This is a genomic window from Pseudochrobactrum sp. sp1633 (genome assembly GCF_030376605.1).
Lineage (GTDB): Bacteria > Pseudomonadota > Alphaproteobacteria > Rhizobiales > Rhizobiaceae > Pseudochrobactrum.
The window spans coordinates 1-57,671 of sequence record NZ_JARRAE010000015.1; the positions used below are offsets into that span (position 1 = coordinate 1).

General features: G+C 52.4%; 47 protein-coding genes (1 of these 47 running past the window's edge). 23 read left to right on the forward strand and 24 right to left on the reverse strand.

Features of this window, described 5'->3' with window-relative positions; genetic code table 11:
- The first annotated feature begins 117 nt into the window (after positions 1–117).
- From P8H26_RS14540 to P8H26_RS14565, 6 genes are all read left to right on the forward strand, one after another.
- A complete protein-coding gene (locus tag P8H26_RS14540; protein WP_289633871.1) occupies positions 118–1,548 on the forward strand; it encodes an aldehyde dehydrogenase family protein in 1,431 nt (476 codons plus the stop codon).
- A 134-nt stretch (positions 1,549–1,682) separates the two neighbouring features.
- Positions 1,683–2,609 (forward strand): DMT family transporter, encoded by a 927-nt coding sequence (locus P8H26_RS14545; protein ID WP_289633872.1) that lies wholly within the window; start codon positions 1,683–1,685, stop codon positions 2,607–2,609.
- A 580-nt stretch (positions 2,610–3,189) separates the two neighbouring features.
- Entirely contained in the window at positions 3,190–4,500 is a 1,311-nt protein-coding gene (ugpB, locus tag P8H26_RS14550; protein ID WP_289633873.1) for a sn-glycerol-3-phosphate ABC transporter substrate-binding protein UgpB, read from the forward strand.
- Positions 4,501–4,754: 254 nt separating this feature from the next.
- Positions 4,755–5,636 (forward strand): sn-glycerol-3-phosphate ABC transporter permease UgpA, encoded by an 882-nt coding sequence (gene ugpA, locus P8H26_RS14555; protein ID WP_289633874.1) that lies wholly within the window; start codon positions 4,755–4,757, stop codon positions 5,634–5,636.
- 9 nt (positions 5,637–5,645) lie between these two features.
- Positions 5,646–6,494 (forward strand): sn-glycerol-3-phosphate ABC transporter permease UgpE, encoded by an 849-nt coding sequence (ugpE, locus tag P8H26_RS14560; protein ID WP_022711987.1) that lies wholly within the window; start codon positions 5,646–5,648, stop codon positions 6,492–6,494.
- Complete coding sequence (locus tag P8H26_RS14565; RefSeq protein ID WP_289633875.1) at positions 6,494–7,561, forward strand: sn-glycerol-3-phosphate import ATP-binding protein UgpC; 1,068 nt, start codon at positions 6,494–6,496, stop codon at positions 7,559–7,561. The genes ugpE and P8H26_RS14565 overlap by 1 nt, the downstream gene beginning before the upstream one ends.
- A 254-nt stretch (positions 7,562–7,815) precedes the next feature.
- Here the strand turns inward: P8H26_RS14565 and P8H26_RS14570 are convergent, their stop codons facing one another.
- From P8H26_RS14570 to P8H26_RS14585, 4 genes are all read right to left on the reverse strand, one after another.
- Positions 7,816–8,877, reverse strand: coding sequence for a polysaccharide deacetylase family protein (locus tag P8H26_RS14570; protein WP_289633876.1), 1,062 nt, complete (start codon positions 8,875–8,877; stop codon positions 7,816–7,818).
- A gap of 101 nt (positions 8,878–8,978) precedes the next feature.
- Entirely contained in the window at positions 8,979–9,500 is a 522-nt protein-coding gene (locus P8H26_RS14575; protein WP_289633877.1) for a Kazal-type serine protease inhibitor, read from the reverse strand.
- Between the two features lie 123 nt (positions 9,501–9,623).
- Positions 9,624–10,859: a saccharopine dehydrogenase family protein gene (locus tag P8H26_RS14580; RefSeq protein WP_289633878.1), complete on the reverse strand. Its 1,236-nt coding sequence runs from the start codon at positions 10,857–10,859 to the stop codon at positions 9,624–9,626.
- Between the two features lie 141 nt (positions 10,860–11,000).
- A complete protein-coding gene (locus tag P8H26_RS14585) occupies positions 11,001–12,095 on the reverse strand; it encodes a carboxynorspermidine decarboxylase (protein ID WP_289633937.1) in 1,095 nt (364 codons plus the stop codon).
- Between the two features lie 413 nt (positions 12,096–12,508).
- On the opposite strand from P8H26_RS14585, the gene P8H26_RS14590 reads away from it, so the two are divergent.
- A complete protein-coding gene (locus P8H26_RS14590) occupies positions 12,509–13,486 on the forward strand; it encodes an MBL fold metallo-hydrolase (RefSeq protein ID WP_289633879.1) in 978 nt (325 codons plus the stop codon).
- 80 nt (positions 13,487–13,566) lie between these two features.
- Here P8H26_RS14590 and P8H26_RS14595 read toward each other — a convergent pair whose 3' ends face one another.
- The 7 genes from P8H26_RS14595 to P8H26_RS14625 form a co-directional block, all read right to left on the reverse strand.
- Complete coding sequence (locus P8H26_RS14595) at positions 13,567–14,325, reverse strand: ABC transporter ATP-binding protein (protein WP_289633880.1); 759 nt, start codon at positions 14,323–14,325, stop codon at positions 13,567–13,569.
- Entirely contained in the window at positions 14,322–15,218 is an 897-nt protein-coding gene (locus P8H26_RS14600) for an iron chelate uptake ABC transporter family permease subunit (protein ID WP_289633938.1), read from the reverse strand. Before P8H26_RS14600 ends, P8H26_RS14595 begins: the two co-directional genes overlap by 4 nt.
- Positions 15,219–15,327: 109 nt before the next feature.
- Positions 15,328–16,287, reverse strand: a complete 960-nt coding sequence (locus P8H26_RS14605; protein WP_289633881.1) for an ABC transporter permease — start codon at positions 16,285–16,287, stop codon at positions 15,328–15,330.
- 226 nt (positions 16,288–16,513) lie between these two features.
- The gene (locus P8H26_RS14610; protein ID WP_289633939.1) at positions 16,514–17,416 is read right to left on the reverse strand and encodes a siderophore ABC transporter substrate-binding protein; all 903 of its coding nucleotides are present in this window, start codon (positions 17,414–17,416) and stop codon (positions 16,514–16,516) included.
- Positions 17,417–17,483: 67 nt separating this feature from the next.
- Positions 17,484–18,275 (reverse strand): siderophore-interacting protein, encoded by a 792-nt coding sequence (locus P8H26_RS14615; protein WP_289633883.1) that lies wholly within the window; start codon positions 18,273–18,275, stop codon positions 17,484–17,486.
- Between the two features lie 131 nt (positions 18,276–18,406).
- Positions 18,407–19,525, reverse strand: coding sequence for an HPP family protein (locus tag P8H26_RS14620; protein WP_289633884.1), 1,119 nt, complete (start codon positions 19,523–19,525; stop codon positions 18,407–18,409).
- An 84-nt stretch (positions 19,526–19,609) separates the two neighbouring features.
- Positions 19,610–20,377, reverse strand: coding sequence for a DeoR/GlpR family DNA-binding transcription regulator (locus tag P8H26_RS14625; RefSeq protein ID WP_289633885.1), 768 nt, complete (start codon positions 20,375–20,377; stop codon positions 19,610–19,612).
- A 241-nt stretch (positions 20,378–20,618) separates the two neighbouring features.
- On the opposite strand from P8H26_RS14625, the gene P8H26_RS14630 reads away from it, so the two are divergent.
- The 8 genes from P8H26_RS14630 to P8H26_RS14665 all read left to right on the forward strand — a co-directional run bounded on the left by P8H26_RS14630 (position 20,619) and on the right by P8H26_RS14665 (position 31,001).
- The gene (locus P8H26_RS14630) at positions 20,619–21,665 is read left to right on the forward strand and encodes an autoinducer 2 ABC transporter substrate-binding protein (protein WP_289633886.1); all 1,047 of its coding nucleotides are present in this window, start codon (positions 20,619–20,621) and stop codon (positions 21,663–21,665) included.
- 172 nt (positions 21,666–21,837) lie between these two features.
- Positions 21,838–23,355 (forward strand): sugar ABC transporter ATP-binding protein, encoded by a 1,518-nt coding sequence (locus tag P8H26_RS14635; RefSeq protein ID WP_289633887.1) that lies wholly within the window; start codon positions 21,838–21,840, stop codon positions 23,353–23,355.
- Positions 23,356–23,365: 10 nt separating this feature from the next.
- Positions 23,366–24,343, forward strand: coding sequence for an ABC transporter permease (locus P8H26_RS14640; RefSeq protein ID WP_289633888.1), 978 nt, complete (start codon positions 23,366–23,368; stop codon positions 24,341–24,343).
- Positions 24,344–24,360: 17 nt separating this feature from the next.
- A complete protein-coding gene (locus tag P8H26_RS14645) occupies positions 24,361–25,368 on the forward strand; it encodes an ABC transporter permease (RefSeq protein ID WP_289633889.1) in 1,008 nt (335 codons plus the stop codon).
- A 4-nt stretch (positions 25,369–25,372) separates the two neighbouring features.
- Positions 25,373–26,455, forward strand: a complete 1,083-nt coding sequence (locus P8H26_RS14650; protein WP_289633890.1) for an aldose 1-epimerase family protein — start codon at positions 25,373–25,375, stop codon at positions 26,453–26,455.
- A gap of 73 nt (positions 26,456–26,528) precedes the next feature.
- Positions 26,529–27,455 (forward strand): ribokinase, encoded by a 927-nt coding sequence (gene rbsK, locus P8H26_RS14655; RefSeq protein ID WP_289633891.1) that lies wholly within the window; start codon positions 26,529–26,531, stop codon positions 27,453–27,455.
- Between the two features lie 177 nt (positions 27,456–27,632).
- Entirely contained in the window at positions 27,633–28,592 is a 960-nt protein-coding gene (gene deoC / locus P8H26_RS14660) for a deoxyribose-phosphate aldolase (RefSeq protein WP_022709622.1), read from the forward strand.
- 12 nt (positions 28,593–28,604) lie between these two features.
- On the forward strand, positions 28,605–31,001 hold the full coding sequence (locus P8H26_RS14665) for an aldehyde dehydrogenase family protein (protein ID WP_289633892.1): 2,397 nt from the start codon (positions 28,605–28,607) through the stop codon (positions 30,999–31,001).
- A 65-nt stretch (positions 31,002–31,066) separates the two neighbouring features.
- Here the strand turns inward: P8H26_RS14665 and P8H26_RS14670 are convergent, their stop codons facing one another.
- Positions 31,067–32,011, reverse strand: a complete 945-nt coding sequence (locus P8H26_RS14670; protein ID WP_289633893.1) for an AraC family transcriptional regulator — start codon at positions 32,009–32,011, stop codon at positions 31,067–31,069.
- Positions 32,012–32,541: 530 nt separating this feature from the next.
- On the opposite strand from P8H26_RS14670, the gene P8H26_RS14675 reads away from it, so the two are divergent.
- A complete protein-coding gene (locus tag P8H26_RS14675) occupies positions 32,542–34,242 on the forward strand; it encodes an amidohydrolase (RefSeq protein WP_289633894.1) in 1,701 nt (566 codons plus the stop codon).
- A gap of 105 nt (positions 34,243–34,347) precedes the next feature.
- Here P8H26_RS14675 and P8H26_RS14680 read toward each other — a convergent pair whose 3' ends face one another.
- The gene (locus tag P8H26_RS14680; protein WP_289633895.1) at positions 34,348–37,437 is read right to left on the reverse strand and encodes an efflux RND transporter permease subunit; all 3,090 of its coding nucleotides are present in this window, start codon (positions 37,435–37,437) and stop codon (positions 34,348–34,350) included.
- Positions 37,438–37,448: 11 nt separating this feature from the next.
- Positions 37,449–38,594, reverse strand: coding sequence for an efflux RND transporter periplasmic adaptor subunit (locus P8H26_RS14685; RefSeq protein WP_289633896.1), 1,146 nt, complete (start codon positions 38,592–38,594; stop codon positions 37,449–37,451).
- Positions 38,595–38,831: 237 nt separating this feature from the next.
- On the opposite strand from P8H26_RS14685, the gene P8H26_RS14690 reads away from it, so the two are divergent.
- The 7 genes from P8H26_RS14690 (at position 38,832) to P8H26_RS18105 (ending at position 48,696) form a co-directional block, all read left to right on the forward strand.
- Positions 38,832–39,359: an RNA polymerase sigma factor gene (locus P8H26_RS14690; protein WP_289633897.1), complete on the forward strand. Its 528-nt coding sequence runs from the start codon at positions 38,832–38,834 to the stop codon at positions 39,357–39,359.
- Positions 39,360–39,365: 6 nt separating this feature from the next.
- Entirely contained in the window at positions 39,366–40,322 is a 957-nt protein-coding gene (locus tag P8H26_RS14695) for a FecR domain-containing protein (RefSeq protein WP_289633898.1), read from the forward strand.
- Between the two features lie 157 nt (positions 40,323–40,479).
- Positions 40,480–43,206: a TonB-dependent receptor gene (locus P8H26_RS14700; RefSeq protein WP_289633899.1), complete on the forward strand. Its 2,727-nt coding sequence runs from the start codon at positions 40,480–40,482 to the stop codon at positions 43,204–43,206.
- A 181-nt stretch (positions 43,207–43,387) separates the two neighbouring features.
- Complete coding sequence (locus tag P8H26_RS14705) at positions 43,388–43,888, forward strand: RNA polymerase sigma factor (protein ID WP_289633900.1); 501 nt, start codon at positions 43,388–43,390, stop codon at positions 43,886–43,888.
- Positions 43,889–43,973: 85 nt separating this feature from the next.
- A complete protein-coding gene (locus P8H26_RS14710) occupies positions 43,974–44,930 on the forward strand; it encodes a FecR family protein (protein WP_289633901.1) in 957 nt (318 codons plus the stop codon).
- Between the two features lie 111 nt (positions 44,931–45,041).
- Positions 45,042–46,067 (forward strand): TonB-dependent receptor, encoded by a 1,026-nt coding sequence (locus tag P8H26_RS18100; RefSeq protein WP_308446681.1) that lies wholly within the window; start codon positions 45,042–45,044, stop codon positions 46,065–46,067.
- A gap of 307 nt (positions 46,068–46,374) precedes the next feature.
- A complete protein-coding gene (locus P8H26_RS18105; RefSeq protein ID WP_308446682.1) occupies positions 46,375–48,696 on the forward strand; it encodes a TonB-dependent receptor domain-containing protein in 2,322 nt (773 codons plus the stop codon).
- 53 nt (positions 48,697–48,749) lie between these two features.
- Here P8H26_RS18105 and cydX read toward each other — a convergent pair whose 3' ends face one another.
- The 10 genes from cydX to P8H26_RS14765 all read right to left on the reverse strand — a co-directional run.
- Complete coding sequence (cydX, locus tag P8H26_RS14720; protein ID WP_289633902.1) at positions 48,750–48,881, reverse strand: cytochrome bd-I oxidase subunit CydX; 132 nt, start codon at positions 48,879–48,881, stop codon at positions 48,750–48,752.
- Positions 48,882–48,932: 51 nt separating this feature from the next.
- Positions 48,933–50,078 carry a cytochrome d ubiquinol oxidase subunit II gene (cydB, locus tag P8H26_RS14725; protein ID WP_289633903.1) on the reverse strand — a complete coding sequence of 382 codons (1,146 nt, stop codon included), beginning with the start codon at positions 50,076–50,078 and terminating at the stop codon, positions 48,933–48,935.
- The gene (locus P8H26_RS14730) at positions 50,078–51,691 is read right to left on the reverse strand and encodes a cytochrome ubiquinol oxidase subunit I (RefSeq protein ID WP_289633904.1); all 1,614 of its coding nucleotides are present in this window, start codon (positions 51,689–51,691) and stop codon (positions 50,078–50,080) included. Before P8H26_RS14730 ends, cydB begins: the two co-directional genes overlap by 1 nt.
- 429 nt (positions 51,692–52,120) lie before the next feature.
- Positions 52,121–53,815: a thiol reductant ABC exporter subunit CydC gene (cydC, locus tag P8H26_RS14735; protein WP_289633905.1), complete on the reverse strand. Its 1,695-nt coding sequence runs from the start codon at positions 53,813–53,815 to the stop codon at positions 52,121–52,123.
- Complete coding sequence (gene cydD / locus P8H26_RS14740; RefSeq protein WP_289633941.1) at positions 53,812–55,593, reverse strand: thiol reductant ABC exporter subunit CydD; 1,782 nt, start codon at positions 55,591–55,593, stop codon at positions 53,812–53,814. The genes cydC and cydD overlap by 4 nt, the downstream gene beginning before the upstream one ends.
- 94 nt (positions 55,594–55,687) lie before the next feature.
- The gene (locus tag P8H26_RS14745; RefSeq protein ID WP_289633906.1) at positions 55,688–56,269 is read right to left on the reverse strand and encodes a GbsR/MarR family transcriptional regulator; all 582 of its coding nucleotides are present in this window, start codon (positions 56,267–56,269) and stop codon (positions 55,688–55,690) included.
- Between the two features lie 140 nt (positions 56,270–56,409).
- The gene (gene mnhG / locus P8H26_RS14750; protein WP_289633907.1) at positions 56,410–56,763 is read right to left on the reverse strand and encodes a monovalent cation/H(+) antiporter subunit G; all 354 of its coding nucleotides are present in this window, start codon (positions 56,761–56,763) and stop codon (positions 56,410–56,412) included.
- A complete protein-coding gene (locus P8H26_RS14755; protein WP_289633908.1) occupies positions 56,760–57,041 on the reverse strand; it encodes a K+/H+ antiporter subunit F in 282 nt (93 codons plus the stop codon). The genes mnhG and P8H26_RS14755 overlap by 4 nt, the downstream gene beginning before the upstream one ends.
- Complete coding sequence (locus P8H26_RS14760) at positions 57,038–57,520, reverse strand: Na+/H+ antiporter subunit E (protein ID WP_289633909.1); 483 nt, start codon at positions 57,518–57,520, stop codon at positions 57,038–57,040. Before P8H26_RS14760 ends, P8H26_RS14755 begins: the two co-directional genes overlap by 4 nt.
- Positions 57,517–57,671, reverse strand: the 3' end of a protein-coding gene (locus P8H26_RS14765) for a monovalent cation/H+ antiporter subunit D (RefSeq protein WP_289633942.1). It continues 1,498 nt past the right edge of the window; 155 of the gene's 1,653 nt are visible here — the last part of the coding sequence; its start codon lies beyond the right edge, outside the window; it ends in the stop codon at positions 57,517–57,519. Before P8H26_RS14765 ends, P8H26_RS14760 begins: the two co-directional genes overlap by 4 nt.

The following is a 57,671-nucleotide window of genomic DNA, read 5'->3' on the forward strand; positions in this document are numbered from 1 at the left end:
CGTGAATTTTCATCACTCCATATTGTTTATGCGGTTGTAATCACGGGGTTTAGGACTAAACTGCGCACAAAAACACAACGCAATAACCAGCATTCAAAGCATGACAGGATGGGAACTATGGATCACGCGCTCAAATTTTACATCAACGGTGAATGGGTTGATCCGGCATCAAGTCCTGTAACAACACTGGATGTTATTAATCCGGCGACAGAACTGCCATTTACCAAAATCGCAATGGGCACCGCTGCCGATGTCGATAAAGCCGTTGCAGCCGCCAAGGCTGCCTTTCCGGCCTTTGCTGCGACCTCCAAAGAAGAACGTCTTGCGCTGCTCAAACGTATTCTGGAAATTTTTATCCGCCGTTCAGATGAGATCGGCGCAGCCATTTCGCAGGAAATGGGTGCTCCGCTGGCTATGGCGAAATCCGCGCAGGCTGGCTCCGGTACTGCGCATCTGATGGAAGCAATCAAAGCCGCTGAAGCTTTCGAATATGACACGATGCAGGGAACCACCCGCGTTGTACATGAACCGATCGGTGTTGTGGCAATGATTACGCCGTGGAACTGGCCGATCAATCAGATCGCAGCCAAAGTCGCACCGGCAATCGCAACCGGCTGCACGATGGTGCTCAAACCGTCAGAAATTGCGCCGGTCAGTGCTGTCCTGTTTGCCGAAATCATGGATGAGGCAGGCGTGCCGAAAGGCGTGTTCAATCTGGTTCACGGTGACGGCCCGACTGTTGGCGTTGCGCTTTCCGGTCATAAAGATGTTGATATGGTATCCTTCACCGGCTCAACCCGCGCCGGCGTCAGCGTTGCACAGACCGCAGCACCGACCGTGAAACGTGTGCATCAGGAACTGGGCGGCAAATCCCCGAATATCATTCTGCGTAGTGCAGATCTCGATGCCGCCGTGCGCTCCGGTATTGCACGTTGCTTTGGTAATACCGGACAGTCCTGCAATGCTCCGACCCGCATGTTGGTGCCGCAGGAAGTCATGGATGATGCGATTACTATCGCGCGTGATGCAGCAGAAAAATTCCGTACCGGCGACCCGAATTCAGCAAATACCGATCTCGGTCCGGTCGTAAGTCAGCTGCAATTCGACAAGATTCAGGATTTGATTCAGGCTGGTATTGATGAAGGTGCGGAACTGGTAACCGGTGGCACCGGTCGCCCTGCGGAACTCAATGCCGGTTATTATGTGCGCCCGACAATTTTTGCCCGCGTCGGGCATGATATGCGCATTTCGCGCGAAGAAATCTTCGGCCCTGTCCTGTCGATGATCGCCTATGATGATCTGGATGACGCTGTCGAAATGGCCAATGATACGGTCTACGGTCTGGCCTCTTATATTCAGGGCGACCTGAAAGAAGCGCAAGCTTTGTCCAAACGCCTGCGCACCGGCAATGTCTATATCAATGATGCCCCTTGGGACGGCGCCGCTCCTTTTGGTGGCTACAAGCAGTCGGGCAACGGTCGTGAATACGGCGTTTTCGGCCTGCGTGAATTCGTCGAAATCAAAGGCATTGTCGGATACGAAGTATAAGTCCGTCTCTTTCCGGCAAAAAGAAAAAAGCGCATCATATTATGATGCGCTTTTTTACTGAACTGTTTCTGATATATGTGCTAACGCACATTTCTCCTATATAAGGCTGTCTCAGACGGGGCGGCGGGTCAAACATGAACAAACCACTCCCTGATCCTGCACCTCTCAGCCCATCCGGCACGCTGATAAACACGCCCGAGACGCAGAGAAAAGCCATTTTTGCCCTGTTGCTTGGCGGATTGCTGATCAGTTGCTCGCCCATTCTGGTGCGCTTTGCTGAAACCGGCCCGATTGTCACCGCTTTCTGGCGCTTGGCGTTGGCGATTATTCCAATGCTGATCCTGAATAACCGGATGAAGCACGGCGTTGATCAGGTTAAGCCTGCTTCTCTTGGCGATCTGGCGATCCTTGCTGTTCCGGGCGTTTTGATCGGACTGGAACTGGTGGTCTGGCATATTTCACTGACCATGACCTCAGTTGCCAACTCCACCCTGATCGTCAATCTCTCCCCTATTTTTGTAGCGCTCGGCGGCTGGCTGTTTTTAAAACAGAAAATCAGCCGGATTTTTCTCAGCGGTCTGGCGATGGCTATTTTCGGCGTGCTGATCCTGAAAGGCGGCCCCGATACGTCCGGCAACAGCAGTCTCAAAGGAGACGGTGTCGCCCTGATAGCAGCCGTGCTCTATGCAGGCTATATCCTGATGCTCGGTTTTACCCGCCGGCGTTTCTCAACCTCAACAATCATGCTCTGCACAACAATCAGCGCAACGCTGACCATTCTGCCGCTGGCATTGATTTTTGAAACCCAATATTTTCCGCTGACTTTGTTTGGCTGGTTCATTGTCTGCGCCCTTGCATGGATGACACAGGCCGCAGGCCAGAGCCTGATCACATTTGCCATAGCATGGCTGCCGGTGGCGTTTTCTTCGCTCACACTGCTGATCCAACCGGTTGTTGCCGCCATTCTGGCATGGGTACTGCTGTCTGAGCCGCTCAGCATCTGGCAGATCTGTGGTGGTCTGGTTGTTATTGCCGGTATTATGCAGGCAAGACGCGGCTGATAAGCCTCTGTGTATACAGCAGACACCTGCTCGTGAATTATTTTTACGTTTTGGTCAAAAAACTTGTGAATCTGGCCTTGAACTTATTCAGACCATGCTCCATATGAAGATCACTTGCTGGCGCGCTTCCTCCCATTTCGCGCTGCAAGTGTTCCCCTCGAAGGCATATTAATGTCTTCTTAAATTCAGCCGGGCTTTTTAGTCCGGCTTTTTTTCTGCCAAAAATCTGAATTCTGCATCCGGAACTGATCAAGAATCACCCTTTTCGCAGCCTTTTCCCCAGATCACAAACTTTGACACACGTAATTTTATTATCGCTTGTTTTGTGACAGACTCTTAGCCAAAATGTGACTATGCATTGAATTATGCGTGAATAGCTTTCGTAATATCGCTTTTCTCTTTCGGATTTAATGTTATATGCGCTAAAACGAAAGAGCTTTACGACAACTGCGGAAGAGCACGGACTAACGGAATACATTCACTGTAACTGTTTACCCGCTTTTCCGTTTCATTGATCTTCAAAGGTCCTCAGGGATCTTCGGTGATCCTCAGAGATTTCAGTGACCTTCAGGGAGAAGTCATGTCCAAACGTCTTATGAGTGTTTCAGTAGCGGCGCTAACATTGTCCGTTACATTCGCATCCAACGCTTTTGCAGTGACAGAGCTGCAATGGTGGCACGGTATGGCCGGTTCAAACAACGAAGTTGTTGAACAGCTCTCGAAAGAATTCAATGAAAGCCAGAGCGAATTCAAAATCGTTCCTGTCTATAAAGGCACCTATCCTGAAACCCTGAATGCCGGTATCGCCGCATTCCGCGCCAAGCAGGCACCGGCAATTTTGCAGGTTTTTGATGCAGGCAGCGGTGTGATGATGGGCGCTGAAGGCGCAGTTCTGCCGGTTGCCGAAGTGCTGGAAAAAGGCGGCTTCAAATTCGACAAGTCGAAATATCTGGCCGGTATTACCGCTTATTATTCAAAGCCGGACGGCACCATGCTGTCGTTCCCGTATAATTCTTCTTCGCCGATCCTGTATTACAACAAGGATGCCTTCAAAAAGGCAGGTCTTGATCCTGAAGTAGCACCAAAGACATGGCCTGAAGTTTTTGAAGCCGCCCGCAAGATCAAAACAAGCGGCGCTGCCAATTGTGGTTACACATCCACATGGCTGACATGGATTCAGACCGAAAACTTCGCTGCATGGAACAACGTACCATACGGCACCAATGAAAACGGTCTTGCCGGCCTGGACGTAAAACTGGAAATCAATGCACCTCTGTTTGAGCAGCATTTCCAGGGTCTGGCTGATCTCGCCAAAGACGGCGCGTTCCGTTATGGCGGCCGTACCTCTGAAGCCAAGCAGCTCTTCACTTCCGGTGAATGTGCGATGCTGACAGAATCCTCCGGGGGCTTAGGCGATGTGATTAAATCCGGCATGAACTACGGTATCGGCCAGCTGCCTTATTATGAAGGCGAAGGTCGTCCGCAGAACACCATTCCGGGTGGCGCGAGCCTCTGGGTCTTCGGCGGTAAGAGCGATGAAGAATATAAGGGCATTGCCCAGTTCTTCAACTTCCTCTCCCAGACCAAGACACAGGCTCGTCTGCATCAGGTATCAGGCTATCTGCCGGTAACTCTGGAAGCTTACGAAGAAACCAAAAAATCCGGTTTCTATGACAAGAATCCAGGTCGTGAAACCCCGATCCTGCAGATGATCGGCAAAGAGCCGACCGCTAACTCCAAAGGCGTGCGCCTCGTAAACCTGCCGCAGGTGCGTGATATTCTCAATGAAGAATATGAAGCTATGCTGGCCGGTAAGCAGGACGCGAAAACAGCCCTGAAAAATGCTGTTGAGCGTGGCAATGCAGCGATTGCTGAAGCCGCAAACCGTTAATCCAGATCACCGCGCATCCTCACAAGGATGCGCGGTTTTCTTTAATCTGCGTATAAACCCATCTTCAGAACAAAAGCCCCGTTATGAACGGCGCGTGTGACGATTGGCTTATACGTTAAACAAAAAAGCACAGTCTCAGTCTGCTCATCACAACAGAAACTGTGCAGCATTTCAAAATTCTTTGCTGTGCCTTTTATGCGCCGTTCCGGTGTTTGGCTCTGTAATTTTGGCACAGTGATTTTAAGGAGACCTTTGTGCAGCGTGTTGTTTTTCCCAACAAGGTGCTACCCTATATATTAGTTGCACCGCAGCTCGTACTGACTTTTGTGTTCTTTTTCTGGCCAGCCAGTCAGGCGATTTATCAGTCGATGATGCGTGAAGACCCGTTTGGTCTGCGCAGCACTTTTGTCGGCCTGAAGAATTTTCAGACATTGTTTGCCGACCCGAGCTACATGCACTCTTTTCAGATTACAATTTTCTTCAGTATTGCAACCGCTCTGCTGTCGATGGCTGTTGCTCTGTTTCTGGCAACCGCCGCTGAAAAGGTTGTGCGCAGCAAAAATCTGTACCGCACATTGCTGATCTGGCCTTATGCCGTGGCGCCAGCCATTGCCGGTATTTTGTGGCTGTTCATGTTCTCCCCTGCGATGGGAACGCTGGCCTATCTGCTGCGCAATGCCGGTTTTGACTGGGATCCGCTGCTGAAAGGTGATCAGGCGATGGCTCTGGTTATCTTTGCCGCCTCGTGGAAGCAGATCAGCTATAACTTCCTGTTCTTCGTGGCCGGTCTTCAGGCAATCCCGAAATCCCTGCTGGAAGCAGCGGCCATTGACGGTGCACGCGGTGTTAAACGGTTCTGGTCGATCACCTTCCCGCTTCTGGCACCGACAACATTCTTCCTGCTGGTTGTGAATACTGTTTATGCGTTCTTCGACACATTCGGTATCATCCATGCGGTTACCGGCGGCGGCCCTGCCAAGTCCACAGAAACTCTGGTCTACAAAGTGTATAATGACGGTTTCGTCAATCTTAACCTCGGCTCATCAGCGGCACAGTCCGTGGTTCTGATGGTGATCGTTATTGCCCTTACGGCGTTCCAGTTCCGCTTTGTTGAAAAGCGCGTGCATTATTCCTGAGGTCAGACAATGATTGAACGTAATCCCGTTACTATCGCGATCAGCCATCTGGCGCTGATCATCGGCATCATCATTGTTGCCTTTCCGATCTATTATACATTTGTGGCCTCAACCATGACGTCGGCGGAAATTCTCCGCCCTCCGATCCCGCTTTGGCCGGGTGACCACTTTATTGAAAACTACCGTGACGCGATGACCGGCGGTGTTGAACGCACCGTTGGTGTGAGCCTTGAACGTCTGCTGTTCAACTCGACTGTCGTGGCGCTGGCGATTGCCATCGGCAAGATCATCATCTCTTTCACCTCTGCTTTTGCGATTGTGTTTTTCAACTTCCGCTTCCGCATGGTGTTCTTCTGGATGATCTTCATCACTTTGATGCTGCCCGTGGAAGTGCGTATTCTGCCGACCTATAAGGTGATTGTTGATCTCGGTCTGATCGATACTTATGCCGGCCTGACCTTGCCGCTCATGGCCTCAGCAACCGCAACTTTCCTGTTTCGTCAGTTCTTTCTGACCATTCCGGGAGAGCTGGTGGAAGCAGCCCGCATTGATAATGCAGGCCCGTGGCGCTTCATGAAAGACATTCTGCTGCCATTGTCGAAAACCAATATTGCAGCACTGTTTGTTATCCTGTTCATTTTCGGATGGACACAATATCTCTGGCCTCTGCTGGTCACCAATGACGCAAAGATGAACACGATCATCATCGCTCTGCGTAAAATGGTGGATTTCGCTGATGCCGCAACACCATGGCATTTTGTGATGGTGACAACGATCCTTGCGATCATCCCTCCGATCATCGTCGTGGTTCTGATGCAGCGATGGTTCGTCAAAGGTCTTGTTGAAACGGAAAAATAATGGCTCGTATTTCTCTTGATAATGTAAAAAAAGTCTATGGCGGTCATGTCGAGACCATTAAAGGCATCTCGCTTGAAATCGCTGATGGTGAACTCGTTGTTCTGGTCGGCCCTTCCGGCTGCGGCAAGTCAACCTTGCTGCGTATGATTGCCGGTCTGGAAAGCATCACATCCGGTTCAGTTTCGATTGCTGACCGCGTGGTGAATGAGCTGGAACCGGCCGAACGCGATATTGCAATGGTGTTCCAGAACTATGCGCTCTATCCGCATATGACCGTGCGTCAGAATCTGGCCTATGGTCTGAAAAACCGCAACACGCCAAAGGCAGAGATTGAACAGCGCATTACCAAAGCGGCTAAAGCGCTTGAGATTGAGCAGTTTCTGGAGCGCAAGCCACGCCAGCTTTCCGGTGGTCAGCGTCAGCGCGTTGCTATGGGTCGCGCGATTGTGCGTGAGCCTGCTGCGTTCCTGTTTGACGAGCCGCTCTCCAATCTGGATGCCAAACTGCGCGTGCATATGCGCGTGGAAATCAAGCGTCTGCAGCGCTCGCTCGGCGTGACAAGTGTTTACGTGACCCATGATCAGATGGAAGCCATGACACTGGCCGATCGTCTGGTTGTACTCAATGCCGGTCATATTGAACAGGTAGGCACACCGATCGAGCTTTATGAAAAGCCTGCAACGACCTTTGTTGCAACTTTCATTGGTTCCCCGTCGATGAACCTGCTGACCTATAAAAACGCCTCCGGCGAGACAACCGCATGGATGCAGGAACTCAACACTGTTGTGCCTGCCAATACCGTGACAGTCGGTGTGCGTCCTGAAGGCTTTACCCTTGCCTCAGACACTGCAGACAGCATTTTCACCACGGATATTAGCGTGGATGCCGTCGAGCTGGTGGGCGCTGAAAGCTATGTGCATGCACGCCTTGCAGATGACACTGCCATCATCTTCAGCGTTGCCGGTCGCAGCAAGATTGCCGTTGGCGAAACACTCAAAATCAGCGCAGCAAAATCTGCCCTGCATTGCTTCGACAAAGACGGCAAGCGCATTGAACTGACAGCATAATGTGTGGTGAATGGTGGTTCCGAAAGCGATTTCGGGATCATCGTCGCCGATTGCAGCAAATTGCCGGCAATCGGCGACACCATGATAATCATGCCCCCGTATGAAATCTCATGGTTACCCTGTTCGGGATCCTGACAGAGCACGACATTGCTGGCCGCTCTTATTTAATTAACTTAGCTTGTTAATCTTCAATGTTTAAATTTATAATTTTGATGACCTGCATCATAAATATGAATAGCTCTATCTAATATTCGTCATATAGATTTTACAAAGGGCAAGCCTGAGATCAGCGCCCTGACATAGCGTTGCTTCTGGAAAAACCCGTTCAGCGAAACCCGTGGAAACGCCTGCGCTTGCTGCAAACACAGCGGTTGCAACATGCCTGGCTGCGTTGTTACCGCAATTTCAAAACCTGCTTTTCGGGTTTCTGTAAAGACCTGTTCACTCACCGCAGTTTTCCATCCGTAAGGATAAGCAAAAGATCGCGGTGGCACCCCAAGATGCTCTTCCAGCCATTGTGCGGAAGTTTCGATTTCATGCTTCATCCGCAGCGCACTCACGCGGCTGAGATTAATGTGGCTCGCCGTATGCGCGCCGAAGTGAACAAGCCCGTCTTCCTGCTCTGCCAGCAGCCGCAATTCTGATGCGTCCATCGTCAGGTCGCGCGTCATTTGCAGCGGATCAAGACCATGCGCCAAAGCCAGCTCTGTGATGCGCTGTACCGCGCCGGCTTCCTCATGCGTGTCAACATAACGCGCGAAGCGGGTAAAGCCCGACATTTTCTGCGCAGTTGACTGCAATGCAATTGTCTCTGCGCCATTGCCGAAGTCAAAACGCAGCGTGGACTGCTCACGCAAAAGCCGCTCGATAACCTCCCACCACAAGATATTTTTACGCTCCGCAAAACCGGACGTAATATAAATCGTGTAAGGAATATTATAGCGCCGGAACACCGGTGCCGCATGCTCCGCATTATTGCGATAGCCGTCATCGAGCGTAAAACAGACATAGCGTTTGTTTTCAGGATTGTTACGCAGCAGCTTCGGCAAATCATGCACATGAACAGGGATCATACCTGCCTGCAGTGCCTGCTGTATGGCCTGCTCCAGAAATTCCGGTGTCACAGTCAAAATGGCATTAGGTGAAAACTTTTGAGACGGGACAGCAGGGCGCACGTGATGCAGCGTAAAGATAAGACCGTTTTTTGCAGCAGATGGCACAATCTTATCAAGATGCAGCGCAGCAATCGTATCCAGCCCCGCACGGATAACAGAGTATTTCAGCAGGCGCTTTGCTTCATGCAATCCGTATGTCATCCTACCAGCCACCGACCCGAAAATAATCAGAGAAAAGCTGCGGCACGACATCAGCACACCGCAGCTTTAATCTTGTATATTTTACAAGCTGTAAGACAGAGTTAACGGCAGGCTCCGTTGCGCATATTTTCAAAACCGGCATTGCGGGCAACACAGGCATTCGGGAATGTCTGGCTGCGACCACGATTGGTTGCGCAAACCGGCGCATATTCACGGGTACAGGCTGTTTGCGGACGGTTATTGCCACCCCAGTTTCCGCCATTATTGCCGCCCCAGCTACCTGACGGACGACCCGGCCGCTCCGGTCGCATAGCGCCGCCAGGACGATCTGGACGTTGCTGCCACTGCGGCGGACGGGATTGGGACGGCCTGCATTCACCATTACCTATAATGCGATAGCCCTCAGCGCGTGCCTGACAACTATTGGCAAGTGTGCGGGTTTTGCCGTTACGCACACCGCAAACCGGCGCATATTCCATCGTGCACATTTGCGGGCTGTTAGGCCGCACAGGAGGCCGGATCGGCCTGCCCTCATCAACAGAAACACTACAGGCGGAAAGCACCATCAATGCCGCCAGCGGCGCGCAGAGACGTTTTAAATGCAATAAAACAGAATAACCCATCAGCGCGCCTCATTTTTATCTGAACAGAATGATCACAATACTATCGTTCTTATAATAATGCGCAATAAAAAAGCTCAGGAGCTTGCGCTCCTGAGCTTCATTTAATTACTGAACAGATCAAAATCAGAAAATCTGACGTTCGCCCTGCTCGTCACGGATCCATGTGGTCAGACCGATCTTGCTCATCGTGGTCAGAAACGGACGCGGATCAAGTTCTTCAACATTGACCATTGTCTTGGAATCCCACTCACCTGTGGCAACAAGCATCGCTGCAGCAACCGGCGGTACACCGGCAGTATAGGAAATGCCCTGTGAGCCGACTTCATTATAGGCATCCTTATGGTCTGCCACGTTGTAAATGAAGACTTCACGTTCCTTACCGTCTTTCGTGCCTTTAACCAGATCACCGATACAGGTCTTGCCGGTATAGTCCGGTGCCAGCGATGACGGATCAGGCAACACAGCTTTGACCACTTTCAGCGGAATAACTTCCAGACCTTCAGCAGTTTTAACCGGCTGTTCGGACAACAGGCCGAGATTGTTCAGCACGTTGAAAACATTGATGTAATGATCGCCAAAGCCCATCCAGAAGCGCACATCCGCGCCCTCGATATTGCGTGCCAGCGAGTGCACTTCATCATGGCCGGTCATATAGGCCTTCTGCTTGCCGACGACAGGAAGATCATATTCCATGCCCACTTCAAACATCTTATTGACCTGCCATTCACCCTTCTGCCACGAGTAAACGCGACCGGTAAATTCGCGGAAATTGATTTCCGGATCAAAATTGGTGGAGAACCAACGGCCATGCGAACCGGCATTGATATCAATAATATCAATATCGGTGATCTTGTCGAAATATTCGTCCTGAGCCAGACGCGCATAGGCATTGACCACGCCCGGATCGAAGCCGATGCCGAGAATAGCGGTTACGCCTTTTTCAGCGCAAAGCTCACGGCGCTTCCACTCATAATTTGCGTACCACGGCGGGGTCTCACAAATCTTGTTTGGTTCTTCATGGATAGCGGTATCCATGTAAGCCACGCCGGTTTCAATACAGGCCTGCAACACAGACATATTGATGAAAGGCGAGCCGACATTGATCACGATCTGTGAATTTGTCCTGCTAATCAGTGCCTTAGTGGCTTCAATATTCAGAGCATCCAGTGCATGGGCTTCTAATACGCCCTCAACCTTCATACTTTTCTTTTCACGAACACTTGCGACCATATCATCGCATTTTGATTTTGTTCGCGAAGCAATGTGAATATCACCCAGTACATCGTTGTTCTGCGCACATTTATGCGCCACAACCTGCGCCACGCCTCCGGCACCAATAATCAGGACATTTTTTTTCATTTCACGCGGTACGCTCCATAGTAGCCTTTTTGGCACAATCTCAAATTTTGCTGATGAAGATTATGCATCAATCAATGATACGCCATAAACGGATTGCTCCGCCTATGAGCGCATCGGTTGCACTTTTATAGTCCCTGCCGCTCAGGAAAGAGCAGCGGTAAAGTCGTCAAAAGTAAACTCTTTGACAAGCTCTTCAGTTCCGTCGAGCTGACGGACAACGATGGACGGCATTTTAACGCCGTTGAACCAGTTTTTCTTGACCATTGTATAACCGGCCGCATCCTGAATGGAGAGACGGTCACCGATCTGCAACGGTTTTTCAAAACGGAATTCGCCGAAAATATCACCGGCAAGGCAGGATTTACCGCAGATCATGATTTCATGATCGCCTTTATTCGGCTCCAGCTTAGCGGTCTGGCGATAGATCAGCAGATCGAGCATATGCGCTTCAATCGAGCTGTCGACGATTGCAAGATTTTTGCCGTTGAACAGCGTATCCAGCACGGTGACTTCCAGAGTGGCGGATTTGGTAATCGCGGCCTCACCCGGCTCCAGATAAAGCTGCACGCCGTATTTCTCGGAGAAAGCTTTCAGACGTGCGCAGAACTGATCCAGCGGATAATTTTCACCGGTAAAGTGAATGCCACCACCAAGGCTGACCCAGTTTACACGGGAAATCAGATGGCCGAAACGCTCTTCTATAATGCCGAGCATCTCATCAAAACGCTCAAATTTATCGTTCTCACAATTGTTGTGGAACATGAAACCCGAGACTTTATCCATCACGGTTTCGATCTTTGCGGCATCCCATTCGCCAAGGCGGCTGAACGGACGCGCCGGATCGGCCAGCGAGAAGTCGGAAGTGGAAACCTGCGGGTTCACACGCAGACCACGGATATGGTTCTTCGATGCTTCATCAAAACGGGTCAGCTGACCAATGGAGTTGAAAATGATCTTGTCGCTGTTTGCGAGCACATCTTCAATCTCATCATCCGCATAGGCAACGCTGTAAGCATGTGTTTCGCCGGCAAATTTTTCCTTACCGAGCTTTACCTCATAGAGCGAGGACGATGTTGTGCCGTCCATATATTCACTCATCAGATCGAACACTGACCAGGTGGCAAAACATTTCAGCGCCAGCAGGGATTTGGCACCGGAGTTCTCGCGCACATATTTAATCTTTTCCAGATTAGGCAGGAGTTTGGTCTTATCGATCAGGTAATATGGGGTCTTAATCGTCAATTCTGCTTATCCGGTCTGTTACAGTTACGGGCACTATCGGGAAAGGTTGGATCCTGCTGGCAGGAAACCGCGCGACATAATTAGTTGAGCAGCGGTGGTTCTTCTTTACTGCATAATATCGAAAACCGAAACCGGTTTTATAAATTTACACAGTTGCAATGTAAAAAACCTCCGTCAGCCCATATCTTTGGCATCAGATTATGTCTGCTGTTATATAGGGGCTTAATATGACGATTTAAATAAGGGCAGATAAAGCTTTGCCGTAATCGCTTTTTTGTGCCCGCAAATATGCGGCCATTATCGAAAAACATTAAAAAATCTGCCCATGCGGTTGGCACCCGCGCAATCCTGACAGATAATGCAGCATTCTTTCGACCCGATCAAAACCAATGATATGAGGTAATCGAATGTCCCTTACCCGCAGAAATATCTTCAGCCTTGCCACGGCTGCAACACTCACCGGCCTTGCAGCGCCACAGATTCTAACGCGCGCAGCCTTTGCAGATGTCCCGCTTTCCGGTGTCACATCACCCGGTTTTCACCGTTTCATGCTTGGTGACTTTCAGATCACAGTGTTACTGGACGGCCTGCGTGCCGGTGAAGCCCCGCAAAAAACCTATGCCATCAATCAGCCGGAAGAAGCGGTTGCAGACTTGTTAAAAGCCAATCTTCTGCCTGCCGATCGTTTCGTCAACGGATTTACTCCGACACTGGTCAATACGGGCTCCGAACTGATCCTGTTTGATACCGGCATGGGTGCAGCTGCCCGCGAAAACGGACAAGGAAAATTACCAGCAATGATTGAAGCTGCCGGTTACAAACCGGAACAGGTCACTATTGTGGTCCTCACCCATTTCCACCCTGACCATATTGGCGGACTGATGGAAAACGGCGCTCCCGCCTTTGCCAATGCGCGCTATGTTACAGGGCAGGCAGAATATGATTTCTGGACCAGTCCTGACCGCGCAGGCACACCGGCCGAAGGCGTGCAGAAAATTGTTCTCGCCAATGTAAAACCGCTGGCGGATAAGACCAGTTTTCTTAAAGACGGAGATGCTGTTGTCTCCGGTATTACAGCACTTGCTGCTTTCGGCCACACACCCGGTCATATGGCTTTCCGCGTTGAATCCGGCGGTAAGCAGATCATCCTGATTGCCGACACGGCCAATCATTTCGTCATCACATTGCAAAGACCGGAATGGCATGTGGTTTTTGATGCCGACAAAGAAATGGCGGCTGCAACCCGCAAGCGCATGTTTGATATGATTGCTTCGGAACGCTTGCCATTTATCGGTTATCATATGCCGTTTCCGGCTATCGGCTATTTGCAGGCGATGGATCAGGGATACCGGTATGTACCTGAGAGCTATCAGCTCGATTTATAATAAAGAACAAGAGCTACCAGCTCGATTTATAGGGGCGCGCAGCAAAATAAATCACGCTGTTTTTCATCAACGGCGTGATTTTACATGAAATAGGTAGCGATGCGCTTGCCTTCGACATCCTGCACTTTGAACACTGTGCCATAGATGGATTCCAGCACCACAGGGCAGACAATCTCTTCCGGCGTACCCTGACAGAACAGCTTGCCGTGCTGCATTGCAACAATATGGTCGGAATAGCAGGATGCGAAATTGATATCATGCAGCACAACGACAACCGTCTTGCCCAGATCATCCGCCGCTTTGCGCAATAGCTTCATCATCTCGACGGAATGTTTCATGTCGAGATTGTTCAGAGGCTCGTCAAACAGGGTGTAATCCGTGTCCTGACACAGTACCATCGCCACATAGGCGCGCTGACGCTGACCACCGGACAACTCATCAAGGAAACGATCAGCCAGATCATTCAGGTTCAGATACTGGATAGAACGTGCCACAAATTGTGCATCTTCCGCAGTCGGCCTGCCTTTGCTGTAAGGGTAGCGGCCGAAGGTCACCAGATCGCGCACGGTCAGGCGTGCCGTCATATGGTTTTCCTGACGCAGGATCGACAAATGCTTGGCCAGCACATCACCGGCAGTGCGTGCCACATCCATATTGTCGACCAGAACCTGCCCCTGATCCGTTGGAATAAGGCGGCTGATCATCGACAACAGCGTGGATTTTCCCGCGCCGTTAGGGCCGATAATCGAGGTGATACCGCCGGATGGCAATGTCACCGAGACATCATTGACCACCAGAGTTTCGCCATAGGTTTTACTGACGGCTTTGACCTCGATCATCGAGCAACTCCTCGTACCAGCATCAGAATAAAGAACAAACCGCCGACAAATTCGATCACAATGCCCAGTGCGGTATTGAAAGCAAAAACACGCTCAAGAATAAGCTGTCCGCCGACAAGGGCAATCACAGCCAGCAGCACGGCGGCAGGTATTGTGTAACGGTGGCGTGTAACCGGCATAATCATATAAGCAAGGTTGGCGACCAGCAGTCCGAAGAAAGTGACAGGCCCCACCAAGGCAGTGGACACCGAAACCAGAACCGCCACCATCATCAGAATGATCATTGTTGTGCGCTTGTAATTGATACCCAGACCAATCGCCGTTTCGCGCCCCAGCGACAGAATGTCAAACCGGTGACCAATGCGCCATGCAACCACGGAAACAAGGCCGACTACGATAACCGACAGGCCGAGCAGCTGACTGTCAATCGTGTTGAATGAGGCAAACAGCCTGTCCTGCAACACCACAAAATCATTCGGGTCGATAATCCGCTGCATAAAGCCGGTGCCGGAACGAAAGAACACGCCGAAAATAATCCCCACCAGCATCAAAAGATGCAGCGAGCGCCCCTCACCGGCAAACAGCCAGCGATAGAGCAGGCCGGAAAAGCCCATCATCAAAGCGATTTCCACCAGAAACATCAGTTTCGGGTTGGCCATAGAGACTGCATGGGCACCGAGCGTGAAAACCAGCACCGTCTGCAACAGCGCATAAAGCGCATCAAAACCCATGATTGAGGGCGTGAGAATCCGGTTATTGGTAATGGTCTGAAACATGACCGTGGAGAGCGCAATGGAATAGGCCACCAGCACCATTGCCGCGAGTTTGGTACCGCGAAACGGCAATACAAAACTCCAGCTGCCTTTTGCGCCAATGGTCATGAAAGCGACCATAGCGATGAGCGCCAATGCGCCCAGCAATGCCAGCCGTTTCAATGCGCTCCGGCGATTGGCCGGATTTTCTGCCGCCAATGCAGCCTGATTTTGCGCCGGATAGATCGTTTCATGCACCACGGGCGGACTTCCTCAAAACCAGATACAGGAAGAAGGCACTGCCGAGTACGCCGAGAATAGTACCGACCGGAATTTCATAAGGCGCATTGATGGTGCGGCCGATCATATCGCAGATCAGCACCAGACCCGCGCCGAGCAGCGCAATCCACGGCAGCGAGCGGCGCATACTGTCGCCCATCACCATGCTCACCACATTAGGCACAATCAGACCGAGAAACGGCACAATGCCAACGGTCGTCACCACGCAGGCCGTGACCATAGAGACAATAGTCAGCCCCAAAGTCATCACACGACGATAGTTCAAACCGAGATTGGTGGTAAAAGCCTCGCCCATGCCCGCAACGGTAAAGCGGTCGGCTGCAATATAGGCGGCAATCGTCAGGCCGAAAGACAGCCACAGCAGTTCATAACGTCCGCGCAGTACGGCAGAAAAATCACCGGTCGTCCAAGCGCCCATCGATTGCAGCAGATCAAAACGATAGGCGAAGAATGTGGTGATTGCCGAAATCACACCGCCGAGCATAATGCCCACAAGCGGCACAATCACCGGCGAGCGCAGCGGAATCTGCCGCAAGATCAGCATGAACAGCGCCGTGCCTGCGAGTGCAAAACTGGTCGCCACCAGCATTTTGCCAAAGACCGGCAGACCGGGTGCAAGGATCATCACCGTCAGAATACCGAGTGAGGCGGAATCCACCGTACCTGCCGTTGACGGCTCGACGAAACGGTTACGCGCCAGAATTTGCATAATCGTGCCGGAAACCGCCATGCCTGCACCGGCAAGGATCAGCGCAATGGTGCGCGGAATACGGGTTTCCACCAGCACAAATTGCGCGCGCCGTGCGGTTTCATCTCCGAACAGGCTTTGTAAAGACACGTCGCTCACCCCGATAAACAAGCTTATCAGAGCAAGAAGAACCAGCAGGCATGTCGCAGCAATCAGCTTCACAAGGACAGCAACCGTTTTGAGCGGTTCGCTTTGTAGAAAAAGCGATCAGCGGTGGAAACAACACAAGCATAATAAAAGGCAGCAGTGACAATGCATTGCTGCCTTTTTTACAGTCTTGCAGACAATCCGGATGCTTTAGCCTGAAAGAACCGGCGGGGTAAAGTCAAAACACGACATTTTTACTCCGCTTATCCGTAAAGCCCTCCGGAATCTTATTTCTGAAGGCTTATTTCTTGATACCGGCGATCAGCTGATCAACGATTTTTTCCATCGAAGTCAGGCCGCTGGCATTGAGATACCATGCAGCACCGTCCAGATAGACAACTTGTTTGTTCTTCCAGGCATTGGTCTGGCCAACAACGGCATTGTCGAGGAACTTCTCTGCGGCAACGCCTTCACGGCCGATCGCAGCATCACGGTCGATCACATAGAGCCAGTCAGGGTTCTTTTCGAGGATATATTCAAACGAGATCGGCTGGCCGTGACCACCCGGCTTGATATCATCGGCAGCAGGCTTCACACCGAGATCATCATACAGCACACCAAAGCGCGAACCCGGACCATAGGCGCTGATTTTGCCGCCGGTTGTCAGCACCAGAAGGCCGGTTCCGGACTTTTCTGCAAGTGCCTTTAGCTCATCTTTCTTGGCATTCAGCTTGGTCAGTGCGGCTGAGGCTTCTTTGTCTTTGCCAAAGATATTGGCCAGAGTGCGGACATTGTCTTCCGAGCTTTTCACAAAATTTTTGGCATCGGCAGTCAGGTCGATTGTCGGTGCGATTTTCGCCAGTTCCGCAAATTTGGCAGCAGAACGTCCGCCAACAATAATCAGATCCGGCTGCGCAGCGTTGACAGCTTCATAATCCGGCTCAAACAGCGTGCCGATCTTGATATATTCATCGGCATCATATTTGGTCAGGTAATCCTGCTTTTTAATGGTCGGCACGCCCAGAACCTTGACGCCCAAAGCATCCAGCGTATCGAGAGATGAAAGATCAAAGGTGATAACTTTCTGCGGTACATCCGGCAGCTTTGTTTCGCCCTGCGCATGTTTGACGGTGACTTCACCAGCCAGTGCCGCGCCTGCAAACAAGATTGCACCGGCAGCGATGCTTGCAAAAAGTCCTGTCATCCGTTTCATCTTTTTTCCTCTTCAACAGTTTGATTTATCAAACAAAAATCTTGCGTATTTTCTCTTCTCAGTCGTCAACATGATCATGGCCGCCGATGCGACCCGGACGCCAGTAGCCTTCAGAAGAGATCTGCTCGCGTGTCAGCCCGCGCGACAGCAGATTCTGGCGCTGCTTGCGCACATTGCTGGTTTCACCAATAAGAATTGCCTGCCCGCGACCATGCGGCAGATGATAGCCAGCCACGGCCTGTGCCATGAAATCGCTTGGCCCTGCTTTAATGTCTCCGCGATGCAGCCATGTAATCTGTGTTGCGGTCAGACCTTCGCGAATATCATTCAGTGCAATTTCTGAATCTGTATTATCAACCTCAACCAGCACATGCATCTGCGCTTTGGCAGGCATGGTTTCGAGAATATGGAAAATCGCCGGAAGGCAGCATTCATCACCAGTGATCAGGTGCCAGTCCGCATCTTCGCGAAAAGTCGCGCCACCGCGCGGGCCACGTATACTGATCTTGTCACCAATTTTAGCATCGCGGGCAAATGCAGGGCCCGGTGTGAGATGCGCGTCATCGCCATGCATCAGAAAATCTACGGCCAGCAGACCTTTTTCCGCATCAAGACTACGGATTGTATAGTCGCGGCGACCAAATTCACCGTCACCGGTTGGCAGCATCATCACAATGGCCTGTCCCGCACGATAATTAAATTCGGCAATGTCCGGTGCGGTAAAAGTGACGCGGCGCATGTTGGCCGGAGCATCAGCAACAGCGGTTACGGTCAGTTCCCACTGGCGCAGTTGCGGGCGTCCCACAGGCGGTGCCTGTACTTGCGGGTTTTGATCCGGTGTCATTTGCATATTCACTCCCTGATAGCATCTGTCCGCAATGCGACAGGCACACATCATTTCTGACTGCGCCTTATCGCCTGTGCTTATGCTATAGATAAGTGGATAAAAGAAATCAACTTTGTATTACTGCATACAAAGTTTTACACCGCTATCTCCGCCGGAACCATTCGGGCAAGTGCTGCGAGCAGGTCTGTTTGCGAAATCAGCCCCTGCACATGGTGGTCTGCATCAACAATAATAACCGCATGGGAACGCCCGTTGGTCAGCACCGGCAAAAGGCTCAAAGCCGGATCCTGCGGCTGTGCCAGCGGCGGCGTGGTCATTAATGTGCCAACCGCGCCTTCGCCTTTCAGCAATTCACGCAGCCCCACGGTTCCCAGCAACACATTGTGGTCATCAACCACCGGCAGTGAACGAATATTATGCTTCAGCAGCAATGCACGCGCATGATCATCCGTATCATCGGCTTTGACGGAAACAACATGGCGCGACATGATCGAGCCGCAATCCGGCCCCTGCCTGCCCGTCGCATTATTGCGCATCACTGCCTGCATTTCGATGTGCCGCAGCAAGGCTTCCAGATCTTCGCGGGTGATATCAAAGCTTTCCTGCATCTCAGACAGAGCCGCATCAATATCAGCAGAGGTCGGCCCGCCACGCATTTGTGTCGGCGTATCCTGTGTCTGATGCTGGTTGATCACCGGCGCAACATGCGGATAAGGCCGTCGCAGAGCCTTGTGAAACACTATGCCGAACAGAACCACAAGCGCGGAATCCAGCGCAACCGGAATAAACGGAAACAGAAATCCCGCCTCTGTGACGCTATGCCCGCCGATAACCGCAGTCAGCGCAATCGCACCACCCGGCGGATGCATGGAGCGGGTGACAGACATGGCCAAAACCGACAGGGCAACGGCAAGGCCGGACGCCAGCAGCGGCTCCTTCACCGTATGAAAGACAATAACACCGACAAGCGCAGAAATCGTATTACCGGCGATAATCGCCCAAGGCTGCGCCATCGGACTGGACGGCACAATAAACAGCAAAACAGCAGAGGCACCAACCGGTGCGATCAGAAACACATAATGCGTGGCGTGGTCATAGAGCCATGCGCTGATCAGACCGGTAAAAATAATACTAAGCAGAATACCAAGGCAGCCGATCAGGCGGGAGCGGAATGTTGCACCGGCCAGCAAGGGCGCAAAAAGGCGATCTGCCGTGCGTCTCAGACGACTGCCGTTTTCTTCAGGCGGGATCATTTGATAAAACCGTAATCACATCTTGGGAGCAATGTGATTAACAGCTGCATGCAGATATGAACAGGCTGAAATGGAAATAACTGCTTATGCAATCTCGTTCTGGTCGCTGAAGACGCGGCGAAACTGCGATATTTGGGCAAATGGCGCTGAGCGCACTTTGCCGAATTTGCTGCTGTCCACCACCAGATAAGACTCCATCGCACGGGCAATAGCCATCTGCTTGACCGGAATTTCATGAAAATGCGAGCAGGTCACGCCATGTTCATCATGCACCCCGCCCGCCGAGATAAAGGCTTTATTGATGATGATTTTCTTGAGCGTTTCAATCCCTTCCTCACCAGAGAAAGAGGCTGCGGAGCGATGGAACAAACCACCCAGAACAATCAGGCGTACATCGTCGCGCGTCGCCAGAATCTCGGCCACATTGAGCGAGTAGCAGACAACCGTCACCGATTTGTTCTCCGGTATCAGGCGCGCCAGATGCGGCGTTGTCGTGCCACAATCAATAAAAATCGTGTCATGCTCTTCAATGAAAGTCGCAGCCTCGGCACAAACCCGCGCCTTGGCGCTCGCATGGCTGTCCTTTTCATGGTCAAGGCTGTAGTCGCTGTGGCCGTTATTATCCTGAGAGGAAAAAATATAGCCGCCGAGGCAGTTCAGCCCTTTAATCGCATCGCTCTCCGCCTGCGATAGGTCCCCTCCCGTTACACCACGCTGAGCCATGTCACGGCGGATTGTCATCTCGGACACCCCGAGCTGCGCCGCTGCATCACGCAGACGCATCACGCCCTTGTTCTCCATAAGGGCGGCAAGCTCGGCAAGGCGTTCATCTCTGCGGCTGGTTCTGCTCAACGATTTCCCCCTTTTTGATTCATTTTTATGTGTCACACCTACAAAAAATAGTGTGTTGCGTGAAGCAATACTCTTTGCGGTCTTGACACATTAGATTATTTGGTGAAACGATCCAAACATAATGATCGGATACTAACAAAATAATATCCGTCTTATTGTCTGATAATTTCATGATCCGGGGGTGACGGGAATTATCGGATAACAAGATGTTTAACAGGTAGAGTTTCTCAGGGAGGATCGCGTGAAAAAACTTCTCGCTTCTGTTGCAATTGCAATGTCTGTTGCCATTCCGTCAGCTTTTGCTGATGGCGTGATTGATACATCCAAGGTCAATAAAGACCTCATCACCACGGCCAATGATAAGAAATATACCATTGCAACCGTTGTTAAGGTTGATGGTATTGCCTGGTTCGACCGTATGCGTGACGGTGTGGCACAGTTTAAAGACGAAACCGGCCATGACGTATGGATGGTTGGCCCAAGTCAGGCCGATGCCGCCGCTCAGGTGCAGATCGTTGAAAACCTGATTGCACAGGGCGTTGACGCTATCACCATCGTACCATTCTCGGTTGAAGCGGTTGAGCCGGTTCTGAAAAAAGCCCGTGAACGTGGTATCGTGGTTATCTCCCACGAAGCTTCCAACATCAAGAATGTGGATTTCGACATCGAAGCCTTTGATAATAAGGCTTATGGTGCCAATCTGATGAAGCAGCTTGGTGAATATATGGGCGGTAAAGGCAAATATGTTGCTACCGTTGGCAGCCTCACCTCCAAGTCCCAGATGGACTGGATTGATGGCGCTGTGGAATATCAGAAAGCCAATTTCCCTGAAATGGCACAGGCAACAGAACGTCTGGAAACCTATGACGATGCCAATACCGACTACACCAAGCTGAAAGAAGCAATGACCACCTATCCGGACATTACCGGTATTCTGGGTGCGCCGATGCCGACATCCGCCGGTGCCGGTCGTCTGATCGCTGAAGGCGGCCTGAAAGGCAAAGTCTTCTTCGCAGGAACAGGTCTCCCATCGGTTGCCGGTGAATATCTGAAAAACGACGATATTCAGTATATCCAGTTCTGGGATCCTGCTGTTGCCGGTTATGCCATGAACATGTTGGCTGTTGCTGCTCTGGAAAAGAAAAATGACCAGATCAAAGCCGGTCTGGATCTTGGCCTTGCAGGTTACAACTCTCTGCTCGCACCGGATGCTGCACAGCCGCATCTGCTCTATGGCGCAGGCTGGGTTGGCGTAACCAAAGACAACATGGCTGAATACGACTTTTAATCTGTAACGAGCCGGAGGCGGTAACAATCTTGTTGCCGCCTCTGTTTTTTACCAGAGCGGATGACGCTCCGGTTTCTTTAATGGTCGCATTTCACAGTCACGTTGGTTCAAGCTGACTGTGAAATGCTCCGGCTCTGCGAGAACATTCCGTTCTGTCACAGGCAGGAACACTATGACTGAAAATCTGATAGAACTGCGCAATATCGGCATGCGCTTCGGGGGCGTGAAAGCCCTTGACGATGTGTCGCTGACCATCCGGCGCGGTGAAATCCATTGTCTTGCCGGTGAAAACGGCTCCGGAAAATCAACCATTATTAAGGTTATGTCCGGCGTATACACCCCGCAGGACGGCGAAATTCTGATCGACGGCAAGCCCGTCGGTAAACTCAATCCTGTTAAATCCGTACACCACGGTGTGCAGGTGATTTATCAGGACTTTTCCCTGTTCGGAAATCTGACAGTTGCCGAAAACCTGGCGCTGAACACTTTTCTGATTGAGGACCGCAAGGTGGTCAATTGGAAACAAGTGCGTGAATTGGCGCAGAAGGCACTCGACCGCCTTGATGTGACGATTGATCTCGACGCGACTGTTGATACGCTGCCAACTTCCGGCAAGCAGATTGTTGCCATTGCCCGTGCAGTGATGGCCGATGCGCGCCTCATCATCATGGACGAGCCGACAACCGCGCTGACCCGCCATGAGGTGGATGCACTTTTCAAAATCGTGCGCGATATTCAGGCACAGGGCATTGCCGTGCTGTTTGTCAGCCACAAAATGCGCGAAATGCTGGAAATCAGCGAGCGTCTCACTGTATTCCGCAATGGTAAAAAAGTGGCCGAAGGCCCGATCGCCGAGTTTGATGAACCGGCCATTACCCGTGCGATGACCGGCCTTGATCTGAAGCCGGACAGCTATGTGTGGCAGCCAAAAGACCAGACCGCACAGCCGGTTCTTAAAGTTGAAGACCTGAAGGCCAAGAATTCCGTAACCGGCAATGTGCTGCTCGATGGTGTAAACCTGTCGCTGCATGCCGGTGAGATTGTCGGTATTTCCGGCCTGATCGGCTCCGGCCGTACAGAGCTTGCCTTGTCGCTCTTTGGCATGCTGCCGCAATGCACCGGAAAAATGCAGCTCGAAGGCAAAAGCATTCACCCGAAATCGGTGCGTGAAGCCATTGATCTCGGCATTGCCTATGTGCCGGAAGACCGCCTCACGGAAGGTCTGTTCCTCACCCAGTCGATTGAGCGCAATATTATTGTGACCTCGCTGGATAAGATGGTGAGCGGCCTCTTCATCAACCGTAAAAAGGTTGATCAGGTCACCAAGCAAATGTTTGACGCCATGCAGATCGCAGCGCCCGGCCCCCATACGCCGGTCAATCATCTGTCGGGCGGCAATGCGCAGCGCGTCGTGCTTGCCCGCTGGCTTTTGACCGGTGCAAAAGTGCTGATCCTCAACGGCCCAACGGTTGGTGTGGACGTAGGCTCCAAGGCGCAGATTCACGGGATTATCCGCAAGCTCGCGACCGATAACGGCCTTGCTGTGCTGATGATCTCCGATGATGTGCCGGAACTGGTGCAGAATTGTAATCGTGTTGTCGTGATGCATCGGGGCAAGCTGGTGGATGAATTGTCCGGCAGCACCATGACTGAAGATGCCGTCAATGACCGGCTGAAGACATTGAATTGAGGAACCGGTCATGAAGTTCTATCAAACAACAGAATTTATCATCGCCTGCGTTCTTCTGCTGGCCATGATCACCATCGGCTTTATCAATCCGGCCTTCTGGTCGCTGGATAATATGTTCGGCCTGCTGCGCTCCAATGTCGTGATCGGCATCATGGCGCTCGGCGTGTTGCTGGTGATGATCTCCGGCGGGATTGACGTGTCTTTCACCGCTTTTGCGATTGCGGCGATGTATCTGACCGTCAAAGCTATGGTCGCCATCGGCTATGATGGTGTGGTTATTCCGTTTATCGCGGCAACGCTGATCGGTCTGGCGCTCGGCGCTTTCAACGCGGCAATTATTTACAAGTTCCGCATGATCCCGCTGATCGTGACACTCGGCACCGGTTCTATTGTCCGTGGTCTGGTGCTTGGTCTGGTCGGCACCAGTATCGTCAACATCAACAAGATGCCGAAAGAACTGATCGAATTCGGCAAGACCGATGTCGTTTCCATGACCTCGGCCACCGGTACAAATTTCGGCCTCACGGCAATGGTGCTGGTCTATCTCGGCATCGCGCTGCTCATTCATCTGATGCTGAAATATACCATGATCGGCCGCTCAATTTATGCCTATGGCGGTTCACCGGAAGCGGCAAAACGCGTTGGTTTCAGCACCGCTAAAACCATTTTCGTGGTCTATTGTGTGGCTGGTGCGCTGGCCGGTTTTGCAGGTCTGCTGCATTCCTCGATGATCTGGCTTGCCAATCCGCGTGACTTTACCGGCCTTGAGCTGGAAGTGATTGCTGCGGTTGTACTTGGCGGCGCTTCGATTTTTGGTGGTCGCGGCTCGGTGCTTGGCACATTGCTCGGTGTTTTCATGCTGGTGATGGTCAAAAACTCGCTGATCATCATGAAAGTCGACACCACATGGCAGAAAGTTGTCGTTGGTCTCATCATTATCATCGCCACAGCAACGACAGCCTGGCGTGACCGGAAAAATCTGGTTTGAGCGGCGGGGATAAAAACATGAAAAAAGATATCGATACGCGCCGCTTTCTAAGCCCAGCCAATATGGATCGCAATATCCTGCAGCTGGTGATTATCACTGTGCTGGTTTTTGCAGCTATGAGCTGGCTCAATCCGGATAAGTTCCTGCGCTATTACAATTTTGAATCGATCAGCTACATCATGCCGGAACTCGGCATTCTGTCGATTGCCATGATGATCGCAATGCTGACCGGCGGTATTGACCTGTCCGTTGTCGGCATTGCCAATCTCTCCGGCATTCTCGCCGGTGTCTATTTTCACTCAACGATGGTGCAGGCCGCCCAAAATTCCGACAGCAATATGCTGCTCTATACGGTGATCGGCGTCGTGCTGGCCTTGCTGGTGGGGCTGGTGGCAGGGCTGGTCAACGGCATATTGATTGCCAAATTGCGCATCACGCCTATTCTGGCCACGCTTGGCACCGGTCAGGTGTTTATGGGGCTAGCACTGGTACTCACCGGCGGCCCTGCGATTGTCGGCTTTCCTGATGCATGGAACATGATTGGCAACGGCAAAATCTTCGGTGTTGCCACCCCGTTCATCATCTTTGTCGGCGTTTCCGGCCTTGTAGCCCTGCTGCTCAGCCGCACCACTCTCGGCCTCAATCTGATGCTGATTGGTACCAATCCGAAAGCGGCCGTATTTGCAGGTCTGAAAAAAGACCGCATGATCCTCTATTCCTACATGCTCACAGGTATGCTCGCCTCGCTGGCCGGTATCATCCTGTCCGGCCGTACCAATGCTGCCAAATCCGATTATGGCGCATCTTATCTGCTACAGGCAGTGCTGATAGCCGTGCTCGGCGGCACCAATCCTGCCGGTGGTAAAGGGCGTGTACTGGGTGTGGGTATTGCGCTTGTGGCGCTGATGCTGCTGTCATCCGGTTTCCAGATGCTGCGTTTCTCCAATCACCTGATTGATTTCATCTGGGGCGCGTTCCTCATTCTGGTGATTGCAATCAATGCATTCCGCAATTCAGACAGGTAGAGCCATGCAGGAACTTTCCATTCATCTGCGCCGTCAGGATTTCACCGACAGACCGCATGAAATTGCGTCTTCGGAAGACCTGACTGTCACAGCATTCCGCTATGCCACCGGCGTTGAAGCGCTGATGATTGAAAATCAGCGCGGCCATCTGATCGTTCTGCCCTATATGGGACAGATGGTCTGGGGTGCGGAGTTTGACGGCATCGACCTGACGATGGGCAACAGCTTTGCTATGCCGCGTCCGGCTGCAACCATTGCCGAAACCTATGGCTGCTTTGCCTTCCATTCCGGTATGCTGCGCAATGGCGTGCCTTCTGCACAGGACACCCATGCGGCGCATGGTGAAATGCCTTGTGCCAAAATGGACATTGCCGGTCTTATCTTCGGTGAAGACGATCAGGGTGCCTATGTCGAAGTGACCGGCGAATATGAATATGTGATGGGTTTCGGCGCGCATTATCTGGCACGGCCGAGCGTGCGCCTCTATGCGGATGACACGTTGTTCGACATCGAAATGGACGTGGAGAACCTCTCCTACGCCCCGATGGAACTGATGTATATGTGCCATGTCAACTTCGCCTATGACGAAGATGCCCGCATCATTCAGCCAACATCCTTCTCATCGGAAGACACCAAAGTGCGCACTGCCGTACCTGCGCATGTGACACCAAATCCTGACTATCTCGCGCTGATTGACGAGCTGGCGAAAGACCCGTCCGTGATGGAAGTGCTGGACGATCCTGATCGTTATGATCCTGAGCAGGTTTTCTATCTGCGCAACCTGAAGCAGGATGAAAACGGCATTGTTCATCAGATGATGAAGCTGGAACAGGGCGAGGCTTTTGCCATCTCCTATCCTGCCGAAGATTTCCCGAAATGTGTGCGTTGGGTGCTGGTCAACGGCGATGCGCAGGTTGCTGCTTTTGCTCTGCCTGCCACCTGCGAACCGGAAGGTTATCTGGCAGAAAAAGCCAAAGGCAATGTGCGCCTGCTGGCACCGGGTGAGCGCGCGCGCTTCCCTGTGCGTCTCGGCTATCTGGCACCTGCCGAGGCTGATGAATTTGAGCAGATGATTACTGCGCTTTAAGGCACTGATCCGGAGCGGTTGATAATGTTCCGAATAAGATTAAGTGCGAAAACAAAGAGATAGAGTAGTTCTGATGTCGAAAAAAATCGCTGTTGTCGGTTCCAATATGGTCGATCTGGTTACCTATATGGATCGTATGCCGGTCTTGGGCGAAACGCTGGAAGCGCCTTTGTTTGATATGGGCTGCGGTGGCAAAGGTGCCAATCAGGCATTTGCTGCGGCACGTCTTGGTGCCGATGTGATGATGGTGACCAAAGTCGGCGATGATATCTTCGGTGACAACACCATTTTCAACCTGAAAAAAGCCGGCATCGACACAAAGCATGTTGGCGTCATCAAAGGCAAATCCAGCGGTGTCGCCCCGATTTTTGTCGATAAAAGCGGTGAAAACTCCATTCTCATTGTTAAAGGCGCCAATGCCGATCTGCTCCCACAGGATGTGGATGATGCAGCGGAAGATCTGAAACAATGCGGCCTGATCCTGATGCAGATGGAAGTGCCGGTCGAGACTGTCTACCACACCATCGCTTTTGCAGCGGCCAACGGCATTGAAACCATTCTCAATCCGGCACCTGCTGCGGCTGATCTTGATCCTGAGCGCATCCGTCAGGTGTCGTTCCTCGTGCCGAATGAAACCGAACTGGCGCTGCTTTCCGGCATGCCGACATCGACGGATGATGAAACCATTGCCGCTGCCCGCTCGCTGATTGCCAAAGGCATCCGCACTGTCATCGTGACGCTCGGCGGCCGCGGCGCGCGTCTAGTGACGGCTGATGATGTGATCAATATCACACCGGTCAAAGTCACTCCTAAAGATACAACCGGCGCAGGCGATGCCTTTATCGGCTCTTTCGCACGGTTCTATGCCGAGCATGGCGATGTGGTGGCAGCGCTCAAAAGCGCAAGCCTCTATGCCGCCGACAGCATCACCAAGACAGGCACGCAGAAATCCTATGCGTCTCTCGAAGAGTTTGCAGAGTTCTGCAAAAGCCATAGCTGAAACTAAACATGCTGCGCCAAACGCCTGATAACAGGCAGTACAGCGCGTTGATTTAACCGGTGCAATCACCGGAACTGACAGCTTTCCGGTTTTACCCCCGTAGCCGGAAACCTGTCAGGGCAGCTTGCTTCCACCCAGAACTGGCCTCTGATTGCACCCCAATTTTACGGATATACGATGAGCACTTCTCATGCACGTAACACCGGAACCCCGCTGAAAACCGAATGGTTTGACGATATCAACGTCAACCGCTCGGCTCTTGAGCGCCGTGCCGCAACCATTCCTGCCCGCCGCTCGGTGAAAAAGGAATATCAGGCTGCCTGGCTGGTACGCGCCATCCAGTGCATTGACCTGACAACCCTGGCCGGTGACGACACTGCCGGTCGTGTTCGCCGCCTTTGCGCCAAAGCCAAAAACCCGATCCGTGCTGATATTCTGGAAGGTCTTGGCCTCGCTGATGCCAATATCACCACCGGTGCGGTCTGCGTTTATCCGACAATGGTTCCCCATGCGGTTAAAGCGCTGGAAGGCACTAATATCCCCGTTGCTTCCGTTGCCACCGGCTTCCCTGCCGGTCTTATCCCGCTGCCGTTGCGTCTCGCTGAAATCCGCTATGCGGTTGAAGAAGGCGCGAAGGAAATCGATATCGTCATCACCCGCGAGCATGTTCTGACCCAGAACTGGCAGGCGCTTTATGATGAAATGGCTGCGATGCGTGAAGCCTGCGGCGAAGCCCATATGAAAGCCATTCTTGCAACCGGCGATCTGCAGACACTGACCAATGTCTATAAGGCATCGATGGTTGCAATGCAGGCCGGTTCCGACTTCATCAAAACCTCAACGGGCAAAGAAGAAGTCAACGCGACCCTGCCCGTCAGCCTGACTATGGTGCGTGCGCTGCGCGATTACGGCGAGCTCACAGGTCAGATTATCGGCTTCAAGCCTGCCGGTGGCCTGCGTACCGCCAAGGAAGCTCTCGTCTGGTTGTCGATGATGAAGGAAGAGCTGGGACATGACTGGCTGCAGCCGGATCTGTTCCGCATCGGCGCATCCTCATTGCTCGGCGATATTGAACGTCAGCTCGAACATTATGTGACCGGCCGTTATGCCGACCTCTCCCGTCACGCTGCGGCATAAGGAATTACGACAATGGCACAGATCAAGGATATTCTGAACACAATGGAATATGGTCCGTCTCCCGAAGCCAATAGCGATGTTGTTGCATGGCTGAAAAATCATTCCGCGCCATTTGGTCATTTCATCAATGGCCGGTATACCGATGCAGGCAATGCGCAAATTATTGATGTCATCAATCCGGCAACGGAGCAGCGCTTGGCAGGCATTGCCAAGGGCACTGCGGAAGACGTTGATACAGCTGTCAAAGCCGCGCGCGCAGCGTTTGGCAAATGGTCAAAACTCTCCGGTCATGAGCGCGCCAAATATCTCTACGCGATTGCCCGTCATCTGCAGAAGCGTGAGCGCTTCTTTTCCGTGCTGGAAAGCATGGATAACGGCAAACCGATCCGCGAAAGCCGCGATATTGATGTGCCTCTTGCTGTTCGTCATTTCTATCATCACGCCGGTTGGGCTGAGATGGTGGAAGACGAGTTCCGTGGCTTCTCCCCTGTCGGCGTCTGCGGTCAGGTGATCCCGTGGAACTTCCCGCTTTTGATGCTGGCATGGAAAATCGCCCCTGCTCTGGCTGCCGGTAATACGGTTGTGCTGAAGCCTGCCGATCTGACCCCGCTGACAGCGATTGCCTTTGCGGAAATCTGCCATGAAATTGGTCTGCCTGCCGGTGTGGTCAATATCGTACAGGGCGACGGTGAAACCGGCGCGCTGATCTGCGACCATGACGATGTTAACAAGGTTGCCTTTACCGGCTCGACCAATGTCGGCCGTGTCATCCGCGAGCAGATTGCCGGTTCCGGCAAAAAGCTGTCGCTGGAACTCGGCGGCAAGTCACCGTTCATCGTTTTCGAAGATGCCGATCTCGACAGCGCGGTTGAAGGCGTGGTTGATGCGATCTGGTTCAATCAGGGCGAAGTTTGCTGTGCAGGTTCCCGCCTTCTGGTACAGGAAGGCATTGCCGAGCGGTTTTATGCCAAACTGCGCAAGCGTCTTGAAACAATCCGCGTTGGTGATCCGTTGGATAAATCCACTGATGTCGGTGCAATCGTCTCCCCGTTGCAGGTGAAGCGTATTTCCGCACTGATTGCCAAAGGCGTGGAAGAAGGCGGCGCGCTGTGGCAGACACCAAATGCCCTGCCAGCCAAAGGCAGCTTCATCGCTCCGGGCTTCTTCACAGAAGTTGATCAGGCTTCGACCGTTTGTCAGGTTGAAATCTTCGGCCCGATTGCAGCCGCAACAACCTTCCGTACTCCGGCGGAAGCCATTGCGCTGGCCAACAACACCTCTTACGGACTGGCCGCTTCGATCTGGTCGGAAAATATCAATACCGCTCTGGATATTGCAGCCTCCGTTAAAGCCGGTGTTGTCTGGATCAACTGCACCAATATGCTTGATGCCGGTGCCGGTTTCGGCGGTTATCGCGAAAGCGGTTTCGGTCGTGAAGGCGGGCGCGAAGGGCTCTATGAATATCTGGTCAGCGACTGGGAAAAAGCCCTGCCGCTCATCAAAGAAACCGATGCATCATCTTTCTCCGCTCTGCCTGTCGCCGGTGAAAAAGTGGCTGCCGGTTCCATCGACCGCACGATGAAAAACTATGTCGGCGGCAAGCAGGCGCGTCCAGATGGCGGCGCAAGCTATGCGGTTTACGGCAAAGGCAATGTTGTCATCGGCGAAGCACCGCTCAGCAGCCGCAAAGATATCCGTAATGCCGTGGAAGCAGCAGCCAAAGCCGGATCATGGGGCGGTGCAACCACCCATAACCGTGCGCAGGTTCTGTATTATTTGGGTGAAAATCTCGAGCAGCGCCGTGCTGAATTCATTGAATTGCTCACCGCCAGCACCGGTGTTTCCGAGAAAAAGGCAGAAGAAGAATTCGACGCTTCGATCCGTCGTATTTTCTATTACGCCGCACAAGCCGACAAGTTTGACGGAGCCGTTCACTCCACCAAATCGCGTCATGTCACATTGGCGATGAATGAGCCTTGGGGCGTAACCGGTATTGTCTGTCCGGATGAATTGCCGCTGCTCTCCATGATCTCGCTGATCCTGCCAGCGATTGCTATGGGCAACCGCGCTGTGGTTGTGCCGTCCGGTCGTCATCCGCTGATCGCCGGTGCTTTCTATCAGGTTCTGGATACATCAGACGTACCCGCCGGTGTGGTCAATCTCGTCACCGGTGAACGGGATGTGCTGGCCAAAACTCTGGCAGAGCATGATTCAGTCTCAAGCCTCTGGTATGTCGGCACGCAGGCAGGTAGCGCTTTGGTCGAGAAAGCCTCAACCGGCAATCTCAAAGCCACATGGGTGAACAATGGCCGTCAGCGCAACTGGCTGGATACAGCACAGGGTCAAGGACGAGACTATCTGCGCCGTGCCGTGCAGGTGAAGAATATCTGGGTGCCATACGGCGCTTAATTTGAAAACAAAAGCCGCCATCTGATGTCAGATGGCGGCTTTTTTTATACGTCTGTTATTGTGCCTCAACTGGCCTTGCCTGAACTGAGCCGTTTGCGGCGCAATTCGCCCGGTGTCACCATCCGGCATTTTTTCAGTGCCGTTGTCATATGACTCTGGCTGGAAAAACCCGCCCTGTCCGCAATTTCAGCCAAACAAATATCCGTGCCAACCAGCATCTCCTCAGCTGCATTCAACCGCAGCATGAGCAGGAACTGGTGCGGTGTCTGGCCAAAACTCTCGCGGAATGATGTCAGAAAATGCCCGCCGGACACGCCCAATACATCCGCCATTTTTGCAATTGATAATTTGCGCATATAGTTTTCGCGCAAATAAGCTTCAATACGCCGTGATGCCTGATAGGACAGCCCGCCGCTCTCCTGCCGTCCGCTTCCTGCCCTCAGGAAAGAATGGTTCTGCACCAGTTGCACCATCAGAACAGAAAGCAAAGCTTTGATATATCCCGCACTGACCGGTGCATTTTTTAACAATTCTGCACGAAACAGATTGGCAATCAGCAGCGCTTTCGGATTTGGCAGTCTTGTCGGATGGGGAAACAATTCTTTGAGGGACAAACCGCCGGTTATGTCCTGCAAATTGCCCAGCAGATCGTTATCCAGCGCAATCTGGATATAGTCCGTTTCAATCGGCCAGCTCATAACATAGTCCGCGCCTTGCGGAATAATCAGCACCGAACCGGCAGGTGCATCAAAACTTTCCCCGAATTTACCCTGTAAAGACCAGTGCAGATCTTTCATAGCAGCAAGGGTAATTATCACAACATAATGATCATGATTATAGATGAATTTTCCGCTGTGGCTGACGATATAGGCAATCTGATTGTTATAATGAACCAGATTTTTAAATGTATCCGAAATAGTATTATTTAAATCTGCCCCAGTTTCACGAAACAATGTTCCCCGTACTTCAGCCGGTATATCCGTTGAACTGTCTGTAAATAAAGCGTTCATTTCTCACCCCAATAAATTAAACATTATTTACTCATCCGTTATGGAATTTTACGCTAGGGCTGCCGGCCCCCTCCTTGGCCATAGGCCATTCGAAAAGGTTCAGCTCAGCAGCACGACTCTGTACGCAACGCGAATTTTCTGCTTGATTGTGCAATTAACAAAATATCTACCATAGGTTGTAATTATCAGGCAATTAAAAAATTAACGCGGACAGAATTTTTTATTCTGGTAGCAATATTTTCAATAAAATATTGAATTTAATGTTATTTTTATAAACAAACTCTCTTTGCAAATAGCGCATCTCACGAAGCTGCAAAAAGCCTTGATTGTGGCTTCCATAAAAATTAACAATCTGAAGTTGTATTTTTAAATATTTTTACACCGTCACACGCAGGCAGCGACGAAAACCTTTATTGTCCTGCTTTCAGGACATTTAAGCGTAAAATCCGGTCTACACATTTTTTTAGTTCGTTTTATCTTCATTAGCAGAGGACGATAACTGAGAAAATTTCAGACAGGATTATGAAGCCATGAGACATCTTCTTCAAACCACAAGCCTTGTATTTGCTGGCCTATTGCCGCTCATCAATGCAGCGGCAGCCGCTGATGCAAGCCCGGATCTCATTCTCTATAATGGCAATATCATCACGATGGATGAGGAAAAGCCTGTCGCACAAGCGCTGGCAATCTCAGGTCAGAAGATTATCGCAGTCGGTGATGACGCACTGGCAGATCGTCTTAAAACCAATGAAACCCGTATCATCGACCTGAAAGGCAAAACCGTTATTCCCGGTCTGGTTGATACGCATATTCATGCCATCCGCGGCGGACAGACTTATACATTTGAGACTTACTGGTATGATAAAACAAAATTATCCGATGCATTGACGGCGCTGCAAGAAGCCGCAGCAGGCAAGCAGAAAGATGAGTGGGTTGCCGTTGTCGGCTCGTGGTTGCCCGAGCAATTTGAAGAAAAACGTGCTCCAAACGTGGCAGAATTGAGCGCTGCGGTTCCCGACCATCCGGTATATGTTCAGTATCTTTACGACTATGCTCTGGTCAATGATAAGGGCATCGAAGTTCTGCGGCTCAATGAGGCTGCACCGGCGTTGCCGCAAGGCATTACAGTTGAACGGGATGCGCATGGCAAAGCAACCGGAAAACTGCTGGGACATATCGGCAGTTATAACGCCTTGTTTTCCGCCATCGCACCTGCGGACAATGAACAGAGATTGCGAAGCCTGCAAATATTTTTCTCAGACCTCAACCGCGCCGGAATGACCGGCTTTATCGACCCTTCCGCAGGCCCGTCTTCTGCTTATGAGGCATTGTTCGCACTCCAGCGCGCGGGCAAACTCACCATTCGCGCCGGATATCGCATTCCGGCGATGAAACCGGGTGCGGAAGCTGAATGGTTTGAAAATATCATGGCATTCCGCCAGCCTTATTATGATACCGGCATGGTCAGTTTTGTCGGCATTGGTGAATCCATTGTCGCTGCCATGAATGACGGTGTGCAGATGGGCCCCGGTTTTCAGTCCTCGCAAAAAGCAAAAGACGAATTGCGCAAGGTTGCAACATTTGCGGCGGAAGGAAAAATTCCTCTGGAAATTCATGCCTATACGGATGATGCGGCCAGCGATATTCTGGACGTGTTTGAGGCAGTCAACACAACGCATCCTCTTAAAGACTTGCGTTGGTCGCTGGCGCATCTGAATACCGGTTCGGAAAACACACTGGAGCGGATGAAAAAGCTCGGCCTTTCCTACACGGTTCAGATGGGGCCGTATTTTGAAGGCCCTGCTATTCTGAAAGCCAACGGAGCAGAGGTTGCAGCCAAATCCCCGCCAACCCGCGCAGCAATAGATAAAGATATTCTGGTCGCGGGCGGCACGGATTCCACACGCATCGGTGTTTTTGGTGTCTGGCAGGCAATTGAATATCATGTCACCGGCCGGTCGCTCGGCGGCGCTATTCAAAAACCCCGTGACCAGTTGCTGAGCCGCGAAGAAGCACTCGAGCTTTATACGAAAAATGCAGCATGGATCGGATTTGCGGAAAAAACCCGTGGCACTCTGGAAGCGGGAAAACTGGCTGATCTGGCCGTATTGGATAAACCATATCTGACAATGCCCGCCGATGAAATTGACAGTGTCCGCTCTGTTCTCACCATTGTTAACGGGCATGTTGTTTATGATAATTTGCGGGAGACACCTGCCACAGCGCAATAAATGCACAGGACAATAATCAGCCTCACAGACAGGGAACAGGCATCTGCTCCCTGTCTTTATGATCCGCTACGTGCGGCCACTTTCTCACATAAAACCGGCTCTTACTCAGCTTTCCTGCTTGTTGAGAACCTGCTCACCCGCCTCACGGTCACTCTCTGTCACCGAGCTCAGCTTCTTTAGTTTTTTGCTGGCCCAGTTGTTGAGGTCATCCATTGCGGTAAACATCACCGGTACAAAGATCAGGCTGAGAGCCGTCGAGGTAATCAGCCCACCAATCACTGCAATTGCCATCGGTGCACGAAACCCCGCATCGCCGCCAATACCAATGGCAGCCGGTATCATTCCCGCCACCATAGCGATGGTCGTCATGACAATCGGACGAACACGGGTGATGCCCGCTTTCAAAAGTGCTGCATGACGATCAAGTCCTTCCTTACGGCATTCAATCGCATAATCGACCATCAGGATGGAGTTTTTACAGACAATCCCCATCAGCATCAAAATGCCGATAACAGACGACAAATCCAGTGCCGCCCCATAGAGCAGCAAAGCAATAGCCGCGCCGCCAATGGAGAGCGGCAATGCAATCAGGATCGTCAGCGGCTGCAAAAAATCCTTGAACAGCAGAACCAGAACCGCAGCGACCATCAAAATACCGGTCAGCAAAGCCAGCCCGAAACTATTGAACATTTCTGCCATATATTCCGCATTGCCATATTCAACCTGGCTGACACCTTCAGGAAGATTTTGATACGCAGGCAGTTTCGCAATCGCCTCCAGTGCGCTGCCAAGCGTGGCACCATGATTCAGGTTGGCCTCCACCTCAATCAGCCGTTTTCGGTCAAGACGCTCCACACGACTTTCCGCAGACCCGAATGTGATCTCAGCGACAGAGGTAAGCGGAACCGGTTTTCCTGATGCGGTGCTCACCTTCAGGTTTCTCAGCATATCCAGATCACTGCGTGCGCTGCTTTCCAGCAAAACACGGATTGGTATTTGCCGGTCACCAAGGTTAAACTGTGCCGAATTGGAATCGGTCTCACCCAAGGTTGCAATCCGCGCCACAATACCAATAGCCGACGGCGAAACGCCAAGACGCGCCGCCTCATCAAACCTCGGTTTCACATGCAGTTCCGGCGCAGACAGCGGCTCCGAAGATACCACATTGGCAAGCTCCGGCAGAGCGCGCATCTGCACTTCAAGCTCCCTGGCGGCGCGGGTGAGATCTTCGCCGTTGTTACCAATAAGAGCAACAGATACCTCCTTGCCGCCGCCCTCAGCGGTAAAGGTAAACCGGACATCCGGCACGGCAGTAAATATCGGGCGTACCACCGCCTCGAATTCTTTCTGGCTCATGCCCCGCTCTTCACGCGGCTTCAGATTAATCAGCAGTGTAAATTCACTGACACTGTCCGATGCGGTTGCCAGAACGTCCTTTACCTCCGGCCGCTGCAGCAACCGGTCAACAATATCGTCCGAAACACGAGCCGTCTCATCAAGCCTTGTGCCCGGCGCCAGCGTGACCCTGACTTGCGAATTATCCACATCACTTTGCGCCAGGAAACCTGTCGGCAACAATGTCATGAGGTAGACCGAACCGGCAAAAATCGCGGCAACCATAGCAAATGTCGCTATGCGGTGACGCAGCGTCCAGTCGAGTATACCCAGATACCATTTGCCAAGAGCGGATGATCCTGCATGACCTGACACCGCTGCATGAGGCTGCAACAAATAGGCCGCCATCAGCGGTGTCAGCAGGCGGGCAACCACAAGCGAAAACAGAACCGCGATGGCCACTGTGAGGCCGAACTGTTTGAAATACTGCCCCACAGCCCCGCCGATAAAACTGACCGGCGCAAAGATTGCGACAATCGTCAGCGTTGTTGCAACAACGGCCACCCCGATTGCATCCGATGCCTCCAGCGCTGCAAGATAGGGCCGCTTGCCCATATGCACATGGCGCTCAATATTTTCGATTTCAACAATCGCATCATCCACAAGGATGCCGATCACAAGCGTCAGAGCCAGCAGGGAAATACTGTTGAGCGTAAAATCCAGATAATACATTGCCGCGAAAGTCGGCAGAATCGACAGCGGCATGGCCACGGCTGCAATCAGTGTCGCCCGCCAGTTTCTCAGAAACAGAAACACCACTGCAATCGTCAGAGCAGCGCCCTCCACAAGGGCAGTAATCGCATTATTGTAACTTTGCAGGGTATATTTGACCGTAGAGCTCAGCTCTCTGATCTCTATACCCGTATGCAATTTGCGAATGTCATCAAGACGGGCGGCGACACCATCTGCGACCACCGTATCGCTGTAGCCTTTTGCCCGCGATACAGAAAACCCGACCACCGGCTTGCCATCAAGACGGGAGAAGCTGCGCGCTTCGGACGAACCGTCCTGCACTGTGGCTATCTCCCGTAACGGAACCCAGCGGTTGCCCGGCAACACAATTGTCAGAGCAGAGAGTTCTTCAACGCTTTTTGCACTGGCAATTGTGCGTACAGATTGTTCCCTGCCACCAATCGTACCACGGCCGCTGGGCACATTCACGTTCAGGTCGCGCAACGCACTATTGACCTGATCTGCCGAGACGCCGAATGCCAGCAACCGCTCCGGTTTCAGGGTAATGCGGATTTCGCGGGTGACACCGCCCAGACGCTGCACTTTCTGCACCCCTGCAACCGTCAGCAATTCACGGGTCACTGTGTCATCGACAAACCATGATACATCAACCGCAGACATCTGCGGGGCAGACAGCATATAATAGAGGATTGCGCCGCCGTCGGTATCAACACGCGTGACCACCGGTTCCTGAATCGTCTGCGGCAGTTCCGAGCGGATTTGCGCTACCGCCTCGCGCACATCATTGGCTGCGCGGTCAGGGTCTATCCCGATGCGGAAATCAACTGTTGTCGTTGAAACCCCGTCAGCAATGACAGAGCGAAGGTGGTTGACCCCTGCAATACCAGACACCACACCTTCAATACGGCGTGTTACCTGTGTCTCCATCTCGGAAGGCGCGGCACTCGCCTGCGTTACCACAACGCTCACAACCGGAAATGAGACATTCGGATTGGTATTGACCGGCAATTTGGTAAACGCGATCCATCCGATCACGATCAGGACAATGAAGAGAACAATGGTTGGCACCGGCTTGCGGATTGCCCAGGCAGAAATATTGCTGGTCATCTGAAATACTCTCACGGAATCCGGGCAGGAACAGGCGTAACAGTTTCGCCGTCACGCAGCAGCGGGCCTGCCTTTTCAACAATATGCTCGCCGGTGCTCAGGCCGGAACGAACCTCCACTTCTCCGCCCCTGCGCAGGCCGAGCGTCACTTTTCGTATTACGGCCTTGCCGCCAACCACAACAAAGACTGAAGCCTCAGACGGTTTGGCATCATGCAAAAAGGCGGAATTATTGATGAGAATTGCTTCTTTTTTGGCAAAAACCACATCCGCTCTGCCAAAAGCACCAGAAAAAGGCGGCATCTGCTTTCCGTCGACAGAGATAAACACCGTGCCCAGCCGCGTCTGGCGGTCGATTTTCGGTGATACCAGCCGGATATGGCCGCTGGCGGACTTACCGTCCGGTAATCTCACCTTTGCGGGCTGGCCCGCCTGCAGCAGAAGCAGTTCACTCTCCGGCACCTCTGCCGCAAACTCGATTTCACCGTCGCGGATAAGGCTGACAAGCGCGCCGTCACCGGCAAGTGCACCAACGCGGGCATTGCGCTCAGAAACAATACCACTGACAGGCGCATAAAGAACCGCCCGCTCTCTCTCGCTTTGTGCTTCGGCCAATTGCGCTTCCGCCTGCACAAGTTCTGCTTTTGCTACCCCCACGCTTTGCTCGGCGATGTTCAGCGCAGACAATTTGTCATCATAGGACTGCTCACTTACAGCCCCGTTGGTGCGTAGGCGTTTTGTCCGCTCCAGATTGGACTGCGCCTGCACTTGTGTTGCTTCCTGCTGTGCCAGCCATGCGCGGGCACGGGCAACGCGGGCCTCTGTCTCTTTGAGCTTGATATCCAGTTTCACAGTATCCAGCCGCACCAGCACCTGTCCGGCTTTCACAAAGTCCCCTGCTTCAATCTCAACCGCAGCGATACGCTGATCTTGCAGCGTTGTGGCGACAGACACTTCCTCGCGCGGCACAAAAAGCCCGTTAAAAGCCAGCTTCCATTCTGCCACCCTTTGGCTGGCAATCACGGTTGAGACAGTCCGGCCCGCTGCCGGTATCTGAGTGCCCGCAATCGCTGCATCTGCGCGGGTCTCCTTCGCAGTCACCGTCAACAACAGCGGCAGAGAACAGGCAATGGCTGAGAGGTACAGCAGAAACCTCATGTGTCGACACCCTTTAGGTTTGTAAGGTCAGAAATCCAAAGACTTCACAAACAGCATGTCTGTTAAGTTTCAGCAGAGGTAATATACAAACCCTGCGAAACACCGGCTGCTGCGTGATATTTCATCGCGTATAAACCGGCATTGTACCTTCCATTTTCTGATCAGTATTTTTCACTATTAAACATGATTATTTTAGTATAGTATTATATCCATTGAAACTTTGCACAGACACACGCCATGAATATCCGATCAGCCAACAACCATGAAGAATTGATGTCCGCCTATTTGCGGCAGTTAAAATGGCTGCGTGACATGCTCAAAAGGCGCACCCGTTCGCATGAGTTGGCGGATGATGCATTGCAGGAAACATGGCTGCGCCTGACAAAGATACAGGATAAGACCTGTGAGGTTCGCGATCACCGTGCTTTCATTTTGCGCGTTGCAAATAACATAGCGATTGACCTGCTGCGCAAAGAACAGCGCCATTACAAAGCCTGCCTGAGTGACGAGGAAATTTTAAAAGCGGTTGCAGATTCTACCCCCTCACCGGAGATCTTCACGATTGACCGCGATCAGTTGCGGCAGCTGGTTTTGGCGCTGTTGCAATTACCGGAAAAGCCGCGCACAGCCTTGCTGCTGGCGCGCTGTGATTGCCTGACCCATTATGAAATTGCGCAGCGTTTGGGCGTTTCAGAAAGTATGGTCGCACGCTATCTCGCACAGGCTTTGCGGCATTGCCGCGATCATTTTCGCGGGATCAGCTGAACTGTGATGACAGATAAGAGCCAATATAAAACAGATATAACCTTAAGCGATGAGGCAATCGACCGGATTGTGCAATTGAGCTCAGGGCGGGCAACAGCGCAGGATCATGCGCAATTTGCAGACTGGCGCCGCCAGAGTGCCGATCATGAAATGGCCGCACGTGAGGCGGAAGCGCTCTGGCATGGCATTGGCACAGCCGGTAAAAGCATCCGCAAATCTGCCAAGCAAAAGCACTACACACGACGCACAATACTCGGATTTGCCGGTTTGTTAGCCGGTGGCGCAGCTTTACATCAGACGGGCCTCATCGGGCCGCGCCTCTATGCCGATTATACGACCGGCATCGGTGAGCAACGCACAATCACTCTGGCCGACGGATCTACGATATTCCTCAATGCCTATACAGCACTGTCCGTAGAGATGGGTGAAAAAGAGCGGCGGCTCACTCTGCATGAGGGGCAGGCTCTGTTCACCGTTGCTAAAGATGCTGCACGGCCATTTATTGTTGCTGCACAAAACGGGCAGACCCGCGCTTTAGGCACAGTCTTTGATATTGATATCAAGCCACAGCAAGTTGTGGTCACCGTAGTAGAGGGCACTGTCAGTGTCACAGCGGATATGACGCAGGCAGCAGCAAACAGCAATATAGTGGTGATGCAGGCCAATTCACGCATCAGCTATCAGGACACCGCTTTCACCTCTGCGGCTCAAGATGTGGATTCCGACATAGAAACCGCATGGCGCAGAGGCAAGCTGATTTTCAACGCCAAACCGCTCGGTGATGTGGTTGCTGAGATTGAACGTTACCGTACAGGTAAAATTATCATTGCAAACCGGCATTTGCGCTCACTGCAAGTGACCGGCGTTTTTGATCTGAACCAGCCGGAAGAGATTTTGCAGGCGATTGAAACCACCCTGCCGGTATCCGTGACAAGACTGCCTTTTGTGACAATTCTGCGTTGAAAAACAACATCTTTCAAATTCATGATAAAAAATATCATATTTTTACATTTTACCGGTGCAAGATCAGCCATGTCGTTTCGTCTTTAAAATATGAGACCGGAATTACCGCCTTTAGCGGAGGCCGGAATGTGTCATATTGGTAAGGCGGAATAATTTCATGCAGGCTATCATAAAGGCGAAAAAGCACTCTTCGTCTCAACGTACACAAAAGACCGGACTTCTGGCTTCGGTTGCGTTCATTGCAGTGCTTGGCACCGGATTGCCGATGATTGCCCATGCGCAGACCACTGTATCCCAGACAATCAGTTTCAATATCCGCTCTCAAAATCTGGGCTCTGCACTCGCCGGTTTTGCCGACCGTGCCGGTCTCAAACTGCTGATGCAATCCAATATAGTATCCGGCAAGACAAACCCTGCGGTGCAAGGCACGATGACACGGGAACAGGCATTGGGCAGACTGCTGTCCGGCTCCGGCCTGAATTACTCCATTCAAGGCACAACGCTCACAATTCATGACCCTGCAGGTAATGCCCGTCCCGTCGCTGCGCCGGATGGCGGTATAGTGCTCAATACAATTACCGTTACCAATGGCGGTGCAATCGCTGCCGCTGAAGCGCCATATCACACAGCAGCGCCGACCTCTTATATTTCAGAGCAGACGATTGAGCGTTTTCGCGGCGCAAGCCCTGCTGATATTTTCCGCGGTACACCAGGCGTGATGTCCGGTGAAGCCCGCAACGGTGCCGGTGCGATTGATGTGAATATCCGCGGTATGCAGGGCATGGGGCGCGTAGCCACCACCATCGACGGCGCAGAAAATGCCATTAATGTCTATCAGGGCTATCAGGGTATTTCGAACCGTACTTTTGTTGATCCCGACTTCCTCGGCGGCATTGATATTCAGAAAGGCTCCGATGCTGCTTCCAGCGGCATTGCCGGTACCGTTGCCATGCGTACAATTGAGGCAGGTGATATTGTCAAGGAAGGCAACCGCTTCGGCCTGCGTGTCAAAGGCGGTTTCGGCACCAATTCCAGCAAACCGGTGACGGATACAAAAGCAGGCTATGAAATTATCAATAGCGGTTACCCCGGCGATCTGCAGCCGGAATTCGATCATCTCTATGTACCAAGTGTTAAGAGTTCGGATGACACCATGAACCGTCCGGCTTTTCTGAAGCCGACCAATGGTTCAGGCAGTATCGTTGCGGCAATGCAGGATGAAAATATTGAACTGCTGGCAGGCTATGCCTATCGCGAGCGCGGCAATTACCATGCCGGTAAAAACGGCCCTGCTGCCGGTATTGCCAATCTCGGCGGGATGAGCGTATGCAGTTTTCTTTGTAACTTACCCAATCCTGAATACAGATGGTATCCGCAATATATTGAGAACACAGGTCTGGCCAATTACCGCCCCGGTGAGCAGGTTCTCAACACCCAAATGGCAACGAAATCCCTGCTGCTGAAGGGCAAGGTCATGTTCGGCGACGGCCATAGTATTCAGCTTGGCTACACAGGCTTTGAAAGCAAGGCTGGTACTTTTAAGGCTAATGCTTTGAGTACACTCGGACAACAAGCCAGACAACAGCGCCTGACGACAGATATAGAAGCACACACCGGAACATTTAAATATCGCTGGGATCCTGAAGAGAATGACCTGATTAATCTCAAGGCCAATCTCTGGGGTACGAAGCTGAAGCAACGCAATCCGGTTGACTGGCTGCCGGCAAATGCGCCGGTCGACTTTAAATCCGGACCCGATCTGTGGACATGGGGCGGCGATATCAGCAACCGTTCACAGTTCACGACTGCCTATGGTGATTTTGATATGACCTATGGCGCGTCTTACAAAGAAGAAGATACCAAGCCGACAGAAGGAACAAGGAAATGGGACACATTTCTTGATTTACGTGACGGCACCCGTAAAGAAGCCGCAGCCTATATCAAGACAGCGTATAAACCGGTTGACTGGCTGACGGTCAATGGCGGCCTGCGCTATTCCCATATGTGGTCACGCGATCGCAGCCGCACAAAATATGTTCATCCTGATATGGTTTACGGCAAAGCGCGTTTCAAACAGGGCGGCTTCAGCCCGTCATTGGGCGTAACAATCGAGCCGTTTGAAGGCGCACAATTCTACACCAATTATTCCAGCACCTTACGCGCGCCGAGCATTATGGAGGCCGTGTCCGCTTTCAATATGACCGTGAATGAAGATGCAAAGGCAGAGCGTTCCAACAATTGGGAAATCGGTGCAAACTTCATTCAGGACGACCTGATTACCGGTACAGATCGTGCAATGCTCAAACTGGGTTACTTCAACTGGGATGTAAAAGATTACATCGCCCGCGAATTCCACAGATATGCGAACTCTGCGAATGTGCGCATTTTCAATATTGACCGCGCCCGTTTCTCCGGTCTTGAAATGTCGGCCAATTATGCGCTCGGCGGTTTCGAAGCCACACTGGCTGCCAATTATTATCTGAATGTGGAGTTCTGCCGTACCGCTGAAACCTGTGAAAACAAATCTCTCTATGCCGACTATGCCACCAATCACGTACCGCCTAAATATGGTATAGACCTGACCCTGACCCAGAAATTACTGGATGATGCACTCACGGTCGGCGGCCGCATTTCCTATACCGCATCGCGTGCAACCGGCCACGGTGATGTCACAGGACAAGGCATGTCGCAGTTTATCACGATGATCAACTGGCAACCTTACACACTGGTTGATGTGTTTGCTGAATATAAAATCAACGACACTTATACCGCCAGTGTGCGCGTGGAAAATCTGACAGACCGGTTCTATGTCGATCCGCTCAGCCTTGCGCAGCAACCGGGACCCGGCCGGACATTCTATGCATCTCTGACAGCCAATTTTTAAGGCTCGCAGGGACAAACAGACCGCTATGCCGTCGGGTCACACTCACCGGCATAGCCCCTGCCCGTATCTGAAGCGAAGATTTATGCCTTGCAAAATAAACTTGATTATTATAGTCAAGATTTATTCTATCGTCATTGCCTGTCGAGCCGGACGCATATGCTTTCAGAAAACGGTTACACAGATGTGGGATCTCCATCATCTTTTTAAAAAACATGCGCGTGATATTATACAATCATTACGCCGCAGAGGGCTTCCCGAAGAAACGGCTGCCGATCTGACGCAGGATACTTTTTTACGCGTTTTGGTCTCGCCGCCTGCGGAAAGCAAAACCACCTATAATCCCGCTGCCTACCTGTTCAGAATTGCGCGCAACCTCGGTACAGATCATCAGCGGCGGGAGGGTTTGCTGCGCAAAGTTGATCTTGCACCCGAAGATTTTTTGGCCATTGCTGACCCCTCTCCCTCACCGGAAAAACAGGTCTATGACCGGCAGAAACTGATGCTGGCACAACAGGCTTTGCAGGAACTGCCCGACCGAACGCGCAAAGCATTCGAGATGCATCGTATGGATGAGATGACCATTGCGGCGATTGCAGCGGAACTTAATCTCTCCGTGGGCAGAACATGGACCCTCATCAGAGATGCCTATGAATTTATTGACAGCCGCCTGACCGGACTGTGACAAATTTCCCCATTAACTGAAAATTAACCGCGCTCATTCGTAAAGAGAAATGAGACAGTAATTTATCCGGACAGGCTTTGAACGCATGACCAATTCCGCTGATGAGACACAGGAAGCACAGCGTCTGTTTCGTGAGGCAGCCGATCTGGCTATCCGTCTGCAAAATGACCCCGTTAATCCGGTCTCCGTCGATATGATTAAAACATGGGTCACCCGCAGTCCCGCCCATGCAGCGGCTTGGGCGCGTGTGGCTGCCATCCACGGTATGACCGGCACGCTGTTCACAGAAAACCGGAAAATACCAGAGAAAAACAAACTATCCCGCCGCAATTTCATTGCCGGAACCACGCTCGGCCTTGGAGCCCTGACCACCGGCGCGCTGACAATGCCGCATCTGTGGCTGCTGTCGCAGGCCGATCACATCACCTCCACGGCAGAGATCAGGGACATTCCCCTGCCTGACGGCAGTCTCGCCACGCTGGGGCCTGACAGTGCAATTGCCGTTGATTTCTCTGAGCAAGACCGCCGTATCGGACTGCTGTCCGGCATGGCGTATTTTCAGGTTCAGCCGGACAGCACAAGGCCTTTTACCGTCTCAACCGGCCCTATGCAGGTCACAGCATTGGGCACAGCTTTTGATGTTTCTGCAGAAAAAGGCTTTCTCTCTGTGGCCGTCGCGCATGGCACAATTGAAGCCAGAACCGGCAAACCGGCAAGCGAAAAGCTGGAGGCCGGTACGTGGCTTACTTTTGACAGTGCAACCAGCCGGATTACCCGTGGCGAACAGGAGCCATCACAAATTGCAGCATGGCGCTCCAATATGCTGTTTGCGGAAAATGAAACCGTTGCCGCCCTTTGTGCAAAGATTTCACGCTGGCAAAACGGGCGTGTGATTATCGCTGATCCTTCACTCGGATCGCGCACGGTCAGCGGTGTTTTTGATCTTAACGACCCTGATGCAGCCATTGCAGCGGTTGTCCGGCCTTTTGGTGCAAAGACACGGAAAATTGCCTCTTTGCTGACAATTGTCTCCTCCGTATAAAATATGAGTAAAAACTGAATATTTTTATCCGCCACTCGTAAAGAAGAATATGAGGGTGTTTTATCGTGCAGAAAAAACGCCTGTAATGATTGACCGACGGAGTGAGCAGGCATGACAGGCGCCACCAAACAAGCGGAACGACACACCAAATACAGCAAAGCCATGATAGCCGCTTTGCTGGCGACAACGGCAATGATAACCGGCGTGGTTCTGACAGCAACCAGCTTCAATGCACAGGCACAGCAACAGACAGGCTTCAATATTCCCTCCGGTCCGCTCAACCGTGCACTCGCAGCCTTTGGCAGCCAATCCGGCACCCAGCTATCCTATGAACCTGCTGTTGTGCGCGGGAAATCTTCTCCGGGAATTTCAGGTGCAGCCACCAAGGAGCAGGCACTGGCGCGGATTTTGCAGGGTTCCGGCCTGACCTATAATTTCACCGGCACAAAATCCGTATTGATTGCCGAGCGCCTTGCCTCAAGCACCGGCGGCGCTGCACCGGATGGCAGTATCACACTCAACACGATCACCATTACCAATGGCAGCTCGATTTCCGCAGCGGAAGCGCCCTATGAAACGGCAGCACCAACCACCTATATTTCCGGCGAAACAATTGAGCGCTATCGCGGCTCCAGCCCTGCGGATATGTTCCGTGGCACACCCGGTGTCAAATCCGGTGAAGCACGCAATGGTGCAGGATCAATTGATGTCAATATCCGCGGCATGCAGGGCATGGGGCGCGTATCCACGACCATTGACGGCGCGGAAAACTCTGTCACCGTCTATCAGGGTTATCAGGGTGTTTCCAACCGCACCTATGTTGATCCTGACTTTATTGCCGGTGTGGAAATCAACAAGGGGGCGGACACCGCTTCATGGGGCAATGCCGGTTCGGTCAGCATGCGCACGGTCGGTGTGGAAGATATTGTTAAAGACGGTAATCACTGGGGTATCCGCGTTAAAGGCGGGATTGGCGGCAACACATCCAAGGCCACTAGCCGGCGCTCTGAGCGGTTATCAGTGGCCCTATGCGCCGTGGGATACGCTGAAAGCACCTGTCGGCTCAAAAGACGGTATGGACAGACCGTCATTCCTTTCGCCCACCAATGCTTCCGGCAGCATTGTCGGCGCCTATAAAGGCGATGCAATCGATGTTCTGGCCGGTTATGCACGGCGTAAACAGGGTAATTATCATGCAGGTACGCGTGGCTCTGCAGCGGCCGATCCGGTCAATCTCGGCAAACAGCCTTATTGCAATTCAATGGTTGCCATTAACTGCACACCCAGAAGTCCGAGTAATTACTGGAACGAATATTATGCCAATCAGGGGCTGACCAATTACCGTCCGGGTGAGGAAGTCCTCAACACCCAGCTGGAAACTGAGTCATGGCTGGCAAAACTCAATGCCCGTTTTGCTGACGACCATGCGTTACAGCTCGGCTATATGGGTTATCGCAGCGAGGCCGGTGACAGGCTGGCCTCACGCTTGAGCGGCATTAAAGATCAGTCCATACAGCAAAAGCAAACCGCTGGCACCAGCCTCGACACGGTGACTGCGCGTTATAACTGGAAACCGGAAGACAATGAGCTGATCGATCTGCGCGCCAATCTCTACTGGACACATCTGCAATTGCGCAATCCGGTACGCGGCGGTCGTGGTGTTACACCGGGAGGGATCGGCCTGCCTGCCGATTTCCGTGTCGGATCTGACAGTGATATGTGGGGCGGGGATATCCAGAACAAATCCGCTTTCACTTTTGATGCAGGCGATCTGGATCTGACTTACGGCACATCTTTCCGTGTGGAAGATACGCGCGGCAGTGAACATTCCGCAGCTCTGGAAGGCTGGATGACACCGCGTGATGCGATCCGCCATGAAGTCGCGGCTTATACGAAGGCTGCTTATAAGCCTGTTGACTGGCTTACTGTGAATGGCGGTTTGCGCTATTCGCATTTCTGGTCGAAAGACCGTTTTGACCCCTATGAGCGCAATCAGATCAATAATGCAAAGGAACAGGGGTCCAGAACCAATGACGGCGGTTTCAGTCCGTCTGTCGGTCTGACTTTTGAACCGTGGGAACAGACCCAGTTCTATGTCAATTATTCCAATACGCTGCGCGCGCCGAGCATTATTGAATCCGTTTCCGCATTTAACAGCGTTACCGCAAATACGGATGTAAAACCGGAGCGATCCAGCAATTGGGAAATCGGCACCAATGTCGTCCGTAACAGCCTGCTTACCGATCAAGATACGGGTATGCTGAAACTCGGTTACTTCAACTGGGATGTTAAAAACTACATCTCGCGCAATATTGTATATGACACTAAAAATCCGAGCAATTTTGCCCTGAATATCGGCAATATCCACCGTGCCAAGTTTTCCGGTCTGGAATTTTCCGGTCGCTATGAGCTGGACGGTTTCACAGCTGATCTGGCAGCCAATTATTATCTGAATGTTGAATATTGCCGGACATCCGACAGTTGCGACGGCAAGAGCCTCTATGGTGACTATGCCACCAACCATGTGCAGCCCAAATATTCGGTTGACCTGACCCTGTCGCAGAAACTGCTGGAAGAACGGCTGATGCTCGGCGGGCGTGTTTCCTATACGGGCCCGCGTGCTATCGGTCATGGCGATGTGACTGCACAAGGCGCATCGGAATTCATCACGCCTGTACTCTGGAAACCCTATGCACTTGTTGACCTGTTTGCAGAATATAAAATCACGGACAATCTGACAGCGGCATTCCGCGTCGAGAATGTGTTTGATAAATTCTACATTGATCCTCTGGGGCTTGTGACGCAGCCGGGTCCGGGCCGTACTTTCTATGCCAGCCTCACAGCCGATATCGGCGGCGAACAGCAATTGCCGTCTCTGCCGTCCTTCCTGACACGGCGTCCAACAGCTGAAGGTACTCCGATTGACTGGACAGGCCTTTATGCCGGTGCCCATGCCGGTGGTGTTTTTGGCCGTACATGGGGAACCACCACGGCACTGGACGGCACATCCAATGCGGTTGCGGCAATAGAATCCGCTGATTTCGACATGGATAGCGGGTTGTTTGGTGTGCAGGCCGGTTATAACTGGCAATTGCCAAACCGTGTGGTGCTCGGCATCGGCGCCGACTGGAGCAAGACCTATCTGAATGCGGCACATAAAGCCCGCACAACAGAAGGCGATTTTGCCGGCACCGGCAATGTGCAGGCGCAGACCCTCTATGACATTGACTGGACTGCCGCTGTGCGCGGTAAACTCGGCTATGCTTTTGACAATAAATGGATGCTTTACGGCAGCGGCGGTGTGGCCTTTGCCCGCGAGAGCCAGTCGCGCGAGCAATATCGTGTCAGTGCAGACAGTTCTGACAAAGTCACAGAAATTGCGCTAACCGAAAAAGAAAAGGCAACACGCTTCGGCTGGACAGCCGGCGGCGGGATTGAATATGCCATTAATGACCGTTGGTCGGTGATGGCGGATTATTCCTATACCCGTTTCGGCAAAACCAATTTCAACTTTAACAATGCCCGTGCCGGTATTATCCGTGACTGGGAGACGCAGGAAAAGACTGGTGTTGAGATTGTTGATCCGTCAAAACAGCCGGGCATGGCCGATTTCTGCACCAGCTTTCCGCAATATTGTGAGCCTTATGAAAAAGCGATCTATGAGACGGTCAAACATGAGGGATCGTCGAGTGTTAAAAACGGACGCAAAGCGTCCAACTCGCTTGATTTTCATACATTTAAAATCGGTGTGAATTACCGCTTCTGATACGACTAAAAAGCCGGTCTGAGTTTCCTCAGACCGGCTTTTTGATTTTTTGTTTAATGTTCGGAGCCGGTTTTTCCCCGCTCTTTGCTCTTGGCGGCATCGTCTACCAGCTCATACCACATGGCATTGAGCACGGCGAAAGCAGCGGCGAGAGGTAGTCCTAATACCCAGGCGAAATACCACATTTAAAACCTCATACTATACAAGAAACAGAAATGATGACGGAAACGGGCATGTCAGTAATGCTCCTCTTCCAGATCACTTTCCGTCACTTTTCCGCGCAGAACATAATAAACCCAGCTCGTATAGAGCATGATGATCGGCAGCATAATGCCCGTGCTGATCAGCATGATGAACAGGGTCAGATGGCTGGATGAGCTGTCCCAGACCGTCAGGCTGGCACCCGGATCAAGCGATGACGGCAGAATGAACGGGAACATCGCCACACCGACCGATGTAATCACACCGAAGATCGCCAGTTTGCCCGACAGCAGCGCCACCACCGGCAGGCGCACCCACAGAGCCAGCATCACCACAAACGGTGCAACAAGACCCAGCGCCGGAATAACCCACAGTGCGGGATAGCGCAGATAATTGGCAAGCCATGCACCCTGCTCCACCACCGCAGTTTTGAACAGCGGATTGGACGGTCCATTCGGGTCAATTTCACTGGTAATGCGGTAACCCAGACCGGATTTCCAGAGATACAGCCCGGCGGCGGCGTAGAATACCACCATCAGCAGAGCGAGAACCGTACCGTATTTTCTGGCGCGCTCAGCCACAATGCCTGTGGTTTTGACACAGAGCCACACACAGCCATGCATGGTCAGCATAACCACCGACATCAGCCCCGCCAGCAGTGCAAACGGATTGAGCAGGGCAAAGAATGAGCCTTCATAGAAGATCTTCATATCATCATTGATACGGAACGGCACGCCGAGCAGCACATTGCCGACAGCCACACCGAAGATCAGCGACGGGATAAAACCACCGATAAACAGCGCCCGATCCCAATTATTACGCCACAGCATACTTTCCCGCTTATTGCGGAATTTAAAGCCGACAGGCCGCAGGATCAGGGCGAACAGGATGAGGAACATCGCCAGATAAAAGCCGGAGAATGACACTGCGTAAAGCTGCGGCCATGCGGCAAAAATTGCGCCGCCTGCCAGAATGAGCCAGACCTGATTGCCTTCCCAGACCGGCTCAATGGTTTCCAGCACCAGACGTCGTTCCAGATCTGTGCGCGCAACGAAAGGCAGCATGGTTTCAATACCAAGATCGAAGCCATCCATCACCGCAAAACCGATCAGCAAAAGCCCCAGCAGAACCCACCAGATGATGCGCAGTGTTGAATAATCAAGAAGTTCGGACAAAACCATTATTTTGTCTCCCCGATTGGTGCTGAGCCAAGTTTTGCCGGCTCAGTTGCAGCAGGTTTTGCAAATTGCGCGGAAACCGGTGCATGGTCAGGTTGCGGCCCGTTGCGGATCGCACGGATCATCACACCCATCTCGATGATGAACAGAGCCGTGTAAATCAGAATGAATCCGGTCAGAGAAATCAGCACTGTTGTCGGACTGAGACTGGATACCGCCACAGCTGTCGGCAACACCCCTTCAATACTCCACGGCTGACGACCGAATTCTGCAACCAACCAGCCCATTTCTGCCGCGAGCCAGGGCAGCGGTATAGAGAAGACCGCAACCCAGAGCAGCCAGCGATGTGTGTTCAGCTTTCTGCGAGCCGACAGGAAAAAGAATGTGCCGGTCAGCAACAGGAAATAGAAGCTCAGGCCGACCATCACACGGAAGGCGACAAAGAGCGGCAACACACCCGGCACTGTATCATTAGCAGCTGCCACGATTTGTTCATCCGTTGCTGTACGCGGATCATCAACGTATTTTTTCAGCAGCAATCCATACCCCAGACGCTCGCCATATTGCTCAAAAGCCTGTTTGGCTTCTGCCAGAGCCTGTTCGCCCCGTGGTGTGGCTTTGATCGCCTGCAAAGCATCATAGGCTTTGATACCCTCACGGATACGATCCTGAGCCTGCAAAACCAGCTGATTAATACCCGGAATTTCAATGGTCAGAGAGCGCGTGCCGATCAGCCCCATCACATAAGGAATGTGAATGGCAAAATGTGTCACACGGTTTTCCTGATCCGGCACGCCAATCAGCGTGAAAGAGGCCGGTGCCGGTTCCGTATCCCACATCGCCTCAATCGCAGCCATTTTCATGCTCTGGTGATCGGAGGTCAGATAACCGCTTTCATCACCCAGCACGACAACGGATAAGGCGCCCGCCAGACCAAAAGAGGCGGCAACCGTCATGGAGCGCTTGGCAAGTTCCATATGGCGGCCTTTGAGCATATACCATGCCGACACACCAAGTATGAAAATTGAAGCGGTGACATAACCGGCGGATACGGTGTGAACGACCTTGGCCTGCGCAACAGGGTTGAAAACAACGGCAAAAAAGTCCGTGATTTCCATACGCATGGTTTCAGGATTAAAGCGCGATCCGACCGGATTTTGCATCCAGCCATTGGCAACCAGAATCCACAAAGCGGAAAGGTTGGAACCAATCGCCATCAGATAGGTCACAATCAAATGGCCGATTTTGGAAAGCTTATCCCAGCCGAAGAAAAACAGGCCGATAAAGGTTGCTTCCAGAAAGAAGGCCATCAGCCCTTCGAGCGCCAGCGGCGCACCGAAAATATCGCCGACATAATGGCTGTAATAACTCCAGTTCATACCGAACTGAAACTCCATCACCACGCCGGTGGCGACACCGGTGACAAAGTTAATACCAAAAAGTGTACCCCAGAATTTTGTCATTTGCCGCCAGATCAGGCGGCCGGTCATCACATAAACCGTTTCCATAATCGCCAGCAGGACAGATAGCCCGAGCGTCAATGGAACAAACAAAAAGTGGTACATGGCGGTGACTGCAAATTGCAGACGGGATAGTGAAACAATATCCAGTTCCATCATCATCCGCCGCGGGGGCGCGGCGCTCCTGTTGAGCATAATTCCAAAAAAGCGTTTCGGCTTTTTAGATAAAATTATGCGTTAAATCAGACAGTTAGAGTCACCGGCTTTATTGCCGGAAACGTCAGCGAGATGCCTGCAGGTGAGATATGCCAAGATAGATCTGTTCCAGATTACACTATTTCAGAGGAACAGGATATGCATATCCGTTCCGGCCAGAAGGACTGGCCGGTTGCAGAATTTTCACATTTTGAAAATTGAAAGCGGTGCTTGGGAGGAAACCGCGTTCAGTTCAGCCAGAGCGGGCTGCTGTCGTCAGATAATCGCTCTGAGGATTGGCGGGACATCATGTTTCATAAAGCGGAGTTTCCTTTTTAGAGCCATGTTTTGTTAGTGGATTTTCAGGAGATTTTCTTGTCCTGAAAACATTTATACCTGCCGCAGCGTATTCAGTATTTCCGAAAACGCCTGCGTATCTTTTGATGCTTCTGCCGTCATCCGGCCATTACTCATCACAATAATGCGGTCTGCAATCTCAGCCTCACGGCGCAAATGCGTGGCGATGATCATTGTTCTGCTCTGATCGCCGGCTTGTGCCAGACGCTGCAAAATATCCTGCGCGGTTGCCTTATCCAGCCCTTCGGTCGGCTCATCCAGCAGCCAAAGCGGCGTGTTATGCAGAAACAGCCGTGCCAATGCGAGGCGGCGTGCCTGCCCGCCCGAGAGCCCCAGCCCGCCCTCACCGAGCATCGTATCCAGCTGCTGCGGCATGTCACCTACGGTTTCAGACAGGCCAGCCATTTCCAGCACCTGCATCAGATCAGCATCACTGGCCTGCGGGCGAGCAAGGCGCAGATTTTCCGCCAGACTATCCTGAAACAGCTGCGTTTTCTGCGTCAGCAGCGTTGCAGCCTCATGCCTGATTGTGCCGCTCTGCGATTCAATCTCACCGGCCAGCAGCGCCATCAATGTGGATTTGCCTGTGCCACTGGTGCCAACCACAGCCAGTTTTTCACCCTTGCGCACAGTCAGGCTAATATCCTGCAAAACCAATGGTGCATGGTCTTCGTAACGCACATTCACCTGCTCCAGATAAACCGCCTCATGGGGGTCTGCCGGTTGTACAGGCACATAAAATTGCGGCTGGGTTTCATAGCGATTGCCAACCCGTCCTGCTGCCATCAGCGTGCGGCCGAGCTCCATAGCGCCACGGCGCAGCGCTGCAAAAGGTTCCATCGCGCCCAAGGCCATCAACAGAGCGAATGCGGCAACAGCGGGCGAAATCACACCTGCTTCTGCAAGCCACACGCCACCGAGTAGGGCAACACACAGCAGCAGAACCGAAGCGACACCGAAACCGGCACCGACCGAGATCTCAATACGGTTCAGATGATCATCAGCCTCTGAAAGCCGCTGATCCGCCGCACATATGCTGGCACTTTGCGCATTCAGCCGTCCGGCCATCAGCAAATCTGTCTGACCGGAGACCAGATCAATACTGCGCGCACGCACAGCCTCAACCGCCTTGGCGCGTCTGCGCATCGGTTTCATCGCCCAGAGGGCTGCAATCACCGGCAGGCCAAAACCTGCGATCAACAGAACCGCCACCATAGCGAGTGAAAAAGTGGCATCCATCAGCCAGAATGCTATGCCAACTACCAGCATCGTCACAAAAGCCGCAGCGGCAGGCACCAGTACCCGCAAATAAAGCGCATCCAGCGCATCAATGTCAGCTGTCAAACGAAACAGCAGACGGCTTGGGCGGCGTAGCAGCTCTTTTGCCGCTTGTGGTGCTGCCCAGCTGCGGAACAGTTTTTCCCGCATTGCAGCCAGCACTGCCAATGTTGCATCATGGGTCACCAGTCGCTCGGCATAGCGCGATGCCGTGCGCAGAATAGCCATCAGACGAATACCGGCAGCAGGCGCAAAGACATCAAAAGCCAGCGCTGTGGCCGTTGCCAGTCCGGCAATAGCCGTTGCCGTGATAAACCAGCCGGACAGACCGAGCAGAAGAATACCGCACAGAACCGTCATGGCGGCCAGCAACATACCTGCCCATAATTTGCCGCGCTTCTCACGGAAAAACAGTTTCAGAACGGGTTTGAGAACTGCAAGCTTGTTCATTCTGCCGCCCTCCGTGCTGAGGCCACAGATACGGGATGATCCTTGCTGTCGGCATGAATATGCAGACGCTCTGCGCCACTCAGGCGATCCACGCGAATAACCCGCCCCATTTTCTGCGCCAGTTCTTCATCATGGGTGGCAATAATCAGCGTCTTACCCTGTGCCATTGCCAGCAGGCCTTCTGTCGCTTTGGCTGCTGTTTCACTGTCCAGATGGGCTGTCGGCTCATCTGCAAAAATAATGGCGGCATCGGATTTCAGCGCTGCTCTTGCCAGCGCCAGACGCAAACCTTCACCACCGGAAAGACCGGTGCCGTTTTCGCCCAGTGAGGTTGCAGCTGCGGCCGAGGCCACGCTGTCCAGAGCCGCTGTTTTCAGTGCTTCCTGCACATGATCAAGCGTAAATGCTTCGCGGCCGAGCGTAATATTGGAGCGCACAGAACCGGAGAAAATATGCGGTTTCTGCCCGACCCATGAAAATTGCTCACGTAAGCTTTCAGCGCTGTTTTGATCCAGCACTGTACCATTGATCAATACATCGCCGTTGCGCGGTGCAATCAGACCGGCCATCATCGCCAGCAGGGTCGACTTGCCACTGCCGCTCGGCCCCAAAAGGGCAACATGTTCACCCTTGGCAATCTGCAGATTAAAATCATCGAGGAGAGCTGTTTCATCAGCCGCATCATAGCTGAAATCCACATCCCGCAATGTGATTGCATGGTTCTTATCTGTCTCAAGCGGTATTGAGCCAGATGCGCCAATAGCAGTGAGATTCATACCACCGGCGCTGATATTTTCCAGCGCGTCTATCGCGGCTTCACCGGCTGCGCGATCATGCCAGACGGCAGAAAGCTCACGCAGCGGTTCAAAAAATGTTGGTGCAAGGAGCAGAATAAACAGCCCCTGCCCCAGTGTCAGTGTTGCGCCCCATGCGCCGAAGTTCAGTTCACCCAGCAGATGGAAGCCGATATAAACCGCGACCATTGCCACGCCGAGTGCCGAAAACAGCTCAAGCACAGCCGAGGACAGAAAAGCGATACGCAAAACAATCATAGTTTTGTGGCGCAGGGTCTCGGCATTGCTGCGCAGACGCTGCGCTGTCAGGTCAACGGCATGGAATGTGCGGATCGTTGCCAGCCCGCGCAAACGGTCGAGCAGGAAACCATTCATCTGCCCCATTTCCACCAGCTGTTCTTCACTGGCGGCTTTAGCGCGATAGCCGATCAGCGCCATAAAAACCGGAATGAGCGGAGCTGCAACCAGCAACACAAGCGCCGCTGCCCAGGAATACCACAGAACCGCAATCAGAAAGACAAACGGAACAGTCATAACTTTCATCTGCACCGGCTGATAGCGCGACCAGTAGGCTACCACCATCTCAGCCTGTTCCGCGAGAATGCTTGCCGCCTCACCCGATGCCGCACGGTTGCGATCCAGCGGGGAACGCGCAGCCAAAGCCTGCACCGATTTAGTGCGTAAATCCGAGAGTGCCGCACGCGATGCTTTAAAAGCGATCCGCTCGCCAGCGCCCTGCAAGGCGGTACGCAGCAGACCAAGTGCAAAAACTGACGCAGCAATCATCAACAGATTGCTGACCTTGCCGCTGACGGTGAGTTCATTAATCGCATAGGCCATTAGCCCTGCCTGCGGCAGCCAGATCAGCGCCGCCAGTACCTGAAGCCATCCGCCTTTGCGTAAATTAGCCGGTTGTGCACGCTTTTTACGGCGGCGTGCAGGCGCCTGTACAGTTCCGGCAGCTTTGCTGCTGCCGGTAACTATGACTGTATCAGAGGTGGATTTTTCCGGTGTTCCCGCCAGAGTTTCTGAAGGGACAGACGAACCGGATAAAACTTCACTCACGCCGCCCTCTCCTTCACTCCGATTGACCTTCTTTTTTTTGCGGACGGCTGCGACCGAGAGAGACAATTTTGTCTTTGGCCTCAAGGAAGCGCGTAACCTTGGACCCCATGCTCAAAAGCATCGTCAGTCGTTCGGTTTCCAGCGATTTCACATCGTCATACCAGTTGGTCAGGCGCTCGATGAGACCATGCATATCGCCCATGCGTTGCTGGGCAAAGGCATCACTCTCAGTCGTCGGCTTTTCCATAAGAATTTCACGCAACACGCTCAAAGTCGGATCGACTTCACGTTTTTTGCGTTCTTCTGCCAATGTGCGCAGAATTTGCCAGACATCGCCCGGCGTGGAGTAAAAGTCGCGCCGGTCACCCGGTATATGTTTCAGCAGAACAAGGTTCCAGCCTTGCAGCTCTCTGATACCCATCGAGACATTCGAGCGCGAGACGCCAAGGCCATCCACGATCTGATCAGCACAGAGAGGCTCTTTTGAAAGATAGAGCAAGGCGTAAATCTGCCCGACCGTGCGGTTGATACCCCAGCGGCTGCCCATCTCACCGAAGTGAAGTACAAATGATTGTACGATTGGCGACAATTCCAAGTCAGTTGCTCCCGTATTTTCTGAACTTTCAGAAATTACTGAAAGTTCAGTTATTATTATTGTTGCTCCTCCGCAACCCGCAAAACAGGTTTGGACAATAGGTCGCAACACAAATCAGAGAAACGGCAGCCTCAAAGTCGCTAATAAAGATCGGTTGAAGTCGGCAATTGCCGGCTATCATCCGTTTTATCACGATGCATGGTTGCCCGTGTCAGTAGCATCAGTGTTACCGGCGTTGTCACAAACACAAAAGCGGTAATTAACAGTTCATGCAAAACCGGTCGCGATTGCAAGACTGTAAAGAAAATAATTGATGCGATAAGAATGCCCCCGACACCGAAAGTGGTGCCGAGTGTGGGCGCATGGATGCGCTCGTAAAACATTTTGAAGCGGATCAGGCCGATCGCACCGATGAGCGTAATCACTGCGCCGCCCACCATAAACACGGAAACGAGAATAGCAGCCCAGAGCGGGAGGTCTGTTGCATTCATCATTCGATCACCTCTCCGCGCATCAGGAATTTTGCCAGCGCCACGCTGGAAACAAAGCCCAGCAGGGCAATGACCAAAGCCGATTCAAAATAAATCGAGGTGCCGGTGCGGATGCCGAATGTGATAAACAGCATCATCATCGTGGCATAAAGCGTATCAAGCCCCAGCACCCGGTCCTGTGCTCTGGGCCCCACAACCAGCCGGTACGTTGCGCATAACAGCGCCAACCCCAGACAAATCTGGGTTACATTGATCGCCCAGAACAAAATCACCGCACTCATGTGAAAATCTCCATCAGCAGGCGTTCATAATGCTGTTTTATCACCGTGCGGAATTCCTCTTCTCCCTCTTTGTCGAGAATGTGAATCAGAAGAACGCCGGTGGCAGGATTGAAATTAACCCATGCCGTGCCCGGTGTTGAAGTTACAATACAGGCAAGAATGGCCAGCGGCAAACGCCCGCGCAATTGCAGGCTGATGGTGACAAAACCGGCCTGCCGCTCTTTAGGGTTCGCAAGAATAATTTTACAGACCGCAATATTCGACCAGAAAATATCTGCAACCACACGAAAGAACAGCTCAACAACCGCACGCACAGACCCTATGCGCACCGGTTCCGGCGCCAGCGATGTGAATGCGAGACCGGCACCGGCTGCAACAAAAAATCCTAAGATCGCATGCCCCGGCGTGAAGCCGTTGAGCAACAGCCACATAACCCAGAAACTGGATGATAAAACAGGATGCGGAAACAATGCTCTCATTGTGCTGCCCCCTTCTTGGGCGGCGATACCTGCCCTGCGACCGGCTCAAAACCCGTTGAACGCTTTGCCTCAAGCACATGGTCAATATAATTTTGCGGACGATGCAGCGCCTGCGCTGTCGCATCCAGATAGCGCATCACCGGTGCCGCCT

What these genes read in the sequence shown, in the direction of transcription:
- P8H26_RS14570 (WP_289633876.1), bottom strand. Translation starts at nt 8,877, where the DNA reads ATGACATACGGATTGCATGAAGCAAAGCGCCTGCTGAAATACTCTGTT.
- P8H26_RS14685 (WP_289633896.1), bottom strand. Translation starts at nt 38,594, where the DNA reads ATGAGGTTTCTGCTGTACCTCTCAGCCATTGCCTGTTCTCTGCCGCTG.
- P8H26_RS14615 (WP_289633883.1), bottom strand. Translation starts at nt 18,275, where the DNA reads ATGCAAATGACACCGGATCAAAACCCGCAAGTACAGGCACCGCCTGTG.
- P8H26_RS14545 (WP_289633872.1), top strand. Translation starts at nt 1,683, where the DNA reads ATGAACAAACCACTCCCTGATCCTGCACCTCTCAGCCCATCCGGCACG.
- P8H26_RS18100 (WP_308446681.1), top strand. Translation starts at nt 45,042, where the DNA reads ATGACAGGCGCCACCAAACAAGCGGAACGACACACCAAATACAGCAAA.
- rbsK (WP_289633891.1), top strand. Translation starts at nt 26,529, where the DNA reads ATGTCGAAAAAAATCGCTGTTGTCGGTTCCAATATGGTCGATCTGGTT.
- P8H26_RS14595 (WP_289633880.1), bottom strand. Translation starts at nt 14,325, where the DNA reads ATGATCGAGGTCAAAGCCGTCAGTAAAACCTATGGCGAAACTCTGGTG.
- cydB (WP_289633903.1), bottom strand. Translation starts at nt 50,078, where the DNA reads ATGGTTTTGTCCGAACTTCTTGATTATTCAACACTGCGCATCATCTGG.
- P8H26_RS14665 (WP_289633892.1), top strand. Translation starts at nt 28,605, where the DNA reads ATGGCACAGATCAAGGATATTCTGAACACAATGGAATATGGTCCGTCT.
- P8H26_RS14590 (WP_289633879.1), top strand. Translation starts at nt 12,509, where the DNA reads ATGTCCCTTACCCGCAGAAATATCTTCAGCCTTGCCACGGCTGCAACA.
- P8H26_RS18105 (WP_308446682.1), top strand. Translation starts at nt 46,375, where the DNA reads ATGGGTTATCGCAGCGAGGCCGGTGACAGGCTGGCCTCACGCTTGAGC.
- cydX (WP_289633902.1), bottom strand. Translation starts at nt 48,881, where the DNA reads ATGTGGTATTTCGCCTGGGTATTAGGACTACCTCTCGCCGCTGCTTTC.
- P8H26_RS14650 (WP_289633890.1), top strand. Translation starts at nt 25,373, where the DNA reads ATGCAGGAACTTTCCATTCATCTGCGCCGTCAGGATTTCACCGACAGA.
- ugpE (WP_022711987.1), top strand. Translation starts at nt 5,646, where the DNA reads ATGATTGAACGTAATCCCGTTACTATCGCGATCAGCCATCTGGCGCTG.
- P8H26_RS14580 (WP_289633878.1), bottom strand. Translation starts at nt 10,859, where the DNA reads ATGAAAAAAAATGTCCTGATTATTGGTGCCGGAGGCGTGGCGCAGGTT.
- P8H26_RS14680 (WP_289633895.1), bottom strand. Translation starts at nt 37,437, where the DNA reads ATGACCAGCAATATTTCTGCCTGGGCAATCCGCAAGCCGGTGCCAACC.
- P8H26_RS14635 (WP_289633887.1), top strand. Translation starts at nt 21,838, where the DNA reads ATGACTGAAAATCTGATAGAACTGCGCAATATCGGCATGCGCTTCGGG.
- cydC (WP_289633905.1), bottom strand. Translation starts at nt 53,815, where the DNA reads ATGAACAAGCTTGCAGTTCTCAAACCCGTTCTGAAACTGTTTTTCCGT.
- P8H26_RS14645 (WP_289633889.1), top strand. Translation starts at nt 24,361, where the DNA reads ATGAAAAAAGATATCGATACGCGCCGCTTTCTAAGCCCAGCCAATATG.
- P8H26_RS14620 (WP_289633884.1), bottom strand. Translation starts at nt 19,525, where the DNA reads ATGATCCCGCCTGAAGAAAACGGCAGTCGTCTGAGACGCACGGCAGAT.
- P8H26_RS14610 (WP_289633939.1), bottom strand. Translation starts at nt 17,416, where the DNA reads ATGACAGGACTTTTTGCAAGCATCGCTGCCGGTGCAATCTTGTTTGCA.
- P8H26_RS14710 (WP_289633901.1), top strand. Translation starts at nt 43,974, where the DNA reads ATGACCAATTCCGCTGATGAGACACAGGAAGCACAGCGTCTGTTTCGT.
- P8H26_RS14675 (WP_289633894.1), top strand. Translation starts at nt 32,542, where the DNA reads ATGAGACATCTTCTTCAAACCACAAGCCTTGTATTTGCTGGCCTATTG.
- P8H26_RS14705 (WP_289633900.1), top strand. Translation starts at nt 43,388, where the DNA reads ATGTGGGATCTCCATCATCTTTTTAAAAAACATGCGCGTGATATTATA.
- P8H26_RS14540 (WP_289633871.1), top strand. Translation starts at nt 118, where the DNA reads ATGGATCACGCGCTCAAATTTTACATCAACGGTGAATGGGTTGATCCG.
- P8H26_RS14695 (WP_289633898.1), top strand. Translation starts at nt 39,366, where the DNA reads ATGACAGATAAGAGCCAATATAAAACAGATATAACCTTAAGCGATGAG.
- mnhG (WP_289633907.1), bottom strand. Translation starts at nt 56,763, where the DNA reads ATGATGAATGCAACAGACCTCCCGCTCTGGGCTGCTATTCTCGTTTCC.
- P8H26_RS14640 (WP_289633888.1), top strand. Translation starts at nt 23,366, where the DNA reads ATGAAGTTCTATCAAACAACAGAATTTATCATCGCCTGCGTTCTTCTG.
- P8H26_RS14760 (WP_289633909.1), bottom strand. Translation starts at nt 57,520, where the DNA reads ATGAGAGCATTGTTTCCGCATCCTGTTTTATCATCCAGTTTCTGGGTT.
- P8H26_RS14575 (WP_289633877.1), bottom strand. Translation starts at nt 9,500, where the DNA reads ATGGGTTATTCTGTTTTATTGCATTTAAAACGTCTCTGCGCGCCGCTG.
- P8H26_RS14690 (WP_289633897.1), top strand. Translation starts at nt 38,832, where the DNA reads ATGAATATCCGATCAGCCAACAACCATGAAGAATTGATGTCCGCCTAT.
- ugpB (WP_289633873.1), top strand. Translation starts at nt 3,190, where the DNA reads ATGTCCAAACGTCTTATGAGTGTTTCAGTAGCGGCGCTAACATTGTCC.
- P8H26_RS14730 (WP_289633904.1), bottom strand. Translation starts at nt 51,691, where the DNA reads ATGGAACTGGATATTGTTTCACTATCCCGTCTGCAATTTGCAGTCACC.
- deoC (WP_022709622.1), top strand. Translation starts at nt 27,633, where the DNA reads ATGAGCACTTCTCATGCACGTAACACCGGAACCCCGCTGAAAACCGAA.
- P8H26_RS14565 (WP_289633875.1), top strand. Translation starts at nt 6,494, where the DNA reads ATGGCTCGTATTTCTCTTGATAATGTAAAAAAAGTCTATGGCGGTCAT.
- P8H26_RS14670 (WP_289633893.1), bottom strand. Translation starts at nt 32,011, where the DNA reads ATGAACGCTTTATTTACAGACAGTTCAACGGATATACCGGCTGAAGTA.
- P8H26_RS14755 (WP_289633908.1), bottom strand. Translation starts at nt 57,041, where the DNA reads ATGAGTGCGGTGATTTTGTTCTGGGCGATCAATGTAACCCAGATTTGT.
- P8H26_RS14700 (WP_289633899.1), top strand. Translation starts at nt 40,480, where the DNA reads ATGCAGGCTATCATAAAGGCGAAAAAGCACTCTTCGTCTCAACGTACA.
- P8H26_RS14600 (WP_289633938.1), bottom strand. Translation starts at nt 15,218, where the DNA reads ATGGTCGCTTTCATGACCATTGGCGCAAAAGGCAGCTGGAGTTTTGTA.